This is a genomic window from Bradyrhizobium sp. RP6 (genome assembly GCF_003837805.1).
In the GTDB taxonomy this organism is placed as follows: Bacteria; Pseudomonadota; Alphaproteobacteria; order Rhizobiales; family Xanthobacteraceae; genus Bradyrhizobium.
Map to the genome: position 1 here is coordinate 1 of NZ_RQIT01000018.1, position 56,125 is coordinate 56,125.

Below are 56,125 nucleotides of genomic sequence, written 5' to 3' on the forward strand. Positions count from 1 at the left end.
CTCCGCGACGGGAACGGAGAGAGTCTTCGCAAGCTCTTGCTTGAGTGCGAGCATCACGAGCTCAATCCCCCGGCCAGCGTCGGCACCTCCAGCGGCTTGAAGCCATAGTGGCTCAGCCAGCGGACGTCGCTGTCAAACAGCTGGCGCAGGTCGGCGATGCCGTATTTCAGCATGGCGATGCGGTCGATGCCCATGCCCCAGGCAAAGCCCTGGTACTCGTCGGGATCGATGCCGCAGGCGCGCAGCACGTTCGGATGCACCATGCCGCAGCCGAGGATCTCGAGCCAGTCCTCGCCCTCTCCGAAGCGGATCTCGCCCTTGTCGCGGCGGCACTGGATGTCGACTTCCAGTGATGGCTCGGTGAACGGGAAGAACGACGGCCGGAAGCGCATGTTGATGTGATCGACCTCGAAGAACGCCTTGCAGAACTCGTGCAGGATCCATTTGAGGTGACCGAGATGCGAGGTCTTGTCGATGACGAGGCCTTCGACCTGGTGGAATTGCGGCGTGTGGGTCGCGTCCGAATCGATGCGGTAGGTGCGGCCCGGGCAGATCACGCGGATCGGCGGCTTCTGGCTCAGCATGGTGCGCACCTGCACCGGCGAGGTGTGGGTCCGCAGCAGCATGCGCGAGCCGTCCTCCTTCGGATGGAAGAAGAAGGTGTCGTGCATCTCGCGCGCCGGATGGCCTTCCGGGAAATTCAGCTTGGTGAAGTTGTAGTCGTCGGTCTCGATATCGGGACCTTCGGCGACCGAGAATCCCATGTCGGCGAAGATCGTGGTCAGTTCGTCCCAGACCTGGCTCAGCGGATGAATGCGGCCGGCTTCTGCCGGTGCATCGCGCAGCGGCAGGGTGACGTCGACGGTCTCGGAGGCGAGCCGCGCATCGAGCGCCGCGGACTTCAGCACGTCGCGTCGCGCGGCAAGCGCCTGGCTGACTTCCTCCTTGGCCTGGTTGATCGCGGCTCCCTGCGTCTTGCGCTCGTCCGGCGACATCTTGCCGAGCGTCGCGAGGAGCGCCGAGATCGAGCCCTTCTTGCCGAGGGCTGCAACACGCACGGCCTCCAGCGCGGCCTCGTTGGCGGCGCCGGCGATGTCGGCGATGATCTGGGCTTGGAGCTGGGCAAGATCGGTCATGGCAATCCCTTTTGGCCAGGATGCTGAGCCGATGATCCTAGCCCGTCACGCCCGGCCAAAAGCGCGAAGCGCGTCTTCGCGTTAGATTGGCCGGGCATCCACGTCGGAGAAGTGTTTGCGCGAGAAGTGGTGGCCGGGACAAGCGCGAAGGCGCCTTGGCCCGGGCCATCACAAGCTGAATGCTGCGCAGAGCACGGTGGAAGACAGCTTACGCCGCCAGCGCGGCCTTGGCCTTCTCGGCGATCGCCTGGAACGCGGCGGGCTCGCTGATCGCGAGATCCGACAGCACCTTGCGGTCCACGGTGATCCCCGACTTGGCCATGCCGTCGATAAATCGGCTGTAGGTCAGGCCGAACGGACGGACGGCAGCGTTGATGCGCTGTATCCAGAGCGCGCGGAACGTCCGCTTCTTACGCTTGCGGTCGCGGAAGGCGTATTGCTGCGCCTTTTCCACGGCCGGCTTGGCGGCGCGGATGGTGTTCTTGCGGCGGCCATAGAAGCCCTTGGCGGCCTTGTAGACTTTCTTGTGCTTGGCGTGGGCGGTCACACCGCGTTTGACGCGAGACATGACAAAATTCCTTCAGGGATGACTTGGTTTTCGGATCGCCGCGGGATGCGCGGCAGAGGCGGCAGTGATCGTGGACGCGATCAGGCGTTCGGCAAGAAGTACTTCTTGACGTTGTCGCCGTCGGTCTTGAACAGCACGCGGGTGCCGCGGAGCTGACGGATCTGTTTCTTCGTCCGCTTGATCATGCCGTGACGCTTGCCGCGCTGGGCGTGCATCACTTTGCCGGTGGCAGTCACCTTGAAGCGCTTTTTAGCGCCCGATTTGGTCTTCAGCTTGGGCATTTGGCTCTCCTATGGCCACAACAGAAATCCGCCCGTGAAGGCGGCTGGCCGTCTATAATGCTCGTTAGAGCGTTGATTGTGTTCAGGTTTTTGCGAACGAGCGCAAAACCCACACGAAACACCGCCACGGCAGCCCTTAATCAGCCGGGCGATGAAGGCTGGGCTTATGACAGAGCGGGAGCCAAATGGCAACGATGAACCGGCGGAACAGGCCCGGAGACTATCCGGTGTTGCCACCATCATGTCCCTAGCCGTGTCGCCCGGAGCAGGACCAAAATGGCCCATTTGTCCCGATCGCCTTCGTCTTTGACTGGTTTCATCCGCCCGCGTCATCTGGCGGTGTTGGCCCTGCTTGCGGCCGTCATGCTGCCGTCGGCTGCCGATGCCCGAATCGGCGGCTATGACGGCATCTGGAACGTCACCTTCGCCACCACGAGGGGCAGTTGTAGCTCGGGCTACAGCGTCCCCTTCACCGTGACGGGCAGCCGCGTCTCGTCCGCCGGCGGCGGGCGGGTCTCGGGCAAAGTCAACCGCTCCGGTGCTGTGGCTGTCCAGGTCTCGGTCGGCGCCTCTCATGCCAGCGGCGGCGGCCGGCTCGCCGGCATGAACGGCGCCGGCTCGTGGAGAGGTGTCATCTCCGGCGACCAGTGCAGCGGCACCTGGCAGGCGACGCGGACGTAGTCGAACGAGCCATCGCCACAGCCACGGTGCGCTCCCTCCTCCGCCTGCGCAAGCGGGCGTGGGTGCAGCGGAGTTCGCGGCTTGCACCTCGGCAAAAACAAAACGGCCCGCCGGTGATCCGGACGGGCCGTTGAATTCTCAGTCCCAAAGCGCTTCGCTTCAGCGCGGCGCCAGCACCATCACGACTTGGCGACCTTCGAACCGCGCGTCCTGCTCGACCTTGGCGAGCTCGGCGACGTCGGTCTTGATCTTGTCCAGCAGCTTGGTGCCGATTTCCTGGTGCGCCATTTCGCGGCCACGATAGCGCAGCGTGATCTTGACCTTGTCGCCCTCTTCGAAGAACCGCTGCATCGCGCGCATCTTCACGTCGTAATCATGGTCGTCGATCATCGGGCGGAGCTTGATCTCCTTGATCTCGACGGTCTTCTGCCGCTTGCGGGCTTCCGCGGCTTTTTTCTGAGCGGAATATTTGTACTTCCCGTAATCCATGATCTTGCAGACGGGAGGGCTGGCATTCGGCGAAATCTCGACCAGATCCATGCCGGCTTCCTGAGCCATCCGGATAGCGACGACGGTCTCGACCGTGCCTTTGTTCTCACCGGTCTGGTCGATCAGCTGGATCTGCGCATTGCGGATATCATCATTGATGCGCGGCCCGTCTTTGCTGGCAGCGGGCGGAGCTTTATTAGGACGGCGAATGGGTGGTTCTCCAAAGTTGTGAAGGAAGCGGCTATCTTGAAGGAAGATGCGTTTGCCGGCAAGCAAGTCGCTCGTGCGCCATGCGAAAAACCCTCAAATGCGAGGCATTTTGGTCACGCCCGGACACGCAGACGACATAGACACCTTGCTTCTGTTCCGCAAGCGTCCCAAAGGGCGGCCAATGCAGCCATCAGCTTGCATCGCGGGACGCGCCCGGACAGCTCAAACCGCACAGCCAGAGTAAATGTTCCATGACTGATATAATTCCTGATGCCGTGCTCGACTTCGTCAATGTGGGCGAGGGCCTGTCCGCACGCCGGATCGCGGTACGCAGTCGGCGTGGACGGGGACCGGGGCTGGTCTGGCTGGGCGGATTCAACTCGGACATGCAGGGCAGCAAGGCGCTGGCGCTGGACGCCTGGGCTCGGGATCACAGCCGCGCAATGGTCCGGTTCGACTATTCCGGCCATGGCGAATCCGGCGGCGATTTCGCCGACGGAACCATTGGACGCTGGCTGGAGGAGAGCGTCGCGGTGTTCGAGCGGTTTTGCGACGGCCCGCAAGTCCTGATCGGCTCATCCATGGGCGGCTGGATCGCGCTGCTGCTCGCGCGCGAGATCAAGAAGCGTTCCGGCAAGGCATCGCTGGCCGGCCTGGTCCTGATCGCGCCCGCGCCCGACTTCACGGAGGAGCTGATGTGGAGAAATTTTTCGCCCGCGGTGAAGAAGGAGATCGAGACCAAGGGCGTCTGGATGCGGCCGTCGGAATACGGCGACGGCTCACCCTATCCGATCACGCGGAACCTGATCGAGGAGGGCCGCAACCATCTTGTGCTCGGCAGCGCCATCGATCTCGGCTGCCCCGTTCGAATCCTGCAAGGCGCGAAAGATCCTGATGTGCCGTGGCAGCACGCGTTCGCGCTGACACACCGCCTGCCGGCCGACGACGTCGTGCTGACCATGATCCAGGATGGCGATCACCGCTTGTCGCGCCCGCAGGACATCGCGCGCATTCTTGCGGCCGTGGCGGAGATCGGGTGAAGTGTTGCCCAACGATCGGTGTCATCGCCCGACTTGATCGGGCGATCCAGTACTCCAAGACGGCGTGGTTCAATCGACAGGCCACGGCGTACTGGATGCCCCGCCTCCCCGGGGCATGACGGAGAACGGGGAAGGAGCAACGCCAATGACCACTACCGCCATGCTGCGCGCCTTCTGCGATGCGGTCGAGCAGCGCAATGGCCGCGCCTTTGCCGAGCTGTTCACCGAGGATGGTGTCTATCACGACGTGTTCTACGGCGCCTTTGCCAGCCGCGAGAAGATCGCAGCGATGATCGACGACTGGTTCTATCGCACGGCGACCGATTTCCGCTGGGACATGCACGATCCCGTCTCCGACGGCACCACGCTCTATGCGCGCTATACCTTCAGCTACAAGTCAACCCTGCCGGAGGCAGACGGCGCGCGGGCGATGTTCGAGGGCGTCGCGATCATGACGCTGAAGGGCGGAAAGATCGCGAGCTATCACGAGGTCGCCAACACCGCGCCGGCGTTCGTCGATTTGAAGTTTGCGCCGGAAAGAATTGCGAAGATCGTCGCTAAGCAGGGCGCCGAGTTGAAGGCGCGGCCGGAGATGCAGCGGCATTTGGGCTGACTGTCCCCACTCGTCATTCCGGGCTCGCGCCAAGTGGCGCGCCCCGGAATGACGGAGAGAGGGCGGCGCGCGGCCTACCGCTTCGACGGATTCGCCATCGGCTTGCGCTGCGCCAGCGCTGCCACGGTCGCGGTGCCGATCGGGCCATCTTCGTCATAGAGCCAGCATTCGCCGATCGCGACGCCGTCGGTGGCGTGGTGGTTCACGACCTCGAAGCCGATCCACCCCGTGATCGGCAGGCGGTGCAGATAGATCGTGACGTCGCTGTTGATGTAGCCGAGCCCCTTGTCGCCGGCATTGGCGAACGGGCTGGCGAAATCGGCGCCGGTGGCGACATGGACGAACGGTGTCATCGGCACGCCCGCAACGAGCTCGCGCACCTCGCTCATCCAGAGCCGGCGCGGGCCGAGCGAGCCCATATGGCCGACGATCGGGCGCGTCGCCCATTTGCCATTCATGCCGAGCCTGGGATCGGCGGGCTTGGGAATGTCGGCCGGCTTCGGCGCGTCCCAGTTCGGCGGCGACCAGACATTGCCGTCCGGATTCTGCGTCTTGCGCAGCAGCTGGCACGAGGCGCGCGCCATGCTGATCCCGCCGGAGAAAAATTCCGCTTCCACCACGCGGATGCGCATTCCATCGCGCACCAGACGGGTCGTCACCTGAATTGGCTTGTCGATGGTCGGCAGCCGAAACATGTCGACGGTGAGCCTCGCGGGCACGAACTCAGGCCCGGAATGGCGTTCCTCGATGGCGAAGCCGAGCAGGCCGACGATGACGCGCCCGTGCAGCGACTTCGGATCCCAGGGACCATTGGCAACTTCCGTCGGGTGGAATGTCTCGCCGTCGCGGGTGAAGAAAGGCATGTTTGTCATGCGCGCGAGATTGCGGGAATGGATGGGCAAATCAAGGTCCACGATCCTCACGGTGAGGAGGGCGCGAAGCACCGTCTCGAACCATGCAGGCCCCGCTGCGGCAGCTCGGCCTCGATCCTTCGAGACGCCGCTGCGCGGCTCCTCAGGGTGAGGGGCTGGTAGTGCTTTCTAGCCGCCACTCCTCACGCACGCTCTCGTCGTGCTCGAGTTCGAGAGCGTGCAGCCTCATCGCCGCAAACGCCTCCCGCGCCACCAATTGCCCGAGCGCCCACACCGCAGCCCCGCGCACCAGCGGGCTTGCGTCATCCAGCAAGCGCCGCGCCTCTTCCGCCAGCGCGACCTCGCCCGAGTTGCCGATCGCAATCAGCACGTTCCGCAAGAACCGGTCGCGGCCGATGCGCTTGACCGGCGACTTCGTGAACAGCGCGCGAAACGCCGCGTCGTCGAGCCGTGCCAGCTCGGCGAGATCAGGCGCGCGCAATTCGTCGCGTGCGGCGAGTTTTGCCTCGCGCCCCTCTTGCGCAAACTTGTTCCAGGGGCAGGCTACAAGGCAGTCGTCGCAGCCATAGATGCGATTGCCGATGGCTCTGCGAAATTCGCGCGGGATCGGTCCCTTGTTCTCGATGGTGAGATACGAGATGCAGCGTCGCGCATCGAGCTTGTAGGGTGCGGGGAACGCCGCCGTCGGGCAGATGTCGAGACAGGCCCGGCACGAGCCACAATGATCGATCTCGGCGGCATCGCGCGGCAGCTCCAGCGTGGTGTAGATCGCGCCGAGAAAGAGCCATGAGCCGAACTCGCGCGAGACGAGGTTGGTGTGCTTGCCCTGCCAGCCCAGATGCGCCGCCTGTGCCAGCGGTTTCTCCATCACCGCCGCGGTGTCGACGAACACTTTCACGTCCGACGGCGCGGTCGCGACCAGCCAGCGGGCCAGCGCCTTCAGGCGCTTCTTGATGAGGTCGTGATAATCGTCGCCCTGCGCATAGACCGAGATCGCCGCGCGCGTGGGCTGCTCGAGAATCGCCAGCGGATCGGAGTCGGGACCGTAATTGACGCCGAGCATGATCACGCTGCGCACGTCCTGCCACAGCCCGCGCGGATCGACGCGGCGCTCCGGCTGCGCTGCGAGCCAATCCATGTCGCCATGCCCGCCCGATGCGATGAATTCGAGGAAGTGTTTGCCGGCACTCTCGATCGTGCCCGGCGCGGTGATGCCGATGCAGTCGAAGCCGAGCGCGCGCGCTTCGCGGGCAAGCGCCGCCTTCAGTTCAGTCGGATCGGAGCTCAGAAATCCAGGTCCACGTAGGTCCGCGACGCCGGCACGCCGGCGAGCCATTCGCTGAGCAGCGGACGGAACGACGGGCGGGATTTCACCCGCGCGTACCACGCCTTTGCTGCGTCGTCCTCGCTCCATGGCACGTCGCCCAGATAGTCGATCGCCGAGAGATGGGCCGCGGCGGCGAGATCCGCGTAGGTGAGCCGGTCGCCGGCGAGGAAATTGCGCGTCTGCGCCAGCCAGCCGATATAGGCCAGATGATAGCGCACATTTGCCTTCGCCGCGCGCATCACGTCGGCCGAAGGCGGGCCGCCGCCGTTCTCCTCGCTCATGAAGCGCTTGTAGATGCGCTCGGTGACGAGCGGGTGCGAGACCTCCTCGAAGAACTTCTCGTTGAACCAGGCCATCAGCCGGCGCACCTCGACGCGTTCGAAGGTCGTCTGCGGCATCAGGCGTTTCGGCCCCATCTCGGCACCATAGGCCTCGTCGACATATTCGGCGATGATGGCTGCGCCGGGGATCGGCGGCTGCTCCTCGTCGACGAGCACCGGCGTGGTGCCGGCCGCGTTGAGCAGCAGAAACGCCTCGCGCCGCTCCCAGCTGCGCTCTTCGATCAGCTTCAGGTCAAGCCCGTATTCGCCCGCGATCAGGCGGACGAAGCGCGAATGCGGACAGAACGGATGATGAAACAGCGTAAACATGAAGCCTTTGACTATTTGATGGTGCTTAAGAATCCATCAATGTTTGTGCGGCGCCACACCAGGCCCTCAAAACCGCGAAGCAAGGTCGTGATTTCGTATTTTGCGATTGCGGCATGGGGACGAATAGGCGAGAAGAGCCTCGCTTTTCCAGCCGAAATGGACCGTAAATATGTCAGACGCAATACGGGCAGTGATCCTCGGCATCATCGAGGGTGTGACCGAGTTCCTTCCCGTGTCCTCGACCGGTCACCTCTTGCTCGCGGAGCGCTTCTTCCATCTCGGCGAAGGCGCGTTCTGGGATTCGTTTACGGTTCTGATCCAGCTGGGCGCGATCCTCGCGATCGTCGGGCTGTATTTCAGGAAGTTGTGGGACGTCGTGATCGGCCTGTTCACGGGCGATGCCCATGCGCGGCGCTTCGTGATCGGCGTGCTGGTGGCGTTCCTGCCGGCCGTGGTCGTCGGCCTCGTCGCCGGCAAATACATCAAGAGCCTGCTGTTCAATCCCTGGGTCATCTGCTTCACGCTGATCGTCGGCGGCGCCATCCTGCTCTGGGTCGACAAGCTCGATCTCAAGCCGCGCGAGCACGACGCCACCCGATTTCCGCTGCTGATGTATCTCTATATCGGCATCGCGCAGTGCGTGGCGATGATCCCGGGCGTGTCACGCTCCGGCGCCAGCATCGTTGCGGCGATGCTGCTCGGGGCCGACAAGCGCGCGGCGGCGGAGTTCTCGTTCTTCCTCGCCATTCCCACCATGATCGGTGCGTTCGCCTACGACTTCTACAAGAGCCGTGCTGAGATGACGATGGACCACATGAACATCGTCGCGATCGGATTCGTGGTGTCGTTCATCACCGCCATCGTCGTGGTGAAGACGTTCCTGACCTACGTCACCCGGCACGGCTTCGTGGTGTTCGCCTGGTGGCGCGTCATCGTCGGCACGCTCGGCCTGATCGCGCTGGCGCTGGGCCACTGAAGCATGATCCGGAAAAGTGCGCAGCGGTTTTCCGGAAAGATCATGCTTAAACAACAACCTGAAGCGCGATGACGCTTCATCCTGATCGCATCGCGCTTTAGAGCAGCAGCTCGCTTGGTGCGCTCCCTCGCCAGCAAGCGAGAGAAGCAAACCTGCCTCACACGCTCATGCGCTGGAACTGACCGGCGGCGCGGAAGCGCCAGAGATATTGCGGGGCGATTGCTTCCAGCGAATCGGGGGTGATGCCGAGGCCTTCCAGCGTCAGGCCGGCCGCCTTCGCCGCATCCGAGACGACATTGTCGCGCTCGAGCAGCGTGACCTGGTCCGGTGTCAGCTTGAACGCGCCCGGCGCGAATTGCAGGAAGGCGGCCTGGAAGCGGGCGAGGCCGAACGTCAGCGGCATCAGCATCCGCTTGCGGTCGGTGATGGCAAGGATGGTCTCGATGATCTCGCGCATGGTCAGCACTTCCGGCCCGCCGAGCTCGTAAGCAGCGCCCGCCTTGGCCTTGCCGTCGACGGCATCCGCGATCGCGGTGGCGACGTCGCCGACATAGACCGGCTGCATCCGGGTCGTTCCGCCGATCAGCGGCAGCACCGGCGACATCCGGGCCAGCGCGGCAAAGCGGTTGGTGAACTGGTCCTCGGGGCCGAACATCACGGAGGGGCGGAAGATCGTGGCGGAGGGAACCGCGGCCAGGACCGCGGCTTCGCCGGCCGCCTTGGCCCTGGCGTAGCGCGACGGCGATTCCGCGTCCGCGCCGATCGCGGAGACATGCACGAGGCTGGCATCGGCCGCGGCCGCCGCCTTTGCGACGGTTTCGGCGCCCCTGGCCTGGACGGCGTCGAAGGTCTGCTCGCCGCCCTCGGTGAGGACGCCGACGAGGTTGATCGCGACATGCGAATCACGCAGCGCCGCCTCCACCGAGGCCGGATAGCGCAGATTCGCCTGTACGGTGTGGACCTGCCCGACCCGGCCCAGAGGCTGGAGGTATCCGGCGAGTTCCGGCCGCCGCACCGCGACCCGGATACGGTAATCCCTCTTGCACAGGGCGCGGACGACGCTGCGGCCCAAAAACCCCGATCCGCCGAAAACCGTGACGAGCGTGTCCAGATTCGATGCCATGGGGGTGTCCGTTCCTGCGGAAAAGAGTGCGTCTTGTCAGGCTTGTATCGGGCCGGTTTGCGATGCGCAATCGGCATCCGGAAGCCGGCCTCACGCATGAATTGACAACGGCGTCACCGAACCGTAGTAACCGCCTCCGTGCCCCAAACGGCATGCCCAGGTGGTGGAATTGGTAGACGCGCTGGCTTCAGGTGCCAGTGGCTTAACGGCCGTGAAGGTTCGAGTCCTTTCCTGGGCACCATGCTTTTCTGGATCGCAAACAAATCCAGATAGATAAGCCCTTTCAGAGTGTTGCCTTGGCCCCGACTGTGTAACAATGGGGTGTAACATTGCTGTTCAGGGTTGTTCGGCCGATGCGCCGGGATGGGTCTCGCTTTCCTCTTTTCGTGCAGCGCATTCCGGCTGATGTCCGGCGCAAAGTTGTCGGTTTTGAACTGGCGATTCCGCTCGGTGACAGCTTCGTTTTCGTGACGCCTAGCGAGGGCGCTCAGGCCGTCCGGTTCTCCCTTCGCACCACAGAGCCTAGCGAAGCCAAGAGGCGTCAGGCGCTCGTTGCAGCGCATCTGGCGACCGTCTGGGAGGCGTTCCGCAATGACGCCCCGGTGCATCTCACTCACCGGCAAGCGACAGCCTTGGCGGGCGAACTGTATCGCGTTTGGGCAGACAGCGAGGGCCGCGCCCGGAGTGTCGCCATGGTGCACACGCCCGGAGTCGGCTGGGAGCCTGAGACGGAGAGCCACGAGGAGCAGGAAGCCCACTGGGCGGCCGTAACGGAGATGTGGGAGAGGGTCGGCCGAGACGGTGAGGCGAAGCAACTAGAAAAGGCTCTTGGGCCTATCGTGGACCGCCTCTTGCTGACCAAGGGCATTCGCCGTGTGGATAGCGAATCACGCGCTCTCTTGCTCACCGCCTTTTGGATGGCGCTGCGTGACGCCTTCGCGAGTCGCCAACGGAATGCAGGAGGAGACTATTCGCTCGACCCCAAGGCCGCTCGCTTCCCCGAGTGGCAGGCCCCGGCAGATGCGCCGAAGGAAAAGCCCAAGCGGGGCGCCTTCAAGAATTCGCTCACTGGCCTCGTTGAGGACTGGTGGAAGGAAGCCAAACGAGCCGGCCGGAAGCAGAGCACCTATGAGAGCTATCGCAATTCGATGGCTCGCCTCGTGACGTTCCTCAAGCACGACATAGCGACTCGGGTGACGCCGGAGGACATCGTTCGCTTCAAGGACTATCGTTTGCAGAGCGACGTAAGCCCGAAGACTGTGAAGGATAGCGACCTCGCGGGTATGAAGACCGTCTTTGGATGGGCGGTGGTCAACCGTCGGCTGCCGAGCAATCCGGCTGAAGGGATCACTATCAAGGTGGGCAAGTCCCGCAAGCTCCGGTCTAAGGGGTTCTATGATTCGGAGGCCATCGCCATTCTGAAGCACGCCCGCGAATTCGTGCCCGGTCGGGAAGCCCCGAAGCTCGCGGCGGCTAAGCGGTGGGTGCCCTGGCTGTGCGCCTTCACGGGAGCCCGCGTGGGCGAGATGATCCAGATTCGTAAGGAAGACATTCGGCGCGAAGGCAAGCTGTGGGTGCTGCACGTGACACCCGAGGCGGGGCCGGTGAAGACGGATGAAGCGCGTGATGTCGTGCTCCATCGGCAAGTAATCGAGGAAGGCTTCTTGGCGTTCTTTGAGAAATCGAAGGGCGGCTATCTATTCATTGACCCTAAGCCCGGTGAGCTGGGGGTCCGTAACGCAGTGAAGACGGCGCGAAACAAGGTGAATGAGTTCGTGCGTGAGGTGGTGAAGGATAAGAACGTTGATCCAAGCCACGGCTGGCGCCATCGCTTCAAGACTGTGGGAATTGATCAGGGTGTTGAGATGCGCGTGCTGGATGCCATTCAGGGGCACGCGCCGCGCAATGTCTCGGAGGGATATGGAGACGTGACCATTAAGGCGAAGGCGAAGGCTATCGGGGAATTCCCGCTCATCGACGTTGCATAGGGGCAGTCTACGGAACGCCTCCGGAATCAAACGCGAGGCCGGTGCGCTCGGTCCGCGCGGCGTGTCGCATCCCTCCCGGATGGCCGAGAGCGCCTCAAATGACCGATGAAATGCACGCGAATCGATGTTAGTAGTTTCCTCTACTACCAAGAGTTTAGCGGGGGCTTCACTTGCTGCCGGGAATGAATCGCGAGTTTCTGTCCACCTGCATTCATGGCAGAGACCTTCTCAACGACGACTGCGTTGTTGGACACTATGATGCCGATGAACTTGCGAGGCGAGCAGCAACCATTGTTCAGTATGGCTTCGCCGCCCTGAAGCTAGAACAAATCCTTATCAAACGAAAAGCCGCGCAATGCGTTCGGACAACGCCACATGCCGTGGTGCTGCGGGCACTCAATAAGCTGATCCGGCAGGCAACCCAGATACGACCCTCCGACCGGGATACTATTATCCGACGGCTGACGACCGTGCTGCAAGAGGGAGTCCCTCACCGGCTCTACAAGTTTGACATAAAGGCGTTCTTCGAAAGTGTGGATACTAAGCGTCTATTCGAGCAGGTAGCGAACATCCCGACCTTGCCGAGAAACGCCACACTAGTTCTTTTGAATTATCTAAACGAACTGAACTCACGGGGGATCATAGGCTTGCCGCGAGGCGTGCCCCTTAGTGCAACCTTGTCTGAGTTTGCGTTACAACGGTTTGATCGCGAACTGTCTCTTCTGCCAGAGATCTATTTTCATGCTCGATACGTCGATGATATTGTCATCGTCACAAGCGCTCGCGAAAATCCACGCGAATTCGCACGGAAGATAAGAAGGCTCCTAACCCCCCTGGGCCTTGAGCTGAATCATCAGAAGACCAAGACAATAGAAATTCCCGTCCAACTAAAATCGGACGGAAAAGCCATCTTAGGACGGTTCGACTACCTGGGATATGCGTTTGCAGTACATGAAAGCACCCGGAACGGAGACAATAGGCTATTCCGAGACGTGAAGGTAACGATTGCGGATACCAAGATCGCCCGACTCAAGGCTCGACTTTGCTGCTCAATCGCAGTGTTCTTGAGAGACGGGGATGTCGGGAAGCTTGAGCGCCGGTTGCAGCTCCTTACTGGCAATTACAATGTCCGAGATTTTGTGAAGAACCGTTCGCGCAATACCGGTCTCTATTGCAACTACAGGCGTGTAAACTCGCTCGCAGCCCTGACTCAGCTGGACGCCTTCCTTCGATCAATCCTCGTGGGTAACCGCAGTCGCTTGTCTAAGCGGCTTGCCGCAAAGATCTCGCTCGATGTGAGAAAATCATTCTTAAAATTTAGCTTTGAGCGCAGCTTCAGGCAGCGGACCTTTTACAATTTCTCGACCGCTGAACTATCAGATCTGCGACGGTGCTGGCGCGATGGCTAGTTCCGGGATTAGGCGGGGTAATATCGATAGAAGCAACTCCGATCGCGCGGTCCTCACTGATACCGCGCCAATGGATGTCCCTATCGTTTTCTCGAACGACGGCTTTCACGGAAATCTGCGACGGGCACCGGCCACGCCGGGGCTAAAGCGTATTGTCGAGACGTTGATAATATCCAATCCAGAACGCTACACCATTCCTTATCGCTATCGGATCAGGTTATCGACAACTGCGAGCCGTCAGTTGAGTCTTGCTCATCCGGCGGCACAGAAAAAAGCGTGTGGCTTCTATCAGAAGTACGGACATCTGCTTCCGTATTTTTGTCGTCACGCCGAAGTGTCTCTGCGTCGCGCAGCCAAAGTAGGCAGCTCGGTCTTTTATCTAACGCGAAGTGCTGAATCGAAGAGATACAAGGGAGCCGCCATCGATATGCTCCTTCACGATGAATCTGTTCGGAATCCCGGTTCGTATTTTGCTTATGCAGGATATGACCGCTTTTACAAATTCTTTAATTCGCAAGAGTTCTTGGGTCTTGAGAAGACGTTTTCGATGATGCGTCTCACGGACGTATCGAAATGCTTTTCTTCGATTTACAGCCATACCCTTGCTTGGGCAGTCAAGGACATCCAGCATGGCAAGGAGCATCCGCTTGCTGTGTCATTTGCAAACGATTTCGATTCTTTGATGCAGTACTCAAATTATAATGAGACCAACGGCATCCCCGTTGGCGCAGAGGCATCGAGAATATTTGCTGAAATTATTCTTCAATCAGTTGATGTGGCCGTGCTCAGGAGGGCAAAGCGTGCGGGCTTAGTGCATGGCTCGGATTTTGCGATACGCAGGTATATCGACGACTACGCGATATTCGCCAATAAATCAGAGACGTTGGACATCGTTCAGCGAGCTATTTCAGACGGCCTATTGACGTTCAATTTGCACCTCAATGAGGCTAAGACGCACACGATCACCCGGCCACTACAAACGCGACGATCGCAGATCATATCGGGCGCATCTCCGGCATTGCACAAATTTCGAGAGTCGATTTCCGAAATTGATCCGGCCTCTCGGCTACACAAACCACGAAAAGTGCGGGACCCCGAATCAATCGTGCGGACGTTCGCCAATGACATCAAGGTGGCGTGCACGAACGGCGGCGCCGGTTATGAAGATGTCAGCCCTTACATAATCGGATCGGTCAGTAGCACGCTGGAGATGCTGATCTCGGGCTTTCCATCCGCGCCCGCGGAGGTCCGAAAGGACGCTGAGCTCTATGCCAAGGCTTTTGATACCTTGCTGTCCGCCCTATTTTATTTCTTTACGGTACACGCGACTGTCACCGCGTCCTATCAGGTGGCTAAGGCCACTATTCTCTCGGTTCGATTCTTCAAGGACAACTTGGGAGCCACGGCGGAGCACATTTTCGAAAGGGTCCGGATTCTCATCCAGGAAGTGGTCACGAACCCCAGCTTGCTTAGCGTTGCTATGACTGAGTGCGTCCCAATCGAAATGCTTAACATCATCTTGGCTTCGACGGCGCTTCCTGAGGTGTACAGAACGAATGTCCAGGACGTACGTAGGCGCGTAATCGACGACGAAAACATTGACTATTTTTCGATCGTGTCGCTGTTGTTCTATTTCGGCGCCTCCGATCCGGACTTCATTCTGGAAGTTGAAGACAAACTTGGTAAGGAGTTTTTGCCGAAAGCAGCGCCGAGAAGAGTTTCGCATGACGCGCATTTTCTCCTTGACTTGATTGCCTGCCCCTTCTTGTCGAAACAGTTTAGGCGCGGGTGTGCACAGGTTTTGCTGAAAGGTCTGGAGATCTCAGCTGCGCACTATTCCAACATGCTGCTCATCGAAATCGAGCGCTTCCCATGGTTCGTTAACTGGCGTGAGATCGACTTACTGAATCATCTAAGAAAGAAAGAGTTGAGGGCGGTCTACTAAGCGGCTAATTTGCCCCGGGGAGTCGTTCAAGACAGCTACCGGCGGAGTTTCTCCGCTGCCACGTAAGGGCCGACGTCAGTTGGGGTAATTGCCCGGCTGCATAGTTCCATACGGGCGGGCGAAAGCTCGCACACACTTGATGCTTGAGGGCGACTCCTCGCTCCGCCTATAGCTGGCCAAGTCTAAGAGAACCTCAATGGGGACGGTCATGAGACTTGAGCGAAAGTAGATGACAGCGGAAGATCGGTTCGGGTGATGCCGCCAAGCACGCCCAGTTCAAGATCGAGGGGGAGCACCCATAGTCTAAGACTCTTGGTGAAATCGAAATGCGGAAGCGGTGCCGAAAATCCCGAGACCTTCGGATAGATGAGGACCAATTCGCTCATTTGCTGGCCGGATAGGTATTTGCTGCCGTAAGCAAACAGCTGATAAAAATCGGCCTGTTTGAGATTGTAGTTATCCGTTCGATTGGCGACGTCAAGCTGCTTCCACTTGGCATCGAGAATCCATTTTCTGCCCGCGTGAGAGACTAAGAAGTCCGGCTCCAAACAGAATATCTTACCGCCGTCGTGCTCGCATAGATGATGCAGGCGCGATCCAAGCTTGAGGGAGGCATCCCGGTGGAGCATCCTCCGAAGGCAAGCGGCTACATAACGCTCGTAGAGCTTCTCCATTGGAAATAACAGGCTGATGCCCTGCCACTCGTGAGAGAGTGCGATCGGCATTTGCTTCCGCAATATCAATTCGCACCAGGGCTTGATGGCCTGATAACGAGCTAGCAGCCGGTCGTCTCGCCACTGATTTAGGTCAAGCGCGATATCGATGCTGGACGGGATCTGTTGCAACAGGCTGCGAAGTTCGTGAGCCAGTCGCCAGTTCCGAGCGTCCTGGGTCGATTTGCATGCGGCTTCCAGCGCCGACTTCAGCAGCCGGTTCTCCGGCATGTCTGCCAGGAAGATGTCATGGCGGATCTGAAAGTGATGTCGGCGGCTAGGTGGCTGACGAATTTGCTTCGCTACATCAAGCTGGCCACGAAGGAAGACTTGTTCCTCCTCGACTCTCTGGTAATCGAACCTTATGCCGCGCTTAACGAGATCATCAAGCAATAGAAGAAATTTTCCAATGAGCCATTCACTGAGCGGCGCATCGAACAGCTGCAAATCTGCCTGCTCGGCTTCTCTGACGGGCAGATCAAGCGAACTCTGAATCATTTTGCGCAGCAGCGCTCGACTTCGCGCAATGCTGTCTCGCCCATCATAATGTTTGGGCAGAATCTCCAAACGAGTGCCGCACGGAGTTTCTAGAACCCCAACATAGTTGTCCAGCCGAAGCCATCGTCGGTTCTCAAGGTGGCACAGCGCGGCGCCGGACTTGCTAAATCGCGACATGAGATCGCACAGCCACTCGAACGCCGATGACGTAATACACGCGTAGTCAAGAGAAGGCGTTGCTAGTGCATCGGCCGTGAGCCTGGCGTACTCCCGGACAACGATTGTCTGCGTCACGTAGCACCAGTGCTTAGGGCCTTAATCACCGCGTTTCCGAGCGCACGGGTATTGAATTCGGTTCCGGTTGAGTGGTGAGTATTTAGGCCTAATTCAGAGGCTAGCTGCCGCAGAGTTTCCTTAGCCTCTGGGAGGCGGGCACCATTTTCCCAAACCTGTATCGAGCCCGTCGACATTCTTCGTACGACCAGATTGCCCTTGCGTGCCTCGGCTTCCGCTTCCAACGACGCAGTTTGCCGCTGATGATCGATAACACCGAGATAGGCTTCTACCAGGTTGAAAGCTTCTCGGTTGATCCGCCATCTGGTTCTCTGTTGCGAGAAGGTAACCCCATCGCCAAATAGTGCATCCACGTTGTCGGCGACCTCAATCACGAACCGATGCTTAGGCGCCTTGCGGTGATCATTGAACACCCATTGGATCCTCGTCCAATCCTCGAAGAAATACTCCTCTAGCAACGGACAAATTTGTTGGCTGAAGATTTTGGAAAGTCTTTCCATTTTGGAATCGTTGCGTAACGGAAGAAAATAGGCATGGCCAATTCGATGGTCGCGGTCGAGAAGGACCTCGATTCGCTGGTTCATTGTCTCAACAAGTTCTTCAATATCGATTCCAGATACCTCGATACCCTCAAGCTGCCCGGAGTCCGGCGCCATTTCAACAAACGAAAAGCGGCGCCTCAACGCGATGTCCAGTCCCGTGAGCGACCGGTCTGCGGTGTTCATTGTCGCAATCAAGTATACATTATCGGGGACGCTGAAACGCGTCTTTGAGTAAGGCAGAACGACTTCAAGCGCTTCTGGCGCGCCTTTCCGCTTAGAGGGTTCGATAAGCGTTATCAGTTCGCCGAAGATCCGTGAAATATTGCCTCGATTGATTTCGTCAATGATAAGTACCTTTGCTATAGGCTTCTGTGCTGCTCGGGAACTGTTTGCCAAATAGCGTTCGACGAGCCGCGGGAGGATGTTGTTGTATCCATTGATCAAGCCAGGCTCCAATTTCGAATCTTGAAGCTTTTCGAACACGTGCTTGTCGCGGATATCATCAATTGTGAGCTCACCATTTCTCACATGCCCGGCCAACGTCTTGAGAATGCTGAGGCCGATCGGAAGCCTGTTCCCATTTGGCTTTTCTAGTTCAAGCAAATCGCTTGAAATATGGACGACCGAGTAACCGGTACCAAAGCGATCGCCAACGTTGAACGGCGGCGCTGATTGCACCGACGGAGATCCGAGTAGAGCACTGAGCTTTTGCTTATCAATTGCGCTCTCTCTTAATTCATAGAGGGTCATCTGGCTGAATTGATTGTTCATCAGCTGATCGAAAGGAAGGGCTGGCTTATAAACCCGCAGCCATTTCACAGGCCTATACTGTCCGTAGGAGTCGCTTTCCTCCTCTCGTTCGATTCTTCGATAGGGACCGATGACCTCGCCGATGGCGCGAAACTTCATATTTCCTTCACTGACGACCAACAAATCACCTTCCTTTACCTTGAACAGGAATGTGTTCACAGCCGACACAGGATACGAATCGCGCGTGACAGACTCGTTTCGATCGATGAACCGTTTGAATATGTCATCCCGGTCTTTACAGTCGCCGAAGTCGGTTGAGCCGCCGTAGCCCAGAAGTGCGCAATTTTTCTCGATACACTCTTCGAAGATATGCGCATCATCGCCTAGTGAGTTGCCAAGTGACATCTTCCAAATACGGCGGCCGGCGAGTTCGATCGGTGCCTCTTCTCGTTGGGTCACGCGGGCGAGTGCGGCGGTGCACAGGCTTTTGAAGACGCCATCGACAACTTCATAACGGAGTTGACCGTCGTCGCTCGTTTCCGCTCGAAGTCCTTCGACAAAGTCCTCGTAACTAAAGCTTTGATGAAAGGTCACGAAGCGGATATCGCCCGCCGCCACCAACTCATCGAACCGGCTCTTCAGCACATCGCGCTTCTCCGCATTGTCGGAAAGGAAGTCGGGGTCGAGGACTTCGAGCGCAGCGTCGATCGTTGCGAAGGTTTTGCCCGTCCCTGGGGGGCCGAAGAAAATGCGGTTAAGGTCAGGCATCATCGGGCGGGGCTCCATCGTCCGCATCAAGTTCATGGGCGCAGGCGTCCCACGAGTTTCGAACGTTAGTAGGTATAGATCGGGTGCCGTATCGGTATGGTTGATAACGGCGCAGTCACCAGCTTGGAGCCCTAGTTCCTTGAAGAGTGAACCGAGGCGTGCTTGCAGGCGGCCGTATCTTCCCAAGATGCAGGTGCGGAGAAGCCGTCCTCCCGGAAGCTCAAGGCTAAAGCGCTCTAGGCTCTTGCCGGCGTCATCCGCAATGAATTGAGCAGGAAATAAGCTCTGCCTCGACGGTATCGGTATGTAGCCGTTGTTAAGGGCGCCTTTTGTCAGCTGTATCTTTAAAGCCTGCTCGGGATGCGCCATGCAACGCTCCATCTTTCGGTAGTTATCGACTCGCCGAAGCTGGTTTCATGGAGTCTAATTCGGCCATTTAAGCAAAAGAAGCGCTAGATGTACTTTTGGCGCATGCGGCTTATCCGCGAGCAACTTGTGGTTAAGACGTAGAAAGTTTGGAATGATGTTGATTGCGATGTGCCCGTCTCGGGTGAGCAGCTCAAAACTGAGCCGGTATTGCTTTGGACGTTAGCCGATGCGCCCCGCCGAATAAGGCGGCTTGTGAGCATTCCTTCGGGTCCGTCGCAGAAAAGCAAGTTCAGCCTCTTGTCGGGCGGCCCTTTTTTCGTGTCGAAGCTATCTTGAAGATCCAAGAAGATATCTCCCTTGCGATCACGAACCGTTCGGCCTTCTGAATGACTAGAGTGTTTTGGTTTTTTACCTCCGAGTTTGGCTGCACTCTTGTTGTGACCTGAGTGCGGAGCAGGGAGGCCGCGACCGAGGTAACGTCCGACAGCTGCGGGCTGAAAAAAACTGCTGCAACTCGGGGGGAAATTGGAAAATAAGCGAAAACGCCCGGCTTCGTACCAAGATCTTCGCCAAGAAGCGGTGCATCATCTGAATCCGCCATATCAAAGCAGGGCCAATCTGAAGTGATGTAGTCGTGACCGGAAGAGACAAACAGCGACATTCTCAACTTCTGAAATACGTCTTCGCGGTACGCTACGCCGCTCTCGACGAACCTACCGGGATTCAATTCCATCTCTTTAACAGAGTCAGGAATGCCGCTCGGTTGGAGCTCGAACCGCTTGTGATCTATTGCCCCGGGAACACGGAAATACTGGTGGGCCGCGAAATGGCGAATGACTTGAATGTCGTCATTTGAAAGGTCGGAGTTCAATCGTTCTGCAGTTTTGTTTGGATCTGCGTCTTCGAATGAGCGGATTTTATTGAAGACGACCGCGGCGTCGGTCTCCACTTTCCCGAGGATATCCTCAACACGGTTGTCGGGAGCTGCCGAGTCTTCCTCGTAATAATACTCCTCCCACAAGATATTCTTTGGGTTCCTTTCGTCTGTAGAGTCATCAGTAAGATCGTGAACGATGACCTTTCCGTTCGCATTCTCCCACTGAGCCAAATAGAATCTCGGAACGAAGTGCTGTCTTCTAGTAATTTGACTTTTCATTCTTGCCCCCAGCCGGCGACCGTGCATCTCTACCCGACGCACGACGACGTCCCTATTCGTAAAGCATCAATTAGAAGAATGAAAGAGATTGACAATGTCTAGTTGTAGGCGCACGCAATCATATGACCCACAAGTGGTCTCGCTTTCATCAGCATAGAATTTCCGATCTGGCCCCGCAAACAACTCGTTAGCTTACTCGCGCGTGTTGGCGTATTCCGTTGCTGCCGCTTTGCAGGCAGTCATCTTTAGACAGGCCAGCACAGCGCCATCCCGCAGGGCGTTCTCATACGAATCGTCTTTGTGGTTCGCGTGAAGATAGGCCCCGAGCAGAGCCGCGGCGACCAAGATGACGATGTAGCGGGCTCGCTCCAATATTAGCCGCGCCCTAGGGTTCTTTTCGATGCGAGTGACCGTCGCCAAGAAGATTGCCGGTGTGCTCACGAGAAGGATGACCAATCGGATGTTGCCGGACTCGATATCCAGCCGCTTAAGAACCGCATGTTCGAACCAGAGGCAGAGCGCGATGAAGGACCAGATGGTGGCCCAGTAGCTGGCCATATCAAAGAGAACCTTGATGGGGTCGTCCTCACGCAACTTTGGGGCAGTGCTCTCCGTGCTGGTCATTCCTGCGTTCCTCGTTGGCAGCCAAGCCGATTGTAGACGATAGTCATCATGCCTCAACTGAAAAATGGGACTCATAGTCCGTAGACCCAAAGTCATCATGACGGCCTGCTCTCGTAGATGGATGACGAGACCGGAATCGTTGATGTGGTGGCAGAGGCCGTGCGGAAGGCCCGCAAGGGGCTCGGGCTGTCCCAAGAGGATTTGGCCTTAGAGGCGGGGCTAGATCGGACCTACGTCAGTCAGGTGGAGCGGGGCACGCGCAACTGCACCATCATCGTCCTGGCTCGCTTGGCGAAGGCCCTCAAGACGACCCCTGATAGATTGCTTGTCCCCCAACGGAAGGGGCGGGGCTAGTCCCTATCTTGTCCGGTGCCGGCGTAGGTGGTCACTTTCAACACCTGACCCGTCTCGCGCGACAGCGCGGGTGGCCGAGAATCATGCAGAAAAGACGAGACAGAGGAAGAGGACAGCAAGGAGGAGCGCCCAAAGGTCCCATACCAACAGAAGCCAGTCATGCTTGCTCATGGTCATCTCGCTTCCTTATCAGAAGGAGAGGCGCGATACGGCATGCTTGATGTGCGTCAAAGGATGAGGACTAGAAGGTGACCTCATGGGAGGGGTGGTGGTCACTCACCCCAGCTTTGAGGTTACCCTTCAGGGTTGGTGTAGGACGACCCTTAGAGGCCGCGCTTAGGGGTCACAATGGAGGAGGGGTGGTGTCACCCTCCCAACTTGAAGGCACCCCTCAGAGGACCGCTGAGGTGCCCCCTTTAGGTTTCCCCCCTCTAGCTTCCTCCTCCATTAGCGGAGGCGTAAGGTCGATTTCCCAACTAAGTGACTGTTATCGTGGACAAAACTCTATCGAGACAATCGCGCGGGAAGACCCCGTTGCCATGCTGAAAGCAGCCTGCATCGCGTTGGCAGCAACGTCGGCCTTTGATTCCGCGACAAGCACCGCGTCATGAAGTGGCAGGGCGGTGACCCCGAGGCTCGCCAGATGGGCGATGATCCCGATCAACATATCGCTCTCGACGCGCATCAATTGAAAGCCTAGCCCGGTCCCGAACAAATGAGCGATAGGTTGATGACGCGCGGCTAGCATCTCGGTCGCGGTCCGGAGTTTAAAGCCCGAGGGGAAGTGCTGAAGCGTGCCCTCTGGCCAATTCCGGAGAGGTCCGTCCGAGAACAACATCGCGTTCATCAGCGTCTTCCAGCCATCTCGGCCGGAGCCATCTCCTGCGACGTCATAGATGTCGCCTTCCGGCTGCGGCTTGTCGGCCCTTGCGTATGCGAGGCGAGGAAAAAGTTGCCTGTAATCGACATCAGCAATTCGCTCGCCATCGATCCGGATGCGCTCAAACCGCTCGGTTCGCTCCATGCCCATCCAGAAGCCACCAGCGAGGCGGCCCCCCTGTTTCCAGTCGGCATTATTGAAGATCCGGCGGAGGGAGCGGCGATAGGGAGCGATGACCTGCCCATCTTTGCCCAGAGATAGGCCGGCGTCCTGACCAGTCACCGCGATATCTGCGCTGCGCAGACCCTCATTGATGCGCCGTACCTGTCTCGAAAATTGACGAGTCTTCGCGGACTCGCGAAAGGCAATCGCGCGGGCACGCCCATCATCATCCTTGCCTTCTTTTAAAATGATCAGAGCGCGGTCGTCGACTTGCTCGACGCTTCGCCAATCGGGTGGCGCTAGCGGAAGATGCTCAGCGAGCGATGCGCTTGGTCGAATGAGCGACGGCACGCGCATTTTATCGGACAGCCTATATCCCCTTTGCTCCTCCTCGATCAGGCCAAGCGATGCAAGGCCATCTATCGCGCATAAGAAGTGCTGGCCGTAGACCGGGTTGGCGCTGCCATCGCCCCGCCAAAGAAAGCCGTGCGACCGGGGCACCGCGAGCTTTGGGCCGCAATCGATTGCGCTAAGCAGGATCAAGTTGCAGGCCAGCGCCTCCACGGCGAGGCCGAACTTCTCCTCATCTGCTTCTTTCCGGGCTCGCTTCCTCGCGCCGCTCGCGGATTCGTGGTGCAGGAGTGCATCGCGCAGGCGGTAGACTGCATAGCGAAGCTCGGCTGTCTTGGCCCGGAGCAGTGGATCGAACCACATTATGTTGGGTGATTGCGTCATGGGGCCGTGAAGTATGTGTTCAAAGTGGCCTGCTCGAACCCTCGATATGCACGCACTGCTTCACTCCGACCAGATCGCTCATGAGAATGCTGCGACCCGCGAATACTTTCGGCCATCGATCAGCTCGCCGCGCGGGGCCGTCCATAGCGCTGCCGGTGGTCCAGGATGCCGGAGACATGCTTCTCAATGACCCAGTCGCAGGGCTCTTCCAGCATGCGCCCCATCTCCCTCAGAACCCGCCCGGTGGACTTGGGGAAGGCGTGCATTTCGACCTGCCGCTTCCTGCCCTGATGGTCCTCCAGGACCCACACACGATGCGTGCCGGAGGCCAGACGGTGGACGGCCTTGCAGATTTGCACTGTCCGAAACTCCTTTGCGCGGGGCGCTGTGGCGTCGGCCTTGATGAGGGCCGCGACGGCGAGGACAATGGAGACAATCCGCTGCGGGGGCACGCCTTCAACACGGAGCCTCGCCAGTCCGATTTTGGCCCGCTTTGTGGCGGGCATACCTTTGAGGCGGGTCGCAATTTCCACCGGGCCAGCGTCCTCTAGAGCCCGTCCCATGTCCGCAATCGCGGCGGCGATGAACTTATCGTTAGCTGCCCGAAGGCCGACATACGCCGTCGCTGCCGTGATGAAAGGCCGCAACTCGGAAGCCTTGAAGCTCGGCCGCCAGTAGGACCCATGACGCTGCCGGTGCTCAACGTGGCGCCTACAGTGGAAAGGGGCGAGGCCTTCGCGGGCCGCCTTCATGGTCGGGCGCCCGCAACCGGGAATGGCGCACTTGGCTGATGCTGTGAGCGGGCCTAATCGGATGCTCTCTTTGAGAGCCGCCTTGCGCTTAATGCTTCTCTTCATTGCGGGCAACTTGGTTGCAAATGCTTAGTCAGAGAGGTTCAGTTCGAAACTCGGGGGCCCCTTTGCAACGAACCTTTGTGTCGTATAGAACTCGTCCTTGAGATGCGATTTGATCAATCCGATCTGCTCTTCCTCTGTCTCGCCTATTGCCGGCCGCAGGCCCCAATCGAATAGATCAAGATGCCGAACGGTGGTCTCCCACTGCTCAGCATTCTGGATAGGCGTCACTGGCTTGCCCTGTTGCTGTTTCTGAAGCGCGTTCTTTACCTGCTCGATTCTTGTCTTCAGATGTGCGGAGTTTAGGATCAGTTCCAACTTGCTAGGCTCCACTCCGTGCTCATCGAGCGAAGTCAACAGGGCGGCCAAGCACATCATTTCCGGTAGCGTTGACTCCTTGCTCTTGATCCAACTCGCAGCGAATCCCTTTAGCGAGCCATCAAAGAAGACTCGGACGCCGTAGGAAAATCTGGGCCGGAGTGGCTTCCAAGGGTATGGTTCATCCTGCTTTGAGGGGCGGAAGGTCGTGATGAAGGCTCGAACTAGGGAGGGCATTTCACGCTCGCTTGAATCTAAGCTACTTAAATATGATGCCCTTGATTAGCTCGCTAGAGTTTCGCAGCTTTCTGTCATTGAAATGGTGGCGTGGCCCTTCATTTCATCTTCGAGCGCCGCAACCGCATCTCTATCATCGCGACTGTGGGCGCCGACCATGTCTCCCCTCCCCTCGCAGTAGGGATGCCCCGCGCTGTCAATGCTCGTGCTATTGCCGTAGGCGTCCTTACGCCTTCCCTCCTTAGGGTGGCTAGAAGGGGCGCAAGGTCTTGTGCTCGTCTATCTGCAAGTCGAGACTGCTCTTCCCTCCCTCTTGCTTGTGCCGCACGGGAAAGGCCTCCCCCTCGGTGTCCTCCAAGCTGTTGCCCTCGCGCCTTCGCGGCCTTTAGCGCTGACTTGGTACGGACAGAGACTAGACCCGCCTCTAGCTCCGCGACCGCTGCCATCTGCTGGAGCATGAAGCGCCCGGTGGGTCCTTCAATGGCAGGTAGGTCAGCGAAGCGCACGTCCACCCCCGCTTCTAGTAGGCGCTCTAAGAAGCCTACGGAGCGGGTTAGGCGATCAACCTTGGCGACCACGAGGGCCGCCCTATGGAGACGTGCTGCTGCTAATGCTTCGTCTAGGGCGGGCCTGTCGCTGCGTCGTCCGCTCTCGACCTCCGTGAACTCAGCGATGACGTTCGCCTGCCCATCTCCAAGGTAGCTCGCTACGGCGGCCCTCTGTGCATCGAGGCCTAAGCCTGACTGGCCCTGCTTGCGGGTGGACACTCGGTAATAAGCAACAAATCGGCGCTTCACGATCATTTCCTCCTCGATGGCGGCTCGCGAAAAACTTAATCAACGAGCGTTGTCACCATATTTTTTGGATGAATCGTCCGGCAAGAGGGGCGGCATGAGTCATAAGGACTCAGGTGAAGCGAAGACGGCAACCATTGCGACAGCCAAGAAGGGGACCACCCTGAGTAGGATGGAAGGTTGAGACCGGGGTCGAGCGGTGTTGGTCACGATGAAGGAAGGCTCAGAAGTTGACCCCCGGCACGGGGGGAGAACAGCAAGCCGTCGCCACGAGGTCACCTCTCAGATGCGGGACCCTCAAATGATATCCGCCGGGCTCGGCAGGGGCGAACGTGAAGATGGCCGTGAGAGAGGCACCCGTTGTCACGGGACTGCGCCCTGCTAGTATGGGCTTTCTGCGTGTGCCGAAGCTAACGTTCAGCCTGTGGGTGGTTGGGGTTCTTCCCAGAGAACACTTGGATATTGCAGATGTTTGGAATGTTTAAGTCCAGTTCGGACCGCGCGATGGATGCTGTGGTCGCTTTCGTAAGAGATACCCTCTCGCCCCATCCTCTGCCTGCTGCCGTGCTCGCTGATCGTTATTGCATCGGCTTTCTACAGATGGTGGGTGTGCATGTCGCTTCTCAGTATCTGCCCAAAGGAAGTGGCATTGATGGAGCGAAGGCTGTCTTCATTAAAGCAATGGAGCGACTTGCGCCGAGCCGCGCGGGAGAGATAGCGGAGACGCTCCCGTTCCTTAAAAATGACGAAACTTTTCTTCGAGGCACTAAAGACGGTGACCTTTATATGGGGTGGAAGCTGCTGAAACTTGCACCGGAGCGTGACGGTCAAGCTGCCCTCGCAAGATTTGATAGCCGGATAGAAGAGGTCTCGTCACCCGATAAAGCAAAGTCTCCGAGCAATCAGGCGTCAAACGCAAATGCTCGCGAAGCGAAAGGGTCAATCTCTTTCACGGATTGGGAAGCAAAAGACAAAAATGAGGGTTTTGATGGTCCCGCGAAACAAGAGATAACTCGCACTTATTCGTTCTCTCATCCCAAAGCCCCATCCGCCACGCTGTCCATCGAGTGCGCCCTTGAAGTTGAGATCATGCCGGATGGAGAAACGGCCAGCATAGACAGAAAGTTACGGTTTCACTTGCGGCCGTTCCGTCTTCCTCATGGGGCAGACTTCGTTATGCGCCTCGTAACAAGAGACGAGTCTCAGGGCGGTGAGTTCGATATTGTGGCCGAACCACGAGAGCCGGGCAGCGAATGGTCGACCATAGCCAAGTATGGCGGCAGGAACGATGTCGCGACATGCGTCAACACGTTGCGATCCGGCCGAGACATGCTGTTCCGTTTGCGCGATGAGCGAGAGCTTCTAGTCGATTTCCTCCTGCCGAACGATGGGTCGTTCCAGAGATTGTATGAAGAGACGTTGCAGCGTCTTCAGCAGCGGGCCGTCCTGAATCAAACCTTGCGATATAACGCCCAGCTACAGCGCGATCAGCGGACTGACAACAAGCCAAGGACACCGCAGCGGATCAAGGGCGGAGACTGGTCTGTGGTGGGCTCTGGTCATGAATTCACGTTGTCGCGTAAATACTCGTCACCCCGCGAAACAATTGAGATTATCTGCGACGTGAGAAGCTCCAAGGACGTAAACATGTGGTCTCCGATCTGAGAGTCCGGATGAGTCCGCTTCGCTTTGGCCAACATAAGTCTCTAGTGCTCGGACTTTTCACCGAAGAACCGAAGGGCGCACTGGTGGAAGTGGAAGTGATTGGGGCCAACGGTGGAGCATCTGACGCTGTATTGCTCGTCCACCGAGAGGATGCGCACAAGGTATTACGGGCCATCGCCTCGGGAGACGATCTTCACTTCGCTATCATGCGGCCCGCTCCGCCAGATGAGGAGCCATTTCTAGCCGATCCGCTCGACAGCCTTGCCTGGCTAGTTCTCGTAAATGATGAGCAATTCAAGGCGCTCTTCGAGGACGCAACTGAGAAGGTCAGCATCTGCCAAGACGCAACGCGGGCTCGGCAACTCCGTGAGAACTGGTATCGGCGGCGAACGCCGGGGCTAAATTCGGGCTTGTAGCAAGCGAGTGCTCGTAGACTCGGCTCAGAGCTTTCCGTTCCGAATCGTGTTGAAGGTTTAGCTTACTAGGCAAAGAACATAAAACGAACATTTACTGTTTGTCTGCAATGTGAGACCTTACGATTCGGCTTGAGTGCGGGCGGGCGAAACAAGTGAGCATTGAAATTCAGAGGCAAAAAGCACGGGGCGCATTTTTTACGCCACCGGCTATAAGTCATTTTTTAGTTGAGTGGGCGGTGCGCCGCAGGTCCGATAGAGTGCTCGAGCCTTCTTGCGGGGACGCCGCCTTCTTGGTCCCAGCAGCAGAACGGCTCAGAGACTTGGGTGTCTCTCGCCGTAACATCCCAAACCAGCTTCAGGGCGTAGAAATTCACAAGGCCTCCGTTGAGGAGGCCGAAGAGCGTCTCGACGAGGAGGGGCTCTCCGCGACGATCGTCCATTCAGATTTCTTCGATTGTGAGCCAAGGCCCGTTTTCGACGCGGTGGTCGGTAATCCGCCCTTCATCCGCTATCAGTCGTTCTCGGGAGAGGCGAGAGCCAAAAGCTTGCGAGCGGCGCTCGCCCACGGGGTGCGGCTCACTGCGCTTGCCAGTAGCTGGGCCGCGTTTGTCATCCACGCATCCGAGTTTCTTAATGAGAACGGACGCCTTGGGATGGTGCTTCCTGCCGAGTTGCTCTCGGTTAACTATGCAGCTGAAGTTAGGAGATTCCTCCTAAATCGATTCGCGAACGTTCGGCTGGTCCTTTTCGACAATCTCGTTTTTCCCGGTGTTACGGCCGAGGTCGTGCTGTTGCTCGCGGAAGGACGAGGAACAGCAAAAAGCTTCGAGGTGATACAGCTGCGGGACTTGGCTGCATTGGCTGATCTCAATGGCCCGGGAAGTCTCGATTTCTTGCCCTCAGGTGGTGAGAAGTGGACGCCCGCACTAATCTCTAGTGATGCGCTAAAGGTGTATCGCGACCTCACGCGCGAACGGGCCTTTAGTCGTTTGGTCGATTGGGGCGAAACCTACTTGGGAAATGTTACCGGGAACAACGGTTACTTCACTCTCACCGCGGAGCAAGTCGGGAAGCTTAAACTCGGGCCCGAGGATCTATTGAAGATTTCTCCTCCAGGATCGCGGCATCTGAGAGGGCTAACTTTCACCGCCAAAGCGTGGAGGGAGATGGCTAACCGAGGTGCTCGCTCTTATCTGTTCGCGCCACAGGGAGATGTTCTTTCTCCCGCTGCACGCGCCTATGTCACGGACGGAGAAAGGAAGGAGGTCCAGAAGGCCTACAAGTGTAGCAATCGAACTCCGTGGTGGCGTGTCCCGCAGGTTGAGAAGCCCGATATCCTCTTCTCATATATGAACCACGACCATCCACGGCTTATCGCCAACGATGCCGGAATCTCGATCCTCAATTCGCTCTATGGACTAAAGCTTCGGGATCAGCTGAGGGATGTCGGCAAATCTCTTTTGCCTATAGCGTGTCTGAATAGCCTGACGCTCCTCGGTTCGGAGGTCGTTGGTCGTGCGTACGGCGGGGGGTTGCTGAAGCACGAGCCGCGAGAAGCAGACCTGCTGCCTACTCCTTCTGCTGAAGCGCTCGATGAAATCGGCGGACAGCTGGCCCTTTTGAAACCACAGCTGGCAATTGCGCTCCGGTCTAACGACCTTTCAGCGGCAGTCAGACTCGTAGATTCCGTCGTGCTCACAAAGCATATGCGGATTACCGAACATGAACTGCAAGGTCTGAGAAGGGCTCGCGAGCTTCTCTTCAATAGGCGTGTATCACGGGCGGTCAGTGCACGTGTCTCGGATTGATGATCTTCTTAAGCAGGCGATTTCGGGGCTAGGCCCCAAGCCGACGGATTCCGAGCCGCAAAATGTAAAGCGCCGATATAGCGAAAGGCTTTCGGAGTGTGTCGCTTTGGCTGTTGCTGCGGAGCTCCGCGAGCGCGGACTTAAAGAGGCGCGTCCCGCGAGCCCCGGCGAGTTAGACTCTTCGGGAGCGGAGCGACGGATGGCTGGCGGTCTTGGCGCGAAGAAGGTGGATGTGACGTGGGCTACCGAGGAGGCGGGCCTGCTATTGGCTATCTCGATCAAGAGCATCAATTTTCGCGACTCAAGCACAAAGAACTTTCAAAAGAATCTAGTCAACAGGCGGGGTGATATGTTGATGGAAGCTGTTACGCTCCATCGTCGGTTTCCCTACGCAGTACTTGGCGCATTCTTTTTCTTTGACAAGGATGCAGAATTGGATGGAACGAGCAAGCGGAAGTCTACTTTCATCAACGCTCACGCCCGGTTGCGGTTGTTTACTGGCCGTGCCGATCCAGCTGGAAGAGACGAGCAATTCGAACGCTTCTACATTCTGCTTCTGGATGCCGAGGCTGCCATGCCTGTACGAGCTTTTGAGGTTGGAAACCCCGGGACGCAAATCGATCTCGCTGTAATATTCGACGATCTCCTAAACCTCACGGCCGAACGAAATCCGGACTTTTACGAATTCGATTCAGGTGAATTGAGGAATGTTAGATAAGAGACACGACCACCCAGTCTCGGGATCTGCAGTATGAAAAGCTTCGACTCTCGCGTTTACAGCATCAACGATTTTGTCGAATGGGATAAGCATAAGCAGCTTATCTTAAACCCGACGTTTCAAAGGAGGGCTGTGTGGAGCGATAAGGCGAAAAGCTTTCTCATGGACACCATCGTGCGCGGAAAGCCAATTCCCAAAGTGTTCATTCGGCAGAAGATCAACGTCACAACCAAAGTTTCGGCTCGAGAAGTCGTAGACGGTCAGCAGCGTTTGAGATCGATACTGTCTTATATTAAGGATGGGTTCGCAATACCTAAGCGCATGCACCCGGAATACGGCGGCCTCCTGTTCAGCCAGCTTCCGGAAGATGTGCAATCGCAAATCCTTTCTTACGAGATTGCGGTGGATCTGCTTATCAACCTGCCCGACGCTGAGATTCTTGACATATTCGGGCGGCTGAACTCGTATGCAGTTATTCTAAATGAGCAAGAGAAGCTCAACGCGAACCACTTCGGTGCATTCAAGGTGCTCGCCGATCAAGTCGGTCGAAAATACTACGAGTACTGGATCAAGCAAAAAATATTGACCGCCAAGGAAATCCTCCGAATGGCGGAGGTGGCCCTGGTCGCCGACCTGTTGATCGCTCTACTTGAAGGGATAAAAAACCGAAAGCAAGTCGCGCGATACTATGACCGCTTCGAAGACAGCTTCGATCACGATCCCGTTCAGGTCGAGGCAAACTTTGACGCAGTTATCGTGACGATTACGAAGCTCTTTCCTGAAGGACTTGGTGAAACGGAATTCAGTCGCCCCTTTTTGTTCTACACTCTTTTCACCGCTGTGGCCCATTGCATTCACGGGCTGCCCAATCTCGACCGCCCGAGACTCGCGCTAACCACGGATGCGATGATCGCAAAGGCCCGAAATGGGCTGGATAGGGTCGAGGAGCTATTTGCTATTAAAGACGCCGGCCAGCTAACCGAGCAAGAGCAGCAGTTCCTTCAAGACAGCCGCCGCGCCACGACTGACCCCAAGGTGCGCGAGCGCAGGACCGAATACCTCTTATCGCTCATGGGATGAACTGCCGTGCCAGCCGCGCAAACACTCGCAGAATTTCGGGCGAGCGTAGCTCAGTGCGAAAGCCTCATTGCGAATGCGCATAAGGTCGATGCCACGGGAGCTTCTATCCTGCCGCCCATCGACCGAGAGCAGATCACGGTTGCGGCGTTTCTGAACATGTTTATCGCATGGGAAGCTTTCCTCGAAGCGTCTATCCACGAGACCATGGTCGGAGGCGCGGCGATAGGGGGCGGCCAGCCAGTGCGATACGTCAGTCCCCCGGACATCGTAGCGGCGCAGAAGCTTGTCAAAGGCACAATGCGCTATTTCGACTTTGCCAATCACGACAACGTCCGAACAATAGTTAACCTGTATTTTCAAAACGGATATCCATACGAGCCGCATCTCAGCGCCATCGTGTCAGACCTGATTGACCTTCGGACAATGCGGAATGCATCCGCGCACATTTCGTCGACCACCCGACAGGCTTTGGAATCCTTGGCGGGACGAATTTTCGGAGCACCGCAGCCTGGCATCACCCTTTATACCTTGCTGACATCGGTGGACCCTCGCGCGGCGAACGGCGACACGGTATTGGTCGCTTACAGACGTAAACTAGATGCGGCCGCCGAGCTAATCTCCAACGGCTGAAACGAGCGCTCCCGCCTATGCGGCCCGCTCTTTGCGGTTCCCACGGAGTAACCTTGGTGTGTAACAACTGAGAGTCGCTCTTGAATTATTCCAATGAATTCAATATTTTGAAGGGAGGCCTATGCAATCCTTTCCTGGGCACCATACATTTCTGGATCGCAAACAAATCCAGATAGATAAGCCCTTTCAGAGTGTTGCGTTGGCATCGGGGCCATGAGCCGAGAAAGTGCAGTGCGCTGTGTCTTGGGATCGTGTGCTTTGGGCTTGTGCCTCTTGGTCGGTGCGTGTGCTTCCGCGAACGCCGCAGCAAGAGGGCATCACAAGTTGCGACATGTCACCGTTCGGCCGGGCGAGGCCGCGGCTCCGGTCTATGTCACTCCGAATGGTGTGCGCATCTATCGCGACGATTCCGTTCCCGGCGGTCTGCGGACCGACCACGACGACCCTCCCGCCTATGACGATCCATCCAAGTTCGGCGGCGGCTGATCACACCACCTGCTTCCCCATCCGCTCCGCCACCGCCTTCTGCACGAAGTACATCATCACCAGCGTGACGATCGTCGTCGCGACGACGACGTAGCCGATCCGGTCGAAATGGATCAGCGAACCGTCGGGCGCCTGCGCGATGATCGCGCCGGCGAGCACCGAGCCGAGTCCGCCGGAGAGCTGCTGCAGCGAGGCGCTGACCGCGCTGAACGAGCCGCGCTGGCTCGCGTCGGGAATCGCCGACATCAGCGCCTGCGACGGGATCATCCGCGAGAAGATGCCGACGAACATCAGGACGTTGACGAGGATCGCGGTCGCGAGCGAGACGTGGCCGAGATGTGTGTAGATCAGCACCATGGCCACGGTCATCGCGCAGCCGAACACGAAGGTCGGATATTTGCCGAACGCATCGCTGGCACGGCCGACCAGCGGCCCCGTGACGATGCTGAACAGGCCGGAGACGAGATAGATCGTCGGCAGATGCGTGATGTCGATGCCGAGATTGTGCACGGTGTAGGCGCTGGAGAACGGCATCAGCATGTAACCGCCCGTCGCCAGCAGCGTCGTGACGGCGAAGGCGAGCGTATAGCGCGGCTCACCGAGCGTCGCGATCAGATGGCGGAACGCGTTCCTGTCCTGCTTCAGTTTCAGATGCGCATCGACCGGCTCCATGACCACGGCGATGATTGCGATCGCCGCGATCGACACGACCACGATCGCCGCGAAGCAGACGTGCCAATTCCAGTGATTGGCGAGAAACAGCCCGGCGGGAATGCCGAGCACCTGGCTCGCGGCGAACGCCGTCTGGAGGAAGCCCATGACACGGCCGCGCAGGTGCAGTGGAAACAGGTCGGTGATGATGGCGAGCACGACGGCGCCGATCACGCCGCCGAACAATCCGGTCACGATCCGGCCGAGCAGCAGCACGTGGTAGGTCTGCGCGGCCGCGCAGAGCGCAGTGCCGAGCGTGAAGCCGACATAGAAGAACAGCAGCAGCCGCTTGCGATCGAAGCGATCGGCGAAGCCGGCGGCGAGAATCCCCGATAGTCCCGCACTGAATGCGTAGGCCGACACCGCGACGCCGAACTGCCCCGCCGTGATATCGAGCGAGGGCATCAGGATGGCGCCGAGCGGCGACATGATGATGAAATCGAGAATGATCGTGAACTGCGTGAACGTCAGCAGCGCGATGAGGAGCGCCTGGTAGCGCGAGAAGCCGCGCTGGCGTTTGCCTTGGTCGTCGATCGGCGCGGCGAGCGTCTGTTCGGTCATTGGCACTTCATTCGTCGTGAGCGGGCGGGGCGGAGAGGCCGGCAACAGATAGGGTGCGCCGGGGCGAATTGCAGCGGGCTGGCCTGAAAACCTGCTCCGCCGGGGAGAGCAGCGGCTCATCATCTCGCGCGCCGTGGAGGATGTGAAACACTTTGCTTGCGTCGCGACCGGCTCGCGAGCGCAGGGCCAGCCGATCCCTCCAGTCGCGACCATGAGGTCGCGACCTGCACGTCATCGCCGCGATCTGATCGCCCGTAAGGCCGCGGCCGCCGCTTGCGTGACCTGTCGCCAGTGGCTACATCGCGGGCCATCCGTTTTAGCCTATGATATCGACGCACCGATTCGACCCGAGGTTTTGACACGCCATGACCGTACGCCTGCACCGCGGCGACCTGCCTGACCTGTCCCGCTACACCGGAGCGGTGGCGATCGACACCGAGACCATGGGGCTGAACCCGCACCGCGACCGGCTCTGCGTGGTGCAGCTCTCGCCCGGCGACGGCAGTGCCGACGTGGTGCAGATCCCCAAGGGGCACACCGACGCGCCGAACCTGAAGGCGCTCCTGGCCGATCCGGCCGTCACGAAGATCTTCCACTTCGCGCGTTTCGATATCGCGGTGCTGTACCAGACCTTCGGCGTCATGACCGGGCCGATCTACTGCACCAAGATCGCCTCCCGCCTGACCCGCACCTATACCGACCGCCATGGCCTGAAGGACCTCGTGCGCGAGGTGCTCAACATCGACCTCTCCAAGCAGCAGCAGTCGAGCGACTGGGGTTCCGACAGCCTGACCGAGCCGCAGCTCGCCTACGCCGCCTCCGACGTGCTGCATCTGCACGGCTTGCGCGAGCGGCTCGATGCCATGCTGGTGCGGGAAGGCCGCAGCCAGCTGGCGCAGGCCTGTTTCGACTTCCTGCCGACCCGCGCCCTGCTCGACCTCCAGGGCTGGGCGGAAGAGGACATTTTCGCGCATTCCTAAGGCCCGGCGCGGCGGTTAGCCCGAGATTGCCGCCCCGTTTCGGACACTTTCGTAACGGCCTGTCGCCGGCTGCATATTCGGGCGGCACGGGATAGAATGGGGTGCCCGGAGCCGGACACGGCGGACGAGAGTTCAGGAGCCCAAGCAAGTAGGAACCCAGGTGAATTCGGCCCAGAATCCCACCTACGACGCCGCGCTTGCGGCGAAGTTCGCCAGCGCGGCGCGACACAGCCGCCTGGTGCGGATTCTGCGCATTGCGGTTCCGGGCGCGGTGCTGTTGTCCATGGCTGCCATCGTCGGCGTCTCGATCTTCAATCCGTTCCGCATGCTGATGCCGAAGCTGCCGCTCGATTCCGGAAACATGGTGGTGTCGGGCACCAAGATCACGATGGAATCGCCGCACCTCGCCGGTTTCACGCCGGACCAGCGGCCCTACGAGCTCTGGGCCAAGACCGCGACCCAGGACATCACCGACCCAGATCATGTCGATCTCAAGGACCTGCGCGCGAAGGTGTTGATGGAGGATCAATCGACGCTGTTCCTCGATGCCCGCACCGGTCGTTTCGACAACAAGCAGCAGCAGCTCGACCTGCACAAGGACATCTTCCTGCGCACCTCGACCGGCTATGAGGCGCGGCTGAACTCGGCGTTCGTCGACATGGGCAAGGGCACGGTCTCCTCGGACGAGCGCGTCGACGTCACGCTGACCAATGGCACGCTGACCGCGGATCGCTTGCGAATTACCGAAGGTGGTGACGTCATCCGCTTCGAGGGCAATGTGGTGATGCACCTGGTCAAGCTGGATGGCCCGGCTACGGCTCAGCCTGCGCCGGTCGAGCCGACGCCGCCAGCACCGCCGGTGAAGACACGTACGCCGCAAAACAAGTCCGCCAATTCAAAGTGATTTTCATGATCAGGTTTTTTCCGCGCAGCGAAGACAAGCGTGGCGCCATCTTCGATGCGGCCGCGTTCGCCGCCGCTGTCGCGCTGGTCGCAACGGGCACCGCCATCGCACAGAGCACGATGCAGGGCGTGCCCAACGCGATGCAGGGCTTCTCGCAGAACCGCGATCAGCCGATCCAGATCGAAGCCGCCTCGCTGGAGATGCGTGACAAGAAGAAGGAGGCGACCTTCGCCGGCAATGTGAAGGTCGTGCAGGGCGACACCACCATGACCTCGAAGACGCTGGTGGTGTTCTACGAGTCCGGCGGCGACAAGCCGGCCGCGCCGCAGCCTGCGGCGAAGGGCGCGAAATCGGCGCCGATGCAGTCGGCGACGCCGGGTCCGGGCGGCAGCTCGTCGATCAAGCGGCTGGAGGCGCGCGGTAATGTCGTCGTGACCCAGAAGGACCAGGTGGTGACCGGCGAGACCGCCGTGTTCGACACCAGGACCAATCTCATCACCATGCTCGGCGGCGCGGGCGGCCAGGTGGTTCTGACGCAGTGCAAGAACGTGCTGCGCGGCGACCGCCTGATGGTCGACATGACGACCGGCGTGTCACGTGTCGAATCCGACAGCGGCCGGGTACAGGCCCTGCTGCCGCAGGGCGGCAGCAACGATTGCGGCCAAGGGGGACAAGCGGGACAAGGAGCCAAACCCGGCGCGGCACCGCCTTTGCAGTTGCCCGGCGCAAGTAAACAAAAGTAAATTCAATCGCTTGTCCCGGATGCTCGCGATCCGAGGTTGAAGCTTGGCCGGCGAGACTGTATTTAGCGCGCAGGGCTTTCGAAGCGGGATCCGCCGCTTTTCGGGCGTGTTTCACTGGGCATGAGACATCCCTTCACTCATGCTGCAACGGCGAATCGAAAGGCCGGTGCGGCAGATCGCACGAATTCGCGCAGGATCGTCGCGAAAAGGCTGGAAGGCGGGATGGTCGATCTCTTCAGCATGTTCCGTCGGCGCCCCGCCAAACGCGGCCGGCCAGGATTTGCGCGTCAGGACATCACCGCGCTCGGTGACGGCGTCGGCGGCTTGGTGACCAGTCCTGTCAGGGACGTGCCGCCGATCGCCCGCGACCAGCGGAAGCGTGCGCCAGACCAGTTCCAGGGCGACTACCAGGCCGACTATCAGGTCGAGCCGGCGCGTCCGCAGGCCGTTCACCCGGTCAGGGCCGCCGCCAAGCCCAATGGCGAGGGCGGGCCGCAGCTGCTGAATCGGCCCGGCTTCCTGGCTGTGCATAGCGTGGAAAAGAGCTTCGGCAGCCGCCAGGTGGTGCGCGGCGTCAGCATCTATGTGCGCCGCGGCGAGGCGGTCGGCCTGCTCGGGCCGAACGGCGCCGGCAAGACCACCGTGTTCTACATGATCACCGGCCTGATCAAGGCCGACCGCGGTGCGATCGAGCTCGACGGCCATGACGTGACGAAGCTTCCGATGTATCAGCGCGCGCGGCTCGGCATCGGCTACCTGCCGCAGGAGGCCTCGATCTTCCGCGGCCTCACCGTCGAGCAGAACATCCGCGCGGTGCTCGAAGTGGTCGAGCCCTCGCGCAAGAAGCGCGAGCAGCAGCTCGATTCGTTGCTCGACGAGTTCAACATCACGCGGCTGCGCAAATCGCCGTCGATCGCGCTGTCCGGCGGCGAGCGCCGCCGCGTCGAGATCGCGCGCGCGCTGGCGACGCGGCCGAACTACATGCTGCTCGACGAGCCCTTCGCCGGCATCGACCCGATTGCGGTCGGCGACATCCAGGATCTCGTCCGCCATCTCACCAATCGCGGCATCGGCGTCCTGATCACGGATCACAATGTGCGGGAGACGCTCGGCCTGACCGACCGCGCCTATATCGTCTATGCCGGGGAAATCTTGACCGAGGGAACCCCGGATGAGATCGTTGCCGATCCGGATGTCCGCCGCCTTTACCTTGGTGAGGAATTCCGCCTGTAGCCCTTTTTTGCGTTTCGTCAAGACGTGTACATCGGGCTCGGACTAGGATAAGCAAAAATCGGACCAAACGTTGGGAACGGTTCTTGCTTCATGGCGCTCACGCAGAGATTAGAGTTCCGGCAGTCGCAGTCGCTGGTGATGACGCCGCAGCTGATGCAGGCGATCAAGCTGCTGCAATTGTCCAATCTCGATCTCACGACGTTCGTGGAAGAGGAGCTCGAGCGCAATCCGCTGCTGGAACGGGCCAGTGACGAGGCCCCCGCGGGGGAGGGTTCCGTCGAGGCCAGGAGTTACGGCGATTCCGACGGCCAAGGCGACGGTCAGGGCGAGGACGGCTTCGGCGGGGGCGCCGAGGGCTTCGAGCCGGGCCAGGAAGAATGGATGAGCAAGGAGCTCGGCAGCCGTGCCGAGATCGAGCAGACCCTGGATACGGGCCTGGACAACGTCTTTTCCGAGGAGCCCGCCGAGGCTGCGGCGCGCAACGCCCAGGACGCTGCGCCGACCACCTATACGGAATGGGGCGGCGGCGCCTCTGGTGCCGAAGACTACAATCTCGAAGCTTTTGTCGCGGCCGAGACAACGTTGTCGGACCATCTCGCCGAGCAGCTCTCGGTCGCCTTCACCGCACCCGCCCAGCGCATGATCGGCCAGTACCTGATCGACCTCATCGACGAGGCCGGCTATCTGCCGGCCGATCTCGGCCAGGCCGCCGAGCGTCTTGGCGCATCGCAAGCCGAGGTCGAAGCCGTCCTCGCCGTGCTGCAGAAATTCGATCCGCCCGGCGTCTTCGCGCGCAATTTGAGCGAATGCCTGGCGATCCAGCTCCGCGAGCTCGACCGCTACGACCCCGCGATGCAGGCCCTGGTCGAGCATCTCGATCTGCTTGCCAAGCGCGACATCGTTGCCCTGCGCAAGATCTGCGGTGTCGACGACGAGGACATCGCCGACATGATCGGCGAGATCCGCCGCCTCAATCCCAAACCCGGCATGAAGTTCGGCTCGGCGCGCCTGCAGATCATGGTGCCCGACGTCTATGTCCGTCCGGGCCCCGACGGCGGCTGGCATGTCGAGCTCAACAGCGACACCTTGCCGCGCGTGCTGGTCAACCAGACCTATTATTCCGAGCTGTCGAAGAAGGTCGGCAAGGACGGCGACAAGTCCTATTTCACCGACGCGCTTCAGAACGCGACCTGGCTCGTGCGCGCGCTCGACCAGCGCGCCCGCACCATCCTGAAAGTTGCAACCGAGATCGTGCGCCAGCAGGACGGCTTCTTCACCCATGGCGTGGCGCACCTGCGGCCGCTCAATCTGAAGGCCGTCGCCGATGCCATTCAGATGCATGAATCCACGGTGTCGCGCGTCACCGCCAACAAATACATGGCGACCAATCGCGGCACGTTCGAGCTGAAATATTTCTTCACGGCCTCGATCGCCTCGGCCGACGGCGGCGAGGCGCATTCGGCCGAAGCCGTGCGTCACCACATCAAGCAGCTGATCGATTCGGAGGAGCCCTCCGCGATCCTGTCGGATGACACCATCGTGGAACGCTTGCGCGCTTCGGGCATTGATATTGCCCGCCGCACGGTCGCGAAGTACCGCGAAGCCATGCGCATACCCTCCTCGGTGCAACGCCGCCGCGACAAGCAGAGCGCCCTTGGTAACGTTCTCTCCACCGCATTGTCCGATCGCTCCCGCAACACCGAGCCGGCCTGATTGCGCCGACGCGAAATCGCGCTACTCTCGTCATCCTTCGAGACCGATCCAGGCATGCGCATGATCCGGAAAAATGTGCAGCGGCTTTCCCTCGCGACAAACGCGGAGCGCGTTTGTGCGAAGATCATGCGTGAGGAGCAACTTCAGCTGCGATGATTCGTCGTCGCAGCTGCGGCAACAAAGCAAGCGAGGCATCAAATGACTCTCCGGATTTCGGGAAAGAGCATCAGCGTCGGCGAGGCTCTGCGCGGCCGCGTTGCAGACCGCACCGACGAGGTGCTGCGCAAATATTTCGACGGCAACTATTCCGGCCACATCACGCTCAGCAAGGACGGCTTCGGCTTTCGTACCGATTGTGCCCTGCATCTCGATTCGGGAATCACGCTGGAGGCCGATTCGAACGCACCGGATGCCTATGCCAGCGCCGACCAGGCGCTGCTGATGATCGAGAAGCGGCTGCGTCGCTACAAGAACCGGCTCAAGGACCGCTCCGCGCGCAAGGCCCATGTCGCCTCCGAGGCGATGGCCGCGCTCGACGCCACGGCTTACGTGCTGGAAGCGCCCGGAGAGGGCGAGGAGGAGATCACCGGCTACAGCCCGGTCATCATCGCGGAGCAAACCACGTCGCTGAAGCGGCTCTCGGTCAGCGAAGCGGTCATGGAACTCGACCTCAGCGGGGCGCCCTGCATGGTGTTCCAGCACGGTTCGTCAGGCCGGGTGAACATCATTTACCGCCGGGCGGACGGCAATGTGGGCTGGATTGACCCGCCGGGGGCGAAGGCGGACGGCCGATCGCAAGGCTAGGCCCGGGATTCGGGCTTGGTTCCCGTCCCGGCCCTTAACATTGACGGTGGCAAAGCCACACGCGGGAGTTGGCACCGGGATTGCGTTGGAGTAGAAGCCCCCCACATCTCGACCGGGGCTAAGTGCGCCTCCTGCTTCATGTTATTGACGCCGGCTCAGCTTGGTCTATCAAGCTGGCCAAATCGGAACCTGACGGTTTAATTCACCTCGGAAACCCTCCATGCCGATTACCGATCTGGTCGCACCCGAGGCGATTCTCCCGGCATTGAAGGTCAACAGCAAGAAGCAGGCCTTGCAGGAGCTCGCAGCCAAAGCCGCCGAGCTGACCGGGCAGAACGAGCGCTCGGTGTTCGAGGTGCTGCTGCAACGGGAGAAGCTCGGCACCACCGCAGTCGGCTATGGCGTCGCCATTCCGCACGGCAAGCTGCCCAAGCTGGAAAAGATCTTCGGCCTGTTCGCGCGGCTCGATCGTCCGATCGATTTCGAGGCGATGGACGGCCAGCCGGTCGATCTCGTCTTCCTGCTGCTCGCCCCCGAAGGCGCCGGCGCCGATCATTTGAAGGCGCTCGCCCGCATCGCCCGCCTGTTGCGCGACCAGGACATCGCCAAGAAGCTCCGCGCCTCGCGCGATGCCCAGGCGATCTATTCCGTGCTCGCGCTGCCGCCGGCGACGGCGGCCTAGAGCCTTTCCGCATTAAGGAAATTATTAACCGTGCTTCTGGAAGGTCAGCTCATGGCCAGCCTGCACACCGTAGCTGATTCCGAGGCATACGACAGCGCGATCTGGAAAGCGCGCGGCGCCGGCGTGGAAACGCTTGCCAGAAACGTGATCCGCATTTCGATCACCGTCAACGTGATCGCCTCGATGGGCGTCTTCAACCCCGGGTTGCTTCCGGCAGAGTGGAGCTATGTGCAACAGGCCGTTGCGCTCCTGATGTGGATCATCCTGATCTACGCCAGTGCCTTCGTACGCCCGCGCGTGAGAGTGCAGTGCAATCCCGATCTCATCGCGCTGGTCGCATTCTATGCTCTCGCCGTCGCTTCGGTTCTCTGGACCAGCCTCGCCACCGCAGCGATCATGAAGAGCGCGGCACTTGCGGTGACGACCTTCGGTGCGTACTGCCTCATCACGCGCATCGACATCGACGAGATCGTCGGATCGACGACGCTGGGGCTCTTCATGCTGGTCGCCGCCTCCGCCTTGTGTGCGGTCTTCGTGCCCGAGATCGGCGTAGACCAGAGCTGGATGCACAAGGGCCAATGGCAGGGAATATATGAATCGAAGCAGACGCTCGGCTTCATCAGCGCATATCTGATGTTCTTTGCCTGCTACCAGAAGATGACGGGGCAGAAATGGACCGTTTTTCTCGCGACGTTTCTCCTGGCATCGACGTGCGTCATCGCCTCGGAATCCCGTGGTGCCGGTGCCGTTGCCGTGGCCGCGGGTGCACTGCTCGTGACCTCGATGTGGTCGATCCGCTGCATGAGAGTTTACGCGGTTCTGCCCTTCATCATGTGCATCCTGGCCACCCTGCTGATCCTGTATTTCTACGTGACGGGGTACGATTCCATCCATCTCGGCGAATCCACCATCAATTTGACCGAGCGGACCTTCATTTGGCAGTACGCCATCAGCCATTTCGACGATGCGCCGCTGCTGGGCTTCGGCATCAACGGATTCTGGACGCGTCCCGCAATTTACGACTATTTCAACCAGAACCATGGCTGGGTGCTCGACAATTATCACAGCGGTTACATCGCGGTGGCGATTGAAACGGGATTTCTGGGATACGTGCTGTTCGTCGCGAGCGTCTATCTGTTTTCGGAGAAGGTCCTGTATTTGATCGCAACTCGGTCGATCGATCGTTGCCACTGCGCTCTCGTCATCGGATTCGTCGTCCTGAGCTTTCAATCGAATTTCACGGAGACGATGTTCCTTCGCTCGACGATGTTCACGTCGGTGCTGCTGGTCGCATTCTTCTTTGCGGTGTGCAGGCCGGTGCGGCAGCAAATCCTGCAGCAATGATGAGGCAAGCAGGATGAAAGCCGTCTGCGCCCGCTGGTCGGTAATTTGCGGCCTCACCCTGGCAATATCCGCGCTTGCGATCGTCTCGCAGGCCGAGGCAGCCGGGCAGGGCGCCGCGCCCGCTCCCCCGAAATTGAGGCGCGGCATCAACATCCTTGGTTACGACGGCATCTGGGAAGGAGGCCGGAACGCGCCGTTTCGCCTGGACAACCTCATTTCGATCAGAAAGGCCGGCTTCTCGCACGTTCGGATCAATTTCTTCGGCTTCAAGTTCATGGGCCCCGGAAATCTGCTGGATGAAATCGTCTTGAGGCGGCTTGACGCCGTCATCGAGGAGGTGCTCGCCCGCAATCTCATCCCCGTCCTCGACGAGCACGATACCAATACCTGCCAGCGCGATGTGTCCGAATGCGCCGAGAAGCTGAAGGCGTTCTGGACGCAGATCGCCGAGCGCTATGCCGGAAAATATCCGGCGCTCGTCTTCGAGGTTCTCAACGAGCCGGGCGGGCAGATGACGTCCGCCGGCTGGAACGCCCTTCTGAACGAGTGTCTCGGCATCATCCGCAGAACCAACCCCGGGCGGACGGTCATTGCTGCCGTTCTCAACGTCGATGACATGCCGGTCGAAGAACTGGTTCTGCCCTCGGAGGACAGAAACCTCATCGTGACGTTTCACTATTACGCGCCGATCCGTTTCACCCATCAGGGCGCGCCGTGGTCCGAAACGTTTTCGCGAATAGGGCCGCTCGATTGGGGCACGCCGGAGGACGAACGAAAGGCACGCGCCGATTTCGAGAAGGTTCGTATCTGGTCCGAACGCGAAAAGCGTCCGATCTATCTCGGCGAGTTCGGCGTGTACGAGGCCGCCCCAGCCGAAGCCCGGACCAGATATCTGTCGTTCGTCGCGCGAAGCGCGGAGCGGCTTGGCTGGGCCTGGGCCTACTGGCAGTTCGACCATGATTTCGCGGCCTTCGACAGCGCGCGTCAGACCTGGAAGCCTGAGATCATGCGGGCGCTGATCCCGGCGGTGCGTTGAAGCGGGAAGCCTTTGCGACCTGAGCTCCGCCGCGGAAAGATCCTGGATTGCTTCGCCGCGCTCGCAATGACGATGCGGAAAATTCATCGCGCAAAAGCAAAACAAGCACGCCTTCGCGTGAAGGCGTCGCACGATTGCGGAACACCATGCGATCGACTCGTGCAGTCGCTGCTGCTTGCGAGATCGGCAATAGCGACGGCTTGCACTTATGTCATAGAGAGTGCTTCGAGCGTCACCGGTTGCCGCATGAGCGTCGCTTTGCCGTGACGATGAAACCTGTGTGTCCACGGGTCAAATACCGGGGCGCGCGCCTCGACGAATTCGTTGATATCGCGTGTAACCACGATCAGGTCCTGTAAAGCGGCGACGGCTGCGATGAACAAATCCGGTTCTCCGAAGGTGTGGCGGCGCTTGCGCCCCTCGGCGACCATCGTTCTCCCTCGAACGATCACGTCCTCCGTGATGCCGAGAACTCGCCCTGCGAACAACGGCCGAAGCGTGTTATCCAGCTCCTCTGCCGCGACAATGACTGCGGCATCCTTTCCGTGCACGCGCTGTGGCCCGGACCGTTGGGCCTCTCTGACAATCTGGCTTAGGTGCGTTTTCGCATCCTGAAGGCTCCATCGCCTCGATTGAAGGCCCTTCTTCGAAGAGGGGCGCTTTGCCGTCATGTCGCTCTTTCTGGTCGGATCAACCAGATTTTAGAATATCCGAACTTGTCGACAAAGCAAGACGGGCACGCCTTCGCGTGAAGGCATGCCCGCTTGAAACTCTATTTATGCGACGCGCGCGCTTTAGTGCACGCTCACCGCTTGCAGCTCGTTGCTCCAGGCGTTGGCGACCGCGGCTTCGCGGCTGTCGGTCAGCATGATCGGCGTGCCGTCGGCGGCGTGGAGCGCGAAAAGCTTGAGGCCCGGCGCAATCTTGGGCGCCTCGGGGAACAGGTCCGGCACGTCCTCGGAACGGATCTGCTTCACATAGGCGATATGGCCTTCGCCCAGGGTTGCCAGTGTCTCCGGAGAGACGTTCTTGGCTTCGTATTCGAACGCAACGTGACCTTCACTCATGGTCTCGACTCCTCTGGAACACTAAGCGGTCGAGTCCGCTACTCGTTCCATTATTCGTGCTCATTGATAGCGATTGTCTTAACGATCCTATCCGGTTCTGGCCGGGCCAGATCGATCGACAACAGCCCGTTCTTCAGATCCGCACCCAGCACCAGCATCCCCTCCGCCAGCACGAAGGTGCGCTGGAAGTGGCGCGCGGCGATGCCGCGATGGATGTATTGCCGAGACTTGTCGTCCTGCTGCCGCCCGCGGATCACGAGCTGGTTTTCCTCAATGGTTACATCGAGTTGGTCGCGGGTGAATCCGGCGACCGCCAGCGTGATGCGCAAACGCTCGGGCTGGCCGTCCGCGCCGCCGCACCTCTCGATATTGTAGGGAGGGTAGCCGTCGGCGCCTTTGACGACGCGGTCGAGCACACGCTCGATCTCGTCGAAGCCCAGCAGAAAGGGACTGGAGAGCGTTGGAACACGAGACATAGTTTACAAAGTCCTCGCAGAAGCGACTTTGGTGTTTCAGGGCCCGTAGTGGCACCCCTTGACCAGCAATATGGGCACGTTCTGCTGTGGGTTCAAGGACGTAGCCGGAGGCTGTGGACGGGCATTGCGCCCTCGGATAGTCGCGGATCGTCGCGGCCGGGCTTGTCCTGGCATGACGACTCTGTCGCTGAATATTCTCTAGTGAAAACAACCCCCGTTCTACTGTGCATGGGGTTGTTTTCGCACTTTGGCGTTTGGCTCTGCGGAACCCCTCAGGCCTCGAGCCGCGTCCGCCCGTCGGCGCTGAACAGATGCAGCTTGGCGCGCACCGCCGCGACGCGGATCCTCGTGCCGATCGCGGGGGCGTCGGTTCCGGGAATGCGGACGATGATCTCGCCGGGCGGCAGCTCGCCGGGGGTGGCGGCGACGCGCTGCGCCTCCTGCTCGCGGGAGCCGTAGACGAAGGTTTCGGCACCGACGCGCTCGATTGCCTCCACCGTCAGCGGCAGTGCGACGCCGCCATCCGGGGTCTGGTCGGTGATGACGAAGTCTTCCGGGCGGATGCCGAGGATGCCGGCGTCGGCCGCGGCGCTGCCGGCGAGCTGCGAACGGATCTCCTCAGGGCGCGTCGACATCAGGTTCATCGGCGGCGCGCCGATGAAGGAGGCGACGAAGGTCGTCGCCGGCTTCTCGTAGATATCAAGGGGATTGCCGACCTGCTCGACCTGGCCGCCGTTCATCACGACGAGGATGTCGGCGAGTGTCATCGCTTCGAGCTGGTCGTGGGTGACGTAGATCGATGTCGTGTTGAGCCGGCGCTGCAATTTGCGGATCTCGACCCGCATCGCGATGCGCAGCTTGGCATCGAGGTTCGACAGCGGTTCGTCGAACAGGAACACCTTGGGCTGGCGTACGATGGCGCGGCCCATGGCGACGCGCTGGCGCTGGCCGCCCGAGAGCTGGCGCGGCTTGCGCTCCAGCATCGACGTGAGCTCGAGGATGCGCGCGGCTTCGTCGACGCGGGTCCTGATCTCGGCTTCCGCCATGCCGCGGTTGCGCAGGCCATAGGCCATGTTGTTGTAGACGCTCATGTGCGGATAGAGCGCGTAGTTCTGGAACACCATCGCGATGTCGCGGTCGGCGGGCTCGATTCCGTTGACGACGCGGCCGCCGATGTCGATCTCGCCGTCGGTGACCGTCTCAAGCCCGGCGACCATGCGCAGCAGCGTGGACTTGCCGCAGCCGCTAGGTCCGACCAGCACGCAGAACTGTCCGTCGCCGACATCGACGTCGACGCCTTTGATGGCCTCGAAGCCGCCGGTATAGGTCTTGCGGACGTTGCGCAGGGTGACGTTAGCCATGAAAACTCGCTTCTTACTTTTCCGTCTCGACCAGTCCGCGCACGAACAGCTTCTGCATGACCACGACGACGAACACCGGCGGCAGCATCGCCAGCACGGCGGTCGCCATCACGATCGGCCATTCGGTCAGCGCGTCGGTGGTGGTGATCATCTTGCGGATGCCGATCTGGATGGTCTGCATGTCGTCGCGCGTGGTGATCAGCAGCGGCCAGAGATACTGATTCCAGCCGAGGATGAACAGGATCACGAACAGCGCCGCCATGTTGGTGCGCGACAGCGGCAGCAGCGTATCCCAGAAGAAGCGGAAGGGGCCTGCGCCGTCGATGCGCGAGGCCTCCAGGAGCTCGTCCGGAACGGTCATGAAGAACTGGCGGAACAGCAGCGTCGCGGTGGCCGAGGCGATCAGCGGCAGCGACAGGCCGGCATAGCTGTCGAGCATGTGCAGGTCGGCGACGATCTTGTAGGTCGGATAGATGCGGACCTCGACCGGCAGCATCAGGGTGATGAAGATCAGCCAGAACAGCGCCATCCGGAACGGGAAGCGGAAATACACGATCGCATAGGCCGAGATGATCGAGATCGCGATCTTGCCGACCGCGATCAAGAGCGCCATCACCAGCGAGTTCAGCATCATGTTGCCGACCGGCTCGCGGGTCGAGCCGCTCGTGCCGACGAAGATCGTCTGGTAGTAAGTCTCGAAGAAATGACCGCCCGGCAGCAGCGACATCTGGCCGTTGGCGATCACCGCGTTGTCCTGCGTGGAGGCGATGAAGGCGAGATAGACCGGGAAGGCGACGATCGCGATTCCGATCCAGAGGATGATGTGGGCGATGTAGCGCCGGAAGCCTTCTTCCTCGACCATCAGTAGGTCACCTTGCGTTCGACGAAGCGGAACTGGATGCCCGTCAGCACGATGACCATGATCATCAGGATCACCGACTGCGCCGCGGAGCTGCCGAGATTTCCGCCGAGCAGGCCGTCGGTATAGACCTTGTAGACCAGCGTCTCGGTCGACTTGCCGGGGCCGCCCCGGGTCATGGTGTCGATGATGCCGAACGTGTCGAAGAACGCGTAGACGATGTTGACGACCAGGAGGAAGAAGATGGTCGGCGACAGCAGCGGGAAGGTCACGGTCCAGAACCGCCGCATCGGCCGCGCGCCGTCGATCGCGGCGGCCTCGAGCACGCTCTTCGGGATGCTCTGCAGGCCGGCGAGGAAGAACAGGAAATTGTAGGAGATCTGCTTCCAGGCGGCGGCGAGGATGATCAGCGCGGCGGCCTGGTCGCCGTCGAGCAGCGGATTCCAGTCGATGCCGAGCGCGCGCAGATAGCGCGAGAGCACGCCGAGCGAGGGATGCAGCATGAAAATCCAGAGCACGCCGACGACCGGCGGCGCCACCGCATAGGGCCAGATCAGAAGCGTGCGGTAGAGCATCGAGCCGCGCAGCGGCTTGTCCGCCATCACCGCGAGCAGCAGCGCAAACGACAGCGACGACACCGCGATCGCGAAGGAGAAGAAGAAGGTGCGCAGGATCGCCTCGAAATAGGCGGGCTCCTTGAACAGGTCGATATAGTTCTCGAACCAGACGAAGCTGGTCGAGAGGCCGAAGGCGTCCTGGAGCAGGAAGGACTGGATCACCGCCTGCAACGCCGGCCAGTAGAAGAAAATCAGGACGATCGCGAGCTGCGGCGCAACCAGCGCGTAGGGCAATAGCTTCGACTGGAAAATGGCTTGCTTTTGCATGATGCCCGCAGCAGCGGCAGGCCGGCTTCACCGGCCTGCCGCTTGTCGCCTCACTTCACGGCGGTCTTTTCGAACTGCCGCAGCATGGTGTTGCCGCGCTCGACGGCCGAGTCCAGCGCCTGCTTGGCGGTCTTCTTGCCGGCCAGCGCCTGCTCGATCTCTTCGGCCCAGACGTCGCGGAGCTGCACCATGTTGCCGAGGCGCAGGCCGCGGGAGTTCTCGGTCGGCTCCTTGTTGGTCAGCTCGAGCAGCGGGGTCTCGAGATAGGGCTGGTCCTTGTAGAAGCCTTCGGCCTTGGCCTTCTCATACGCGGCCTTGGTGATCGGCAGATAGCCCGATGCCTTGTGGATGTAGACCTGGCGATCGGTGTCCGACAGGAAGGAAAGGAATTTCGCGACGCCCTTGTAGTCGTCGGCCGGCTTGCCGCCCATCACCCAGAGCGAAGCGCCGCCGATGATCGAGTTCTGCGGCGCGCCCTTCACGTCGGGATAATAGGGCATCGGCACCGCGGTGAAGTTGAACTTGGCCTGCGCCTTGACGTTACCGAAGAAGGCCGACGAGGTCAGGTAGAGTGGGCATTCGCCTGACGTGAAGCGGCCTTCGCCGGTGTTGGTGCGGCCGGCATAATCGTAGGTCTTGTCCTTCTGGAGCTCGACCAGCTTCTCGAGGTGCTTGACCTGGAGCGGTCCGTTGAACTGCAGCACGGTGTCGAAGCCGTCGAGGCCGTTGGCCTTGCTGGCCAGCGGCACGTTGTGCCAGGCGGAGAGCTGCTCGAGATTGACCCAGGTGACCCAGGAGTTGGAGAAGCCGCAGGTGGGATGGCCGTTGTCGTGCAGCTTCTTGGCGGCGTCGAACACTTCAGGCCAGGTCTTCGGGATCGCGACATTCGCCTTCTTCAGCTCGTCGAGGTTGACCCACATCACGGTCGACGACGAGTTGAAGGGGAAGGACAGCATCTCGCCCTTCGAGGTCGAATAGTAGCCGGTGATCGCGGGCAGATAGGCCTTGGGGTCGAACTTCTCGCCGGTCTCGGCCATCAGCTTGTAGACCGGCTTCACGGCGCCGGTCGCGGCCATCATGGTGGCGGTGCCGACCTCGAACACCTGCATGATGTGCGGCGCGTTGCCGGCGCGGAACGCCGCGATGCCGGCGTTCATCGTATCGGCGTAGTTGCCCTTGTAGGTCGGGATCACCTTGTAGTCGCTCTGCGCGGCGTTGAAGTCGTTGGCGAGCTTGACGATAACGTCATTGTTGGCGCCGGTCATCGCGTGCCACCACTGGATTTCAGTTACGGCCAGAGCCGGCGAGGCGCCCATGCCAACCGTCATTGCCAATGCGGCAGCCGCGCCAAAGTGTCGAAGAGCCATCAAGAAACCTCCCTTGCCCGTCACTAAAGAAGCGCTTGCGCTAGCAGCGCCATATGACGTTCACATGACTGTGTAAGCGGCCGAAACGAAAGCGGCAAGCGCTGGAAAAGGGAAGCCGTCAAATAGGCGAATGCGCAGCGACAGCCGCAGCCGTTCGCGCTGCACAGGCGTACGCGCGCCGCAGTGCGGCATTGGCGAATGTGGGAAGGTGAGCGCCGTCAGCGCCGAATGACGCTGGGCGGAATGGACGCAGCTCCGGTCTCTCTTAACCTCTGCCGCTCTCGTCCACCGAAGCCTTGGCGAAGGCGGATGCGGGAGAGGTCGCGCCGAAGGCGCGGGTGAGGGCTTTCTCCTCTTGGGGGTAGTCCCATTGCGGAGACACCCTCTCCCCAGCCCTCCCCCGCAAGCGCGGGAGGGAGCGCACCTGGGCGCTGCCGCTCGATCTCTGTCTTATCTCAGCGCTTGCGCTCGGGGCCGCAGACCGTGCCCTTCTGGACCATCGTGTCGATCTCGGCCTTGGAGTAACCGAACTCGCCGAGCACCTCCGCCGCGTGCTGGCTGAATTTCGGCGGCAGGCGGCGCAGGCTCGGCTTTGAGCGATCGAGCCGGATCGGTGACGCCACGCCCTTGTACCAGTCCTTCTCGATAATATCGCCGCGGTAGAGCGTGTGCGGGTTGGTCAACGCCTGGTCGATCTTCTGCACGGGGCCAGCGGGCAGGCCTGCCGCGAGCAGGCGATTGCACAGCGGCTCGGCCTCGTGCTGGCTGAACACCGCGGCAAGCTCGGCGCGCAGCAGCTCGCGATTGGCGATGCGGTCCTTGTTGCGGGCAAAGCGCGGGTCGGTGCCGAGCTCGGGCTTGCCGATCTCCTTGGCCAGCTTGCGGAAGGTGCCGTCATTGCCGACGCCGATGAAGATGTCGTCGGTCTTGGTCGGGAAAATCGCGTAGGGCACGAGGTTCGGGTGCTCGTTGCCGGTGAGGCTCGGCGGCTTGCCATGCATGAAATAGTTCGCGGTGTGCGGATGCATGATGGCAAGACCGGTCTCGTACAGGGTCGTTTCCAGGAACTGGCCCTTGCCGGAGCGCTGCCGCTCCGACAGCGCCATCAGGATGCCGATCGCGGCATAAAGTCCGGTGGTGATGTCGACCAAGGGCACGCCGATCCGCATCGGACCGCTCTCGGGCGAGCCGGTCGCCGCGATCATGCCGGTCATGGCCTGGATGATGGCGTCGTAGCCGGGATTGCCGCCGCGCGGGCCGTCGGCGCCGAAGCCGCAGATGCGGCAATGCACGAGGCGCGGGAATTTTTCGCGCAAGCTCTCGTTGCCGATGCCCCATTTCTCCAGCGTGCCCGGCTTGAAATTCTCGATCAGGACGTCGGCGGTCTCCAGCATCTTGAGCAGCACGGCGCGGCCGCCCTCGGAGGCGAGGTCGAGGCCGATCGAGCGCTTGTTGCGGTTGATGCCGACGAAATAGGCCGCATCCTCCTCGTGGAAGGGAGGGCCCCATTCGCGCACCTCGTCGCCCGCGGGTGGCTCGACCTTGATCACGTCGGCGCCATGGTCGGCGAGGATCTGGGTGCAGTAGGGACCGCCGAGCACGCGCGTGAGATCGATGACTCGCAGTCCGCTCATTGCGCCCGTTGCTGCTTCAGTCATGCCTTCGCTTCTCCTGTGTCGAGGTTCGGTCACAGGCCTAGCGAGGTTTGCCAGGAGCAGCAATGGCTCCTGGCGTGGGGCTGCATGCGCTGTCGCGCGTCAATGCCGCGGCGTGGCAAAACGACGAAGGCCGGCCCGAGGGGGATCCCGGGCCAGCCCATCCGCACTTTCGATCAGACCACCGTCAGGCGAACATCGACATTGCCGCGCGTGGCATTGGAGTAGGGGCACACCTGATGCGCCTTCGCGACCAGCGCCTCGGCTTCCGCGCGGCCAAGGCCCGGCAGCGAGACGGCGAGGTCGATGTCGAGGCCGAAGCCGCCTTCGGAGCGCGGTCCGATGCCGACGGTCGAGGTGACGGAGGCGTCGGCCGGAACCTTCGGGCCGCCCTGCGACGCCACGAACTTCATCGCGCCGATGAAGCAGGCGGCATAGCCGGCCGCAAACAGCTGCTCGGGATTGTTGCCGGCGCCGCCACCGCCGCCGAGCTCCTTCGGCGTGGTGAGCTTGACGTCGAGCGCGCCGTCGAGGGTCGCAGCATGGCCGTCGCGGCCGCCGGTGGCTTTTGCGCTGGTCTTGTAGAGGACGTTCACGGACATTGTGGTCTCCCTGGGGTTTTGGGATGGTACGCGATCTTTATTGCAGGCAATTAGATTGCGCGCAATTGAAATTGCGGCGTCTCACATTTAATTGTTCGCAATTGAATGTGCCGCCGACCGGCCTCACAATTCGGCCGAACCTCGTGAGATTTTGCAATGGCCCGGAAACCATCGGCAGCGGACGCGCCGCTGCGGCTCGACAACCAGATCTGCTTCGCAGTCTATTCCGCCGCGCATGCCTTCAACCGCGTCTACAAGCCGCTGCTCGACGGGCTCGGCCTGACTTATCCGCAATATCTCGTCATGCTGGTGCTGTGGGAGCGCGACGACGTGCCGGTCAAGGACATCGGCGAGAAGCTGTTCCTGGATTCGGGCACGCTGACGCCGCTGCTCAAGCGGCTCGAGGCCGCCCATCTCGTCAAGCGCAGCCGCTCGCGCGAGGACGAGCGTCAGGTGCTGATCGCGCTGACGCCGCAGGGCCATGCACTGAAGGAAAAGGCACGCAGCGTGCCGCAGTCGATCCTGGCGGCGTCGGACTGCTCGGTGTCGGAGCTGGTCGCGATGAAGGACGGGATCGTCGCGTTGCGCGACAGGCTGAATGCGGTGATTGGGGAGTAGGGGGCTGCTACGCGCGATCAGAAATGCTTCTTCGCAAATGCTCGCCCCGAGCCAGATTTGAGATATCGCTCGAATGCGACAGCGCGTGCAGCGTCATCGAACGCAAAATAGGTCCGAATTCGCCAAGGCCCGTATTTCGAGGTGTGCGACACCTCGCCGGCGTTATGCTTCGCCAAACGGGCTCGTAGGTCGTCCGTGATGCCGACATAGAAATGCTGGGAATCGAGGCTTTCGAGGATATAGACGTATTTCATTCTGCTTCCCCCCAGAGGGCAGGATAGCAGCCTGGAGCCAGTGTGGGGCTTTTGCTCGCGCTCGCAGATAGAGCCCGCCGTCGCCCTTCGGGCTATGGCGGGGCAGCCTTCACTCACTTCGCTACGAGGGACTTCCCTAGGCTTGCCCAGCCGAAGCTCGCGAAGCGAGCGAAGGCTGGTGGAGCCAGGCGGGATCGAACCGCCGACCTCTTGCATGCCATGCAAGCGCTCTCCCAGCTGAGCTATGGCCCCTTAGTCCTTCACCGGGGTGAACCTGGTTGATCACCCCAGACCGGCGAGCCGAGCGACTCGCGCGGTGCACCCTTTTTCACAGATCAGGGCTGATCTCAAGTCTCTTCATCACCTCCGACGTCACCAATGATGTCGGTCACGTCCTCATCGCCCTCTTCTTCGTCGGCAATGAAGGTCGAATCATCGTCATCGTCGTCGTCGATCGTTTCGTCGACCTCGATATCGTCCTCGGATTCGGGCACGACGGCCTTGACCTTGCCGGTGTTCTCCTCGGCATCGGCCTCCTCGAGGGAGACCAATTCCTCGGTCTCTGCCGGCTCCGGCGCGGTGTCCTGGGCCATATTGCGGGCATCGGCGCCGCGGGGCGCGCGCGCAGGGGCGATCGGGGCGATCGGCACCACCTCGCCGGTATAGGGCGAGATCACCGGATTCTTGTTGAGGTCATAGAACTTCTTGCCCGTGGTCGGGCAAATACGTTTGGTTCCGAGTTCGGACTTGGCCACGGCAGGAATCCTGGGAATGTCTGAAAAGCGGTGCTTCACTTGGCTAGTTGGCGGCCCGCTGTCAATAGCGCATTACGGCAGAACGACATGCCGTGACGGGGGCCAGACCATGTGGTACCTGCGCGCCAGCCCACAGGGCCTATTCAAGGACACAATCTTGACCCATTCCGACCAACCGAGGCCGCTCAAGGCTCGTGCCAGCGGTCCCCTGACCGGGAAAGTACGGGTGCCCGGGGACAAGTCGATCTCCCACCGTGCCCTCATCCTGGGTGCGCTCGCGGTCGGCGAGACCAGGGTTTCGGGCCTGCTGGAGGGCGAGGACGTCCTCAACACAGCCAAATCCATGCAGGCGCTCGGCGCCAGCGTCGAGCGCATCGGCGATTTCGCGTGGAAAGTGCAGGGCGTTGGTGTCGCCGGCTTCGCCCCGCCCAAGGCGCCGCTCGATTTCGGCAACTCCGGCACCGGCTGCCGGCTGGTCATGGGCGCCGTCGCCGGCTGCCCGATCTCGGCGGTGTTCGACGGCGACGCCTCGCTGCGCAGCCGCCCCATGCGCCGGATCCTCGATCCGCTGGAAAAGATGGGCGCCAGGGTCATCTCCGGCGGCGAGGGCGGCCGTCTGCCGCTGACCCTCCAGGGCGCGCGCGATCCGCTGCCGATCACCTACAAGACCCCGGTCGCCTCGGCCCAGATCAAATCGGCCGTGCTGCTGGCGGGCCTGGCTGCGCCGGGCACCACGACGGTGATCGAGAGCGAGGCCAGCCGCGACCACACCGAGCTGATGCTGAAGCATTTCGGCGCGGACATCACCTCGGCCCGGGAAGGCCAGCATGGCCGCCGCATCACGCTGGTGGGCCAGCCCGAGCTGCACGGCGCGACCGTCGTCGTGCCCGCCGATCCCTCTTCGGCGGCCTTCCCAATCGTCGCAGCGCTGATCGTCGAAGGCTCCGATGTCGTGCTGTCCGACGTCATGACCAATCCGCTGCGCATCGGTCTGTTCACCACGCTTCGCGAAATGGGCGCCTCGATCGAGGAGAGCGAAGTGCGGGGCGATGCCGGCGAGCCGATGGCGCAGCTTCGTGTGCGCGCCTCGAAGCTGCGCGGTGTCGAAGTGCCGCCGGAGCGCGCGCCCTCGATGATCGACGAATATCTGGTGCTGGCGGTGGCGGCCTCCTTCGCCGAGGGCACGACGATCATGCGCGGCCTGCAGGAGTTGCGCGTCAAGGAATCCGACCGGTTGGAGGCGACCGCCGCCATGCTCCGCGTCAACGGCGTCAAGGTCGAGATCTCGGGCGATGATCTGATCGTCGAGGGCCGCGGCCATGTCCCCGGTGGCGGGATCGTCGCCACCCACATGGACCATCGCATCGCGATGTCGGCCCTGGTGATGGGCTGCGCCTCCGACCAGCCGGTGACGGTCGACGACACCGCTTTCATTGCCACCAGTTTCCCGGATTTCATTCCGATGATGCGTTCGCTAGGGGCCGAGTTCTCATGATCATTGCCATCGACGGGCCCGCGGCATCGGGCAAGGGGACGCTCGGCAAACGTCTCGCCCACCATTACGGCTATCGCCACTTGGATACCGGCGTGATCTACCGCGCGGTGGCTTACGAGCTGATGCAGTCCGGCCATGATCTGCGCGACGAGGCAGCCGCGGTGCAGGCTGCATTGGAACTTGATCCCGAAAAGTTCGGCAATCCCGCGCTGAAGACCCAAAAGGCCGGCGAGGGCGCCTCGATCGTCTCGGCAATCCCGAGGGTCCGCGAGGTCCTCGTCAGCTTTCAGCGCCAATTCGCCGCCGATCCGCCGGGGGCGGTGCTGGACGGCCGGGACATTGGAACCGTGATCTGCCCCCATGCCGACGTGAAGATCTTCGTCGTCGCAGACCCCAAGGTGCGCGCGCGCCGCCGCACCATGGAGGCCAGGGCGAGGGGCGAGGAGGCGGACGAGGCCGCCGTGCTTGCCGACATCATCCAGCGTGACGAACGCGACAAGAACCGGCCGATTGCGCCTTTAAAGCCGGCCCCGGATGCTTACTTGCTAGATAACTCCCAACTGGATATAGAAGGCGGCGTCCGGGCCGCCATCGACATTATCGAGGCCGTCCGAGCGGGCCGGTCGCGGGGTTAAGCCGCTGCCGTCATTGGAGGAAGCGCCCGCTCCCGCCTCTTTGATGTCGATACCCTCGGTCCCTGCTTCAGGGTCCGGCGCGATCCAGGGTCCGGACAAAGATTCCACGTATCGAACGCGCGGGCCTCAGCCGGCCCGCTTCCGCCGTTCCGGTCGCAGGCCGGGGCAGCGAGCGGTCGCTCGAAGGTTTTGCGGACCTTCCGACACTGCGCGTGCGATGCGCCCACGAACCCAACGGCCGGCAAGACATCCGCAATTGGAGAACAAATGGCTTCGACTTCTGCTGATACCTATAGCCCCTCGCGTGACGATTTCGCCGCGATGCTCGACGAGTCCTTTGCAGGCGGCAACCTGCAGGAAAGCTCCGTCGTCAAGGGCAAGGTGGTTGCAATTGAAAAGGACATGGCCGTCATCGACGTCGGCCTGAAGACCGAGGGCCGCGTCGCGCTGCGCGAATTTTCCGGCCCCGGCCGTGAAAGCGATCTCAAGGTCGGCGACGAGGTGGAAGTGTTCCTCGATCGCATCGAAAACGCCCTCGGCGAAGCCGTGCTGTCGCGCGACAAGGCGCGCCGCGAAGAGAGCTGGGGCAAGCTCGAGAAGGCGTTCCAGAACAACGAGAAGGTCAACGGCGTCATCTTCAACCAGGTCAAGGGCGGCTTCACGGTCGACCTCGACGGTGCGGTGGCGTTCCTGCCGCGCTCGCAGGTCGACATCCGCCCGATCCGCGACGTTGCGCCGCTGATGAACAACTCGCAGCCGTTCCAGATCCTCAAGATGGATCGCCGCCGCGGCAACATCGTCGTCTCCCGCCGCACGGTGCTGGAAGAGACCCGCGCCGAGCAGCGTCAGGAGCTGGTGCAGAACCTCGAAGAGGGTCAGGTCATCGACGGCGTGGTCAAGAACATCACCGATTACGGTGCGTTCGTCGACCTCGGCGGCATCGACGGCCTGCTGCACGTCACCGACATCGCGTGGCGCCGCGTCAACCACCCGACCGAGGTGCTCTCGATCGGTCAGACCGTGAAGGTCAAGATCATCAAGATCAACCACGAGACGCACCGCATCTCGCTGGGCATGAAGCAGCTGCTGGACGATCCGTGGCAGGGCATCGAAGCCAAGTACCCGCTGGGTGCCCGCTTCACAGGCCGCGTCACCAACATCACCGACTACGGTGCATTCGTCGAGCTCGAGCCGGGCATCGAAGGCCTGATCCACGTCTCCGAGATG

56 protein-coding genes and 2 tRNA genes (1 of these 58 cut by a window edge) are annotated in these 56,125 nt (G+C 60.6%); 29 read left to right on the forward strand and 29 right to left on the reverse strand.

The window, feature by feature from the left end; translation table 11 throughout:
• Positions 1-53: 53 nt before the first annotated feature.
• The 3 genes from pheS to rpmI all read right to left on the reverse strand — a co-directional run bounded on the left by pheS (position 54) and on the right by rpmI (position 1,985).
• Entirely contained in the window at positions 54-1,136 is a 1,083-nt protein-coding gene (gene pheS, locus EHH60_RS26610) for a phenylalanine--tRNA ligase subunit alpha (RefSeq protein ID WP_124162358.1), read from the reverse strand.
• Positions 1,137-1,344: 208 nt separating this feature from the next.
• The gene (gene rplT, locus EHH60_RS26615; protein WP_027561620.1) at positions 1,345-1,704 is read right to left on the reverse strand and encodes a 50S ribosomal protein L20; all 360 of its coding nucleotides are present in this window, start codon (positions 1,702-1,704) and stop codon (positions 1,345-1,347) included.
• A gap of 80 nt (positions 1,705-1,784) precedes the next feature.
• Positions 1,785-1,985, reverse strand: coding sequence for a 50S ribosomal protein L35 (rpmI, locus tag EHH60_RS26620; protein WP_008539890.1), 201 nt, complete (start codon positions 1,983-1,985; stop codon positions 1,785-1,787).
• Between the two features lie 276 nt (positions 1,986-2,261).
• Between rpmI and EHH60_RS26625 the strand changes: the two genes are divergently transcribed.
• On the forward strand, positions 2,262-2,666 hold the full coding sequence (locus tag EHH60_RS26625; RefSeq protein ID WP_124162359.1) for a hypothetical protein: 405 nt from the start codon (positions 2,262-2,264) through the stop codon (positions 2,664-2,666).
• Positions 2,667-2,825: 159 nt separating this feature from the next.
• On the opposite strand, the gene infC is transcribed toward EHH60_RS26625, so the two are convergent.
• Positions 2,826-3,365, reverse strand: coding sequence for a translation initiation factor IF-3 (infC, locus tag EHH60_RS26630; RefSeq protein ID WP_124162475.1), 540 nt, complete (start codon positions 3,363-3,365; stop codon positions 2,826-2,828).
• A 251-nt stretch (positions 3,366-3,616) separates the two neighbouring features.
• Here infC and EHH60_RS26635 point away from each other — a divergent pair, with 251 nt between their 5' ends.
• On the forward strand, positions 3,617-4,405 hold the full coding sequence (locus EHH60_RS26635; RefSeq protein WP_124162360.1) for an alpha/beta hydrolase: 789 nt from the start codon (positions 3,617-3,619) through the stop codon (positions 4,403-4,405).
• 145 nt (positions 4,406-4,550) lie between these two features.
• Positions 4,551-5,018: a nuclear transport factor 2 family protein gene (locus EHH60_RS26640; protein WP_124162361.1), complete on the forward strand. Its 468-nt coding sequence runs from the start codon at positions 4,551-4,553 to the stop codon at positions 5,016-5,018.
• Between the two features lie 74 nt (positions 5,019-5,092).
• Here the strand turns inward: EHH60_RS26640 and EHH60_RS26645 are convergent, their stop codons facing one another.
• The 3 genes from EHH60_RS26645 to EHH60_RS26655 form a co-directional block, all read right to left on the reverse strand.
• A complete protein-coding gene (locus tag EHH60_RS26645) occupies positions 5,093-5,890 on the reverse strand; it encodes an acyl-CoA thioesterase domain-containing protein (protein ID WP_124162362.1) in 798 nt (265 codons plus the stop codon).
• A 142-nt stretch (positions 5,891-6,032) separates the two neighbouring features.
• Complete coding sequence (gene queG / locus EHH60_RS26650) at positions 6,033-7,226, reverse strand: tRNA epoxyqueuosine(34) reductase QueG (protein ID WP_124162363.1); 1,194 nt, start codon at positions 7,224-7,226, stop codon at positions 6,033-6,035.
• Complete coding sequence (locus EHH60_RS26655) at positions 7,175-7,867, reverse strand: glutathione S-transferase family protein (protein WP_124162364.1); 693 nt, start codon at positions 7,865-7,867, stop codon at positions 7,175-7,177. Before EHH60_RS26655 ends, queG begins: the two co-directional genes overlap by 52 nt.
• A gap of 169 nt (positions 7,868-8,036) precedes the next feature.
• Here EHH60_RS26655 and EHH60_RS26660 point away from each other — a divergent pair, with 169 nt between their 5' ends.
• Positions 8,037-8,843: an undecaprenyl-diphosphate phosphatase gene (locus EHH60_RS26660; protein ID WP_124162365.1), complete on the forward strand. Its 807-nt coding sequence runs from the start codon at positions 8,037-8,039 to the stop codon at positions 8,841-8,843.
• Positions 8,844-9,000: 157 nt separating this feature from the next.
• On the opposite strand, the gene EHH60_RS26665 is transcribed toward EHH60_RS26660, so the two are convergent.
• Positions 9,001-9,966: a complex I NDUFA9 subunit family protein gene (locus EHH60_RS26665; RefSeq protein WP_124162366.1), complete on the reverse strand. Its 966-nt coding sequence runs from the start codon at positions 9,964-9,966 to the stop codon at positions 9,001-9,003.
• Positions 9,967-10,120: 154 nt separating this feature from the next.
• On the opposite strand from EHH60_RS26665, the gene EHH60_RS26670 reads away from it, so the two are divergent.
• The 4 genes from EHH60_RS26670 to drt3b all read left to right on the forward strand — a co-directional run bounded on the left by EHH60_RS26670 (position 10,121) and on the right by drt3b (position 15,308).
• Positions 10,121-10,207 (forward strand) — tRNA-Leu (locus EHH60_RS26670).
• A gap of 88 nt (positions 10,208-10,295) precedes the next feature.
• On the forward strand, positions 10,296-11,954 hold the full coding sequence (locus EHH60_RS26675) for a site-specific integrase (RefSeq protein ID WP_245454597.1): 1,659 nt from the start codon (positions 10,296-10,298) through the stop codon (positions 11,952-11,954).
• Between the two features lie 170 nt (positions 11,955-12,124).
• Positions 12,125-13,363 (forward strand): antiviral reverse transcriptase Drt3a, encoded by a 1,239-nt coding sequence (drt3a, locus tag EHH60_RS26680; RefSeq protein WP_124162367.1) that lies wholly within the window; start codon positions 12,125-12,127, stop codon positions 13,361-13,363.
• On the forward strand, positions 13,356-15,308 hold the full coding sequence (gene drt3b / locus EHH60_RS26685; RefSeq protein WP_124162368.1) for an antiviral reverse transcriptase Drt3b: 1,953 nt from the start codon (positions 13,356-13,358) through the stop codon (positions 15,306-15,308). The genes drt3a and drt3b overlap by 8 nt, the downstream gene beginning before the upstream one ends.
• Positions 15,309-15,514: 206 nt before the next feature.
• On the opposite strand, the gene EHH60_RS26690 is transcribed toward drt3b, so the two are convergent.
• The 4 genes from EHH60_RS26690 to EHH60_RS26705 form a co-directional block, all read right to left on the reverse strand.
• Positions 15,515-16,813 carry an McrC family protein gene (locus tag EHH60_RS26690; protein WP_124162369.1) on the reverse strand — a complete coding sequence of 433 codons (1,299 nt, stop codon included), beginning with the start codon at positions 16,811-16,813 and terminating at the stop codon, positions 15,515-15,517.
• Positions 16,810-19,242, reverse strand: a complete 2,433-nt coding sequence (locus EHH60_RS26695) for a DUF8426 domain-containing protein (protein ID WP_245454598.1) — start codon at positions 19,240-19,242, stop codon at positions 16,810-16,812. The genes EHH60_RS26690 and EHH60_RS26695 overlap by 4 nt, the downstream gene beginning before the upstream one ends.
• 289 nt (positions 19,243-19,531) lie before the next feature.
• Positions 19,532-20,398 carry a DUF4238 domain-containing protein gene (locus EHH60_RS26700; protein WP_158626778.1) on the reverse strand — a complete coding sequence of 289 codons (867 nt, stop codon included), beginning with the start codon at positions 20,396-20,398 and terminating at the stop codon, positions 19,532-19,534.
• A 192-nt stretch (positions 20,399-20,590) separates the two neighbouring features.
• The gene (locus EHH60_RS26705; RefSeq protein WP_124162372.1) at positions 20,591-21,022 is read right to left on the reverse strand and encodes a hypothetical protein; all 432 of its coding nucleotides are present in this window, start codon (positions 21,020-21,022) and stop codon (positions 20,591-20,593) included.
• 117 nt (positions 21,023-21,139) lie between these two features.
• Here EHH60_RS26705 and EHH60_RS26710 point away from each other — a divergent pair, with 117 nt between their 5' ends.
• On the forward strand, positions 21,140-21,376 hold the full coding sequence (locus EHH60_RS26710; protein ID WP_124162373.1) for a helix-turn-helix domain-containing protein: 237 nt from the start codon (positions 21,140-21,142) through the stop codon (positions 21,374-21,376).
• Positions 21,377-21,863: 487 nt separating this feature from the next.
• Here the strand turns inward: EHH60_RS26710 and EHH60_RS26715 are convergent, their stop codons facing one another.
• The 4 genes from EHH60_RS26715 to EHH60_RS26730 form a co-directional block, all read right to left on the reverse strand.
• Complete coding sequence (locus tag EHH60_RS26715) at positions 21,864-23,153, reverse strand: hypothetical protein (RefSeq protein ID WP_245454599.1); 1,290 nt, start codon at positions 23,151-23,153, stop codon at positions 21,864-21,866.
• A gap of 119 nt (positions 23,154-23,272) precedes the next feature.
• On the reverse strand, positions 23,273-23,905 hold the full coding sequence (locus EHH60_RS26720; protein ID WP_245454600.1) for an RNA methyltransferase: 633 nt from the start codon (positions 23,903-23,905) through the stop codon (positions 23,273-23,275).
• Between the two features lie 129 nt (positions 23,906-24,034).
• Positions 24,035-24,376: a hypothetical protein gene (locus EHH60_RS26725; protein ID WP_124162375.1), complete on the reverse strand. Its 342-nt coding sequence runs from the start codon at positions 24,374-24,376 to the stop codon at positions 24,035-24,037.
• 284 nt (positions 24,377-24,660) lie between these two features.
• Complete coding sequence (locus tag EHH60_RS26730; RefSeq protein ID WP_124162376.1) at positions 24,661-25,365, reverse strand: recombinase family protein; 705 nt, start codon at positions 25,363-25,365, stop codon at positions 24,661-24,663.
• Positions 25,366-25,824: 459 nt separating this feature from the next.
• Here EHH60_RS26730 and EHH60_RS26735 point away from each other — a divergent pair, with 459 nt between their 5' ends.
• From EHH60_RS26735 to EHH60_RS38155, 7 genes are all read left to right on the forward strand, one after another.
• A complete protein-coding gene (locus EHH60_RS26735; RefSeq protein ID WP_124162377.1) occupies positions 25,825-27,021 on the forward strand; it encodes a hypothetical protein in 1,197 nt (398 codons plus the stop codon).
• 8 nt (positions 27,022-27,029) lie between these two features.
• Positions 27,030-27,437, forward strand: coding sequence for a hypothetical protein (locus EHH60_RS26740; protein ID WP_124162378.1), 408 nt, complete (start codon positions 27,030-27,032; stop codon positions 27,435-27,437).
• 152 nt (positions 27,438-27,589) lie between these two features.
• Positions 27,590-29,245, forward strand: a complete 1,656-nt coding sequence (locus tag EHH60_RS26745; protein ID WP_124162379.1) for an N-6 DNA methylase — start codon at positions 27,590-27,592, stop codon at positions 29,243-29,245.
• Entirely contained in the window at positions 29,232-29,963 is a 732-nt protein-coding gene (locus tag EHH60_RS37700; protein ID WP_199752050.1) for a hypothetical protein, read from the forward strand. Before EHH60_RS26745 ends, EHH60_RS37700 begins: the two co-directional genes overlap by 14 nt.
• 33 nt (positions 29,964-29,996) lie before the next feature.
• Complete coding sequence (locus EHH60_RS26755; protein ID WP_124162380.1) at positions 29,997-31,043, forward strand: DUF262 domain-containing protein; 1,047 nt, start codon at positions 29,997-29,999, stop codon at positions 31,041-31,043.
• Positions 31,044-31,049: 6 nt separating this feature from the next.
• Complete coding sequence (locus tag EHH60_RS26760; RefSeq protein WP_124162381.1) at positions 31,050-31,673, forward strand: hypothetical protein; 624 nt, start codon at positions 31,050-31,052, stop codon at positions 31,671-31,673.
• A 324-nt stretch (positions 31,674-31,997) separates the two neighbouring features.
• Entirely contained in the window at positions 31,998-32,159 is a 162-nt protein-coding gene (locus EHH60_RS38155) for a hypothetical protein (protein ID WP_245454601.1), read from the forward strand.
• Here the strand turns inward: EHH60_RS38155 and EHH60_RS26770 are convergent, their stop codons facing one another.
• Positions 32,160-33,431, reverse strand: a complete 1,272-nt coding sequence (locus EHH60_RS26770; RefSeq protein WP_124162383.1) for an MFS transporter — start codon at positions 33,429-33,431, stop codon at positions 32,160-32,162.
• A 365-nt stretch (positions 33,432-33,796) separates the two neighbouring features.
• Between EHH60_RS26770 and EHH60_RS26775 the strand changes: the two genes are divergently transcribed.
• The 9 genes from EHH60_RS26775 to EHH60_RS26815 all read left to right on the forward strand — a co-directional run bounded on the left by EHH60_RS26775 (position 33,797) and on the right by EHH60_RS26815 (position 42,870).
• Complete coding sequence (locus EHH60_RS26775) at positions 33,797-34,411, forward strand: ribonuclease D (protein WP_124162384.1); 615 nt, start codon at positions 33,797-33,799, stop codon at positions 34,409-34,411.
• Positions 34,412-34,571: 160 nt separating this feature from the next.
• Positions 34,572-35,315, forward strand: a complete 744-nt coding sequence (gene lptC, locus EHH60_RS26780) for an LPS export ABC transporter periplasmic protein LptC (protein ID WP_124162385.1) — start codon at positions 34,572-34,574, stop codon at positions 35,313-35,315.
• A gap of 5 nt (positions 35,316-35,320) precedes the next feature.
• Positions 35,321-36,058, forward strand: a complete 738-nt coding sequence (locus EHH60_RS26785) for an LptA/OstA family protein (protein ID WP_199752052.1) — start codon at positions 35,321-35,323, stop codon at positions 36,056-36,058.
• A gap of 222 nt (positions 36,059-36,280) precedes the next feature.
• Positions 36,281-37,291, forward strand: coding sequence for an LPS export ABC transporter ATP-binding protein (lptB, locus tag EHH60_RS26790; RefSeq protein ID WP_124162387.1), 1,011 nt, complete (start codon positions 36,281-36,283; stop codon positions 37,289-37,291).
• A 90-nt stretch (positions 37,292-37,381) separates the two neighbouring features.
• Positions 37,382-39,004: an RNA polymerase factor sigma-54 gene (rpoN, locus tag EHH60_RS26795; RefSeq protein WP_124162388.1), complete on the forward strand. Its 1,623-nt coding sequence runs from the start codon at positions 37,382-37,384 to the stop codon at positions 39,002-39,004.
• A 198-nt stretch (positions 39,005-39,202) separates the two neighbouring features.
• On the forward strand, positions 39,203-39,808 hold the full coding sequence (gene hpf / locus EHH60_RS26800; RefSeq protein WP_124162389.1) for a ribosome hibernation-promoting factor, HPF/YfiA family: 606 nt from the start codon (positions 39,203-39,205) through the stop codon (positions 39,806-39,808).
• Positions 39,809-40,028: 220 nt separating this feature from the next.
• Positions 40,029-40,490 (forward strand): PTS IIA-like nitrogen regulatory protein PtsN, encoded by a 462-nt coding sequence (gene ptsN, locus EHH60_RS26805; protein WP_008141251.1) that lies wholly within the window; start codon positions 40,029-40,031, stop codon positions 40,488-40,490.
• 51 nt (positions 40,491-40,541) lie between these two features.
• Positions 40,542-41,834, forward strand: coding sequence for an O-antigen ligase family protein (locus EHH60_RS26810; protein ID WP_124162390.1), 1,293 nt, complete (start codon positions 40,542-40,544; stop codon positions 41,832-41,834).
• Positions 41,835-41,847: 13 nt separating this feature from the next.
• Entirely contained in the window at positions 41,848-42,870 is a 1,023-nt protein-coding gene (locus EHH60_RS26815) for a glycoside hydrolase family 5 protein (protein WP_124162391.1), read from the forward strand.
• Positions 42,871-43,076: 206 nt separating this feature from the next.
• On the opposite strand, the gene EHH60_RS26820 is transcribed toward EHH60_RS26815, so the two are convergent.
• The 9 genes from EHH60_RS26820 to EHH60_RS26860 form a co-directional block, all read right to left on the reverse strand.
• The gene (locus EHH60_RS26820; protein WP_124162392.1) at positions 43,077-43,541 is read right to left on the reverse strand and encodes a type II toxin-antitoxin system prevent-host-death family antitoxin; all 465 of its coding nucleotides are present in this window, start codon (positions 43,539-43,541) and stop codon (positions 43,077-43,079) included.
• Positions 43,542-43,664: 123 nt separating this feature from the next.
• Positions 43,665-43,937, reverse strand: a complete 273-nt coding sequence (locus tag EHH60_RS26825) for a BQ00720 family protein (protein ID WP_018645064.1) — start codon at positions 43,935-43,937, stop codon at positions 43,665-43,667.
• Between the two features lie 50 nt (positions 43,938-43,987).
• The gene (locus EHH60_RS26830; RefSeq protein ID WP_124162393.1) at positions 43,988-44,413 is read right to left on the reverse strand and encodes an Hsp20 family protein; all 426 of its coding nucleotides are present in this window, start codon (positions 44,411-44,413) and stop codon (positions 43,988-43,990) included.
• Positions 44,414-44,685: 272 nt separating this feature from the next.
• A complete protein-coding gene (locus EHH60_RS26835; RefSeq protein ID WP_124162394.1) occupies positions 44,686-45,774 on the reverse strand; it encodes a sn-glycerol-3-phosphate import ATP-binding protein UgpC in 1,089 nt (362 codons plus the stop codon).
• 13 nt (positions 45,775-45,787) lie between these two features.
• On the reverse strand, positions 45,788-46,636 hold the full coding sequence (gene ugpE / locus EHH60_RS26840) for a sn-glycerol-3-phosphate ABC transporter permease UgpE (RefSeq protein ID WP_124162395.1): 849 nt from the start codon (positions 46,634-46,636) through the stop codon (positions 45,788-45,790).
• On the reverse strand, positions 46,636-47,517 hold the full coding sequence (gene ugpA / locus EHH60_RS26845) for a sn-glycerol-3-phosphate ABC transporter permease UgpA (RefSeq protein WP_124162396.1): 882 nt from the start codon (positions 47,515-47,517) through the stop codon (positions 46,636-46,638). Before ugpA ends, ugpE begins: the two co-directional genes overlap by 1 nt.
• A 50-nt stretch (positions 47,518-47,567) precedes the next feature.
• Positions 47,568-48,884, reverse strand: coding sequence for a sn-glycerol-3-phosphate ABC transporter substrate-binding protein UgpB (gene ugpB / locus EHH60_RS26850; protein WP_124162397.1), 1,317 nt, complete (start codon positions 48,882-48,884; stop codon positions 47,568-47,570).
• A 455-nt stretch (positions 48,885-49,339) separates the two neighbouring features.
• Complete coding sequence (locus EHH60_RS26855; protein WP_124162398.1) at positions 49,340-50,542, reverse strand: CaiB/BaiF CoA transferase family protein; 1,203 nt, start codon at positions 50,540-50,542, stop codon at positions 49,340-49,342.
• A 173-nt stretch (positions 50,543-50,715) separates the two neighbouring features.
• The gene (locus tag EHH60_RS26860) at positions 50,716-51,141 is read right to left on the reverse strand and encodes an organic hydroperoxide resistance protein (RefSeq protein WP_124162399.1); all 426 of its coding nucleotides are present in this window, start codon (positions 51,139-51,141) and stop codon (positions 50,716-50,718) included.
• Between the two features lie 156 nt (positions 51,142-51,297).
• On the opposite strand from EHH60_RS26860, the gene EHH60_RS26865 reads away from it, so the two are divergent.
• Positions 51,298-51,759, forward strand: a complete 462-nt coding sequence (locus tag EHH60_RS26865; RefSeq protein ID WP_124162400.1) for a MarR family winged helix-turn-helix transcriptional regulator — start codon at positions 51,298-51,300, stop codon at positions 51,757-51,759.
• A 17-nt stretch (positions 51,760-51,776) separates the two neighbouring features.
• On the opposite strand, the gene EHH60_RS38825 is transcribed toward EHH60_RS26865, so the two are convergent.
• From EHH60_RS38825 to EHH60_RS26880, 3 genes are all read right to left on the reverse strand, one after another.
• Complete coding sequence (locus tag EHH60_RS38825) at positions 51,777-52,229, reverse strand: GIY-YIG nuclease family protein (protein WP_124162479.1); 453 nt, start codon at positions 52,227-52,229, stop codon at positions 51,777-51,779.
• Positions 52,190-52,265: transfer RNA gene (locus tag EHH60_RS26875), tRNA-Ala, on the reverse strand. The genes EHH60_RS38825 and EHH60_RS26875 overlap by 40 nt, the downstream gene beginning before the upstream one ends.
• A gap of 95 nt (positions 52,266-52,360) precedes the next feature.
• On the reverse strand, positions 52,361-52,768 hold the full coding sequence (locus EHH60_RS26880) for a TIGR02300 family protein (protein ID WP_124162401.1): 408 nt from the start codon (positions 52,766-52,768) through the stop codon (positions 52,361-52,363).
• A 157-nt stretch (positions 52,769-52,925) separates the two neighbouring features.
• On the opposite strand from EHH60_RS26880, the gene aroA reads away from it, so the two are divergent.
• From aroA to rpsA, 3 genes are all read left to right on the forward strand, one after another.
• Entirely contained in the window at positions 52,926-54,263 is a 1,338-nt protein-coding gene (gene aroA / locus EHH60_RS26885; RefSeq protein WP_124162402.1) for a 3-phosphoshikimate 1-carboxyvinyltransferase, read from the forward strand.
• A complete protein-coding gene (cmk, locus tag EHH60_RS26890; protein ID WP_124162403.1) occupies positions 54,260-54,898 on the forward strand; it encodes a (d)CMP kinase in 639 nt (212 codons plus the stop codon). The genes aroA and cmk overlap by 4 nt, the downstream gene beginning before the upstream one ends.
• 267 nt (positions 54,899-55,165) lie before the next feature.
• Positions 55,166-56,125, forward strand: partial view of a 30S ribosomal protein S1 gene (gene rpsA, locus EHH60_RS26895; RefSeq protein ID WP_124162404.1) — the 5' portion only. 747 nt of this gene lie beyond the right edge of the window; the window shows 960 of its 1,707 coding nt (coding positions 1-960); its start codon is at positions 55,166-55,168; its stop codon lies off the right edge, out of view.

Excerpts from the sequence above, each read along its gene's own strand:
- EHH60_RS26700 (WP_158626778.1), bottom strand. The coding sequence starts at position 20,398 with ATGAAAAGTCAAATTACTAGAAGACAGCACTTCGTTCCGAGATTCTAT.
- hpf (WP_124162389.1), top strand. The coding sequence starts at position 39,203 with ATGACTCTCCGGATTTCGGGAAAGAGCATCAGCGTCGGCGAGGCTCTG.
- EHH60_RS26705 (WP_124162372.1), bottom strand. The coding sequence starts at position 21,022 with ATGACCAGCACGGAGAGCACTGCCCCAAAGTTGCGTGAGGACGACCCC.
- ugpA (WP_124162396.1), bottom strand. The coding sequence starts at position 47,517 with ATGCAAAAGCAAGCCATTTTCCAGTCGAAGCTATTGCCCTACGCGCTG.
- EHH60_RS26710 (WP_124162373.1), top strand. The coding sequence starts at position 21,140 with ATGGATGACGAGACCGGAATCGTTGATGTGGTGGCAGAGGCCGTGCGG.
- EHH60_RS26695 (WP_245454598.1), bottom strand. The coding sequence starts at position 19,242 with ATGGCGCATCCCGAGCAGGCTTTAAAGATACAGCTGACAAAAGGCGCC.
- EHH60_RS26835 (WP_124162394.1), bottom strand. The coding sequence starts at position 45,774 with ATGGCTAACGTCACCCTGCGCAACGTCCGCAAGACCTATACCGGCGGC.
- queG (WP_124162363.1), bottom strand. The coding sequence starts at position 7,226 with ATGGCTCGCCGGCGTGCCGGCGTCGCGGACCTACGTGGACCTGGATTT.
- EHH60_RS26770 (WP_124162383.1), bottom strand. The coding sequence starts at position 33,431 with ATGACCGAACAGACGCTCGCCGCGCCGATCGACGACCAAGGCAAACGC.
- EHH60_RS26785 (WP_199752052.1), top strand. The coding sequence starts at position 35,321 with ATGATCAGGTTTTTTCCGCGCAGCGAAGACAAGCGTGGCGCCATCTTC.
- EHH60_RS26855 (WP_124162398.1), bottom strand. The coding sequence starts at position 50,542 with ATGACTGAAGCAGCAACGGGCGCAATGAGCGGACTGCGAGTCATCGAT.
- EHH60_RS26635 (WP_124162360.1), top strand. The coding sequence starts at position 3,617 with ATGACTGATATAATTCCTGATGCCGTGCTCGACTTCGTCAATGTGGGC.
- EHH60_RS26665 (WP_124162366.1), bottom strand. The coding sequence starts at position 9,966 with ATGGCATCGAATCTGGACACGCTCGTCACGGTTTTCGGCGGATCGGGG.
- EHH60_RS26640 (WP_124162361.1), top strand. The coding sequence starts at position 4,551 with ATGACCACTACCGCCATGCTGCGCGCCTTCTGCGATGCGGTCGAGCAG.
- ugpB (WP_124162397.1), bottom strand. The coding sequence starts at position 48,884 with ATGGCTCTTCGACACTTTGGCGCGGCTGCCGCATTGGCAATGACGGTT.
- EHH60_RS26625 (WP_124162359.1), top strand. The coding sequence starts at position 2,262 with ATGGCCCATTTGTCCCGATCGCCTTCGTCTTTGACTGGTTTCATCCGC.
- rplT (WP_027561620.1), bottom strand. The coding sequence starts at position 1,704 with ATGTCTCGCGTCAAACGCGGTGTGACCGCCCACGCCAAGCACAAGAAA.
- EHH60_RS26655 (WP_124162364.1), bottom strand. The coding sequence starts at position 7,867 with ATGTTTACGCTGTTTCATCATCCGTTCTGTCCGCATTCGCGCTTCGTC.
- lptB (WP_124162387.1), top strand. The coding sequence starts at position 36,281 with ATGGTCGATCTCTTCAGCATGTTCCGTCGGCGCCCCGCCAAACGCGGC.
- EHH60_RS26775 (WP_124162384.1), top strand. The coding sequence starts at position 33,797 with ATGACCGTACGCCTGCACCGCGGCGACCTGCCTGACCTGTCCCGCTAC.
- rpmI (WP_008539890.1), bottom strand. The coding sequence starts at position 1,985 with ATGCCCAAGCTGAAGACCAAATCGGGCGCTAAAAAGCGCTTCAAGGTG.
- drt3b (WP_124162368.1), top strand. The coding sequence starts at position 13,356 with ATGGCTAGTTCCGGGATTAGGCGGGGTAATATCGATAGAAGCAACTCC.
- EHH60_RS26810 (WP_124162390.1), top strand. The coding sequence starts at position 40,542 with ATGGCCAGCCTGCACACCGTAGCTGATTCCGAGGCATACGACAGCGCG.
- ugpE (WP_124162395.1), bottom strand. The coding sequence starts at position 46,636 with ATGGTCGAGGAAGAAGGCTTCCGGCGCTACATCGCCCACATCATCCTC.
- EHH60_RS26735 (WP_124162377.1), top strand. The coding sequence starts at position 25,825 with ATGTTTGGAATGTTTAAGTCCAGTTCGGACCGCGCGATGGATGCTGTG.
- ptsN (WP_008141251.1), top strand. The coding sequence starts at position 40,029 with ATGCCGATTACCGATCTGGTCGCACCCGAGGCGATTCTCCCGGCATTG.
- cmk (WP_124162403.1), top strand. The coding sequence starts at position 54,260 with ATGATCATTGCCATCGACGGGCCCGCGGCATCGGGCAAGGGGACGCTC.
- EHH60_RS26820 (WP_124162392.1), bottom strand. The coding sequence starts at position 43,541 with ATGACGGCAAAGCGCCCCTCTTCGAAGAAGGGCCTTCAATCGAGGCGA.
- EHH60_RS26865 (WP_124162400.1), top strand. The coding sequence starts at position 51,298 with ATGGCCCGGAAACCATCGGCAGCGGACGCGCCGCTGCGGCTCGACAAC.
- EHH60_RS26830 (WP_124162393.1), bottom strand. The coding sequence starts at position 44,413 with ATGTCTCGTGTTCCAACGCTCTCCAGTCCCTTTCTGCTGGGCTTCGAC.
- EHH60_RS26715 (WP_245454599.1), bottom strand. The coding sequence starts at position 23,153 with ATGACGCAATCACCCAACATAATGTGGTTCGATCCACTGCTCCGGGCC.
- EHH60_RS26645 (WP_124162362.1), bottom strand. The coding sequence starts at position 5,890 with ATGACAAACATGCCTTTCTTCACCCGCGACGGCGAGACATTCCACCCG.
- EHH60_RS26815 (WP_124162391.1), top strand. The coding sequence starts at position 41,848 with ATGAAAGCCGTCTGCGCCCGCTGGTCGGTAATTTGCGGCCTCACCCTG.
- EHH60_RS26720 (WP_245454600.1), bottom strand. The coding sequence starts at position 23,905 with ATGAAGGCGGCCCGCGAAGGCCTCGCCCCTTTCCACTGTAGGCGCCAC.
- EHH60_RS26660 (WP_124162365.1), top strand. The coding sequence starts at position 8,037 with ATGTCAGACGCAATACGGGCAGTGATCCTCGGCATCATCGAGGGTGTG.
- EHH60_RS26755 (WP_124162380.1), top strand. The coding sequence starts at position 29,997 with ATGAAAAGCTTCGACTCTCGCGTTTACAGCATCAACGATTTTGTCGAA.
- EHH60_RS38825 (WP_124162479.1), bottom strand. The coding sequence starts at position 52,229 with ATGCAAGAGGTCGGCGGTTCGATCCCGCCTGGCTCCACCAGCCTTCGC.
- EHH60_RS26730 (WP_124162376.1), bottom strand. The coding sequence starts at position 25,365 with ATGATCGTGAAGCGCCGATTTGTTGCTTATTACCGAGTGTCCACCCGC.
- EHH60_RS26860 (WP_124162399.1), bottom strand. The coding sequence starts at position 51,141 with ATGTCCGTGAACGTCCTCTACAAGACCAGCGCAAAAGCCACCGGCGGC.
- rpoN (WP_124162388.1), top strand. The coding sequence starts at position 37,382 with ATGGCGCTCACGCAGAGATTAGAGTTCCGGCAGTCGCAGTCGCTGGTG.
- EHH60_RS26740 (WP_124162378.1), top strand. The coding sequence starts at position 27,030 with ATGAGTCCGCTTCGCTTTGGCCAACATAAGTCTCTAGTGCTCGGACTT.
- pheS (WP_124162358.1), bottom strand. The coding sequence starts at position 1,136 with ATGACCGATCTTGCCCAGCTCCAAGCCCAGATCATCGCCGACATCGCC.
- EHH60_RS26825 (WP_018645064.1), bottom strand. The coding sequence starts at position 43,937 with ATGAGTGAAGGTCACGTTGCGTTCGAATACGAAGCCAAGAACGTCTCT.